The organism is Tullyiplasma multilocale ATCC 49900, assembly GCF_000483165.1.
Classification (GTDB): Bacteria; Bacillota_I; Bacilli_A; order Mycoplasmatales; family Mycoplasmataceae; genus Tullyiplasma; species Tullyiplasma multilocale.
Genome location: NZ_AXXW01000006.1, coordinates 1 through 57,671 on the forward strand (window position 1 = coordinate 1; position 57,671 = coordinate 57,671).

Consider the following 57,671-nt stretch of genomic DNA (forward strand, 5'->3'; position numbering starts at 1 on the left):
GAAAGTTTTCACGCGTTAATGAAAAAAGCTACAATTCATTCTAATAAGAAAAAATATAAATCTTTGAAGGATTATATAAATGATGTCATTGGTTGAATGATTTGATATAACAAAAATAAAAAAAGCAACATAAAACTATACTGACAAAAAACATTCTAAATTTATACCATTTTATATAAGTTGGTATAAAAAGATATAAATTTTTCAATTATTTAATTAAATAATGAAAAAACTTTTGAAATAAAAAGTTTATTTTTGCATACACTTTTTTAGTTTTTTAGATAAAATTAAATTAATTACTATGCTGTAGTCAAATTTTATTTTAAATGCTCCAAAAAGGGGTAACAGTCTCAAGACTATTGTTTGGGCTTCTGAGTTTACGGCCGTTGGATAGTCAGGATATAAACCAAATGGCATGAATTTAAATGCCCCAATTATTCCCGTCGTTATCATATAAATAATTATTGGCATAATTTGTGGAATTGATATCTTTCAAAATTGTTGTCACTTAGGAGTTCCATCAATTGCTGCCGCATGATAAAGTTTAGTATTAACTCTCATAAAGGCAGCTGTGAACATCAAAATTTTAAAGGGTAGCATACTTCACGTACCATAAATTACTATTAACATTTTAGAGAATTTAGGATCTCTCCAGTTAACTGAAGATAGCCCAATCTTTCTCAATATTTGATTCAAAATAGATGTATCGAAATTTGAGAAAATCATAGAGAATGCCATAGCCACTGCTATTGATGAAGTTATGTACGGCATGAAGAAAACAGATTGAAGAAAAGAGAAAGCCCTTTTATTCAAAATATTAGAGAGAAGTTTACCTGTTAATAATGTTATTAACAATGATAAAGGTACTGCACATATTGCATATACAAACGAATTTAAAATAGAAATCTTGAATTCTCTGTCATTGAATAGTGTCTTAAATTGTCCAAGCGAAAGTTCAAAACCTTCTCACATTTGATTGGCATTAAAACCATTTCTAAACACGATGAAAACCGCATAGTAAGTGAATAGAAAGATGAAAAAGATTCCAGGAGTTATTCATATTAACTGATTAATAAAATCATGTTTTCCCTTTTCCATATTTTTTGGTTTGTCTTTACTATGTTTAAACTTTTTGGTTATATTATCCACCCTTGGTCGAAAACCTTTACTCTTATTCATATTCAACCTCTATTCTTAAGTTGTCTTGATTAAATAAATATATTTTTTCCTTTTTAGCATAAACTTTAATATCATCACCAATATCAAAATTCATAAGACTAGGTTCTATTAGAAAAGCTATTTTTTTATCAGTGTTACTTTTAATTTTTACGTGATTGTATTTACCAAGTTGTTCAACTAGTAAAACTCTCCCAATAGCAAAAAAAGTATCATAGTCCTTATTTTTAATATTTGACAGATGTTCTGGGCGAACCGCCACCAAAACTTCTTTATCAGTTTTAGCTTTTGTTTTTAAAGAAAGTTTTGTCCCAGACGGAAGTTTTAATTTACCATCATTTATTTCACTTTCGATGAAATTAATATTCGGAGTTCCAATAAACTTTGCCACAAATGTATTTTGTGGTTTGTTATATATTTCCATTGGTTTTCCATATTGTTGAAGAATACCCTTATCCATAACAAATATACGATCTGAAATACTTAAAGCTTCTTCTTGATCATGAGTTACGAAAATAGTTGTAATGCCAACCCTTTGTTGGAAACGTTTAATTCAATCACGTGTTGTCAGTCTTAATTTTGCATCTAAGTTAGACAATGGTTCATCCAATAATAAAATTTTTGGTTGTTTAACAATGGCTCTAGCAATCGCAACCCTTTGTTGTTGTCCACCAGATAATTCGTGAGGCTTTTTATTCAATTGATTTTCAATTTCCACCTTCTGTGCTGTTTCAAAAACCATCTTCTTGATTTTTTGTTTTCTTGTGAATATTTTTCTTTTTAAGTCTTTAATGAGATTATTTGTCTCAATCTTTTTACCTTTTTCACCAATTTCCTTTGTTACTTCTTTGATCATATTATCCACAAAATTTTTGATGGCCAATTCATACTTAGCCACGATTGTATATAAATAGGATTCATTTATCTGAGTTCTTTTTTGGATATATTGTTCATACTTAACTCTATTATCTTCAGATTCGAATATATTGATAGTTGCTTTGCTCTCCAAATCAATACCGCCATTATATCTTTTCTGTTCAATTAAAATGTTTTTCTTGCTTATTTTCCCTGTTTTATCCAAATTCTTTAAATAAGATTTTTTATTACTTATCTCATAATTTAAATATTCAATATAGAAATCTACTGCATCTTTGAACAGAGGATTTAAATCTTTATTTTCTTTTATATCTTTTTCGATACTTACAAATGAGTTGAGCACTTTAAGATATGCTTCAGCATAGGCATATCTAGTCTTATCAAATAGATATGTAATCATTTTATTTTTTAGCAAAATAGATTGATCATTAGAAAATAATTTTTTGACATATTTTTTAATCTCTACTTCATGTTTTTTAAGAAATGACTTTTCTCCATCTTCATAACTAGCAAATATATCATCAGATATTTTTTTAAACATATTTCTTATTTTTGATTGTTCTTCAAGGATATTGGTATATCCTTCTGATAATTTAATTTCTCTAATCATAGACGAAAATTCTTTATTATCTATTTTCAATCTTCTTGAGAATTCTTTACTTTGATATAAAGGGTAAGCGATGTTTTTAAATACTGTCATATGCGTGTACAATGCATAACTTTGGAATACTAGTCCAATATTTCTTTTTTGGCTAGGTTTATGTGTTACATCTATCCCATCAAATATTATTTGACCTGAAGTTGTGTTTATTAAACCCGCAATTGCATTTAATGCAGTTGTTTTACCACACCCCGATGGTCCTAATAGCGAAATTAATTCTCCTGTTTTTATATCAATATTTAAATCATTAACCGCTAGAAAGTTACCAAAGTCAATGGTTAAGTTTTTAAGTTCTATACTCATTCTCGTCCTTTCATAGACATTATCTATTTTTTCGTTTCAATCGTAAATTTTTGTAAGTCCCCAGGCATGTTAGCGTGCAATTGTCCTAGGATCGTATTGTTGTTTCTTTCGCCACTTAATGTACTTATAAAATTAGCACTTGATTTACCATTTGCAACTCCTGTTCTAATAGAGTTACTAATTGCTTGTCTCACTATGTTTCCGAATGGATTTGGTACATGAGACACCAAAATTGTATTCTTGTTATCTGTTAAATATCTATCTACAAGTTCTCATAATAGAATGTCAGTTTTTGAGAAAGTTTTATCAGATTGGGCTTCAGCAATTTTTTCATATGTATCAGCATCTTTTGGCGGAGTTGCACCTGGATTAAACTTACCAGTTCTCATATTGTCAAAACTTCCATTTACATAGTATGAATATCTATTCATAGCATCTTTTGTAGAAGGGATATATCCACTTTGTAGTGAAAACTTAGTAAGTGTTTTTTCTGATAGCATATATTGTAAAAATGCTGTAACAACTTTTTCTTTCCCAGTTTTGTTGGCACCAGTTGAATTAAATCCAGCAATACCTGGACCTTGTTGAGCAAAGTAGTCCGCTTTAAAGTCTTCTCCATTAGAAGATTTTGTAGAATTGGAAATCGCTACAATGTCCTGAGGCATTGCAAGGTTGGAATTATTATTAATCATTGATCAAGAACCAGCTGAAGATGAAGTACTTGCAAACATAGTACCTTGTTTAAAAAAGTTGCTTGAGTATGCATTTTCAATCTTTCCAGGTAATATAGCTCCTCTTCATTTTGCTCTTGGATCGTTTTCGTTATCCCTATTTGTTTTAGCTAGTTCAGCAATCTCATCAAATCATTTCATAGTAGTTCCAGCTGAACCACCAGAATTTAAGATAACTTTTCCAGTTCTTTGTTCATAATTCACATCTTTTAATTCATATAAGAAATCCTTGTGAGTGTCTTTAGTGGCATCAAGATTAGTTATTCCAGAATCTTTCGAAGCTTGAATGTAAACCCTATTGGCGGAATCATCTACACCAAAAGCATATACGTAACTTTCAGAAAATGATTTATCCATCTTACGGATTTGTTCTGTTTCCATATCTGAATAAGTAATTTTACCGCTACTATCTTTTGAAAAGTTATGTAGTTCTTGATATAGTTTTGTCAAGATATAGTAATTATCATTATCTTTTAAAAGTTCGATGATTTTATCTACACTGACATTTCCTTCGAGTTTAGAAATAATTTTACTTATAAAAATTTCTTTTGTTTCAGCAGTAGCTTTAGCATTTTTAGTGAATATTTTACCAGTTTTGGCTGTTTGAAGCTTTAGTCCACCTTTATTACCAAATTCCGGGTCTTTGAATCTTGTTTCCATTGTAACTATTCGTTTTTCTTTACCAAGATTGCCCACCTCAGCATCAACTTTATGTTGTACATCGTGAAGCGCCAAAGTACGGTTACTGTTATACTCATCAACACTTGTCATTAAGTCTTTAACAATTTGATTGTCGAATCCTCCTTCAACAACTTTACTTATCATTTCAATAAGCAATTTTAAATTAACCGTTGTGAAAGCAAGTGATTTAGCAGCTGGCAATACAGCTAATTTATCTTTAATTATTCCTTCTTCATAGAATGAATCTCTAATAAATTTTTCTCTTAACTCTTTTTCCTCATATCCAATTGTGGCCTGCATATCTCTAATTTGATTTTTTGCAGCACCCATAGAAATAGAAGACACTGAATCTGGATATGCAACGTATAAATCCGGTAATGCTTTACCAGCTGCAATATCTTGAGCTACAGGGTCTTCTTTTTTTCATCTATATTGAACTTTAATGTCAGATTCATTACTTTCATTAAAGTCATTAATCATTTCTTCATATGCTTTGGCTATCTTTCCAGTTTGCGAAGCAACTATACCCGGCAACATGAAAATAACATCTTCTTCAGATTTATCCGAACAAGCAACAACTGCCATAGCAGATGATGTTGTAAGTGTGACAGCTCCTAAAATTGTTAATAATTTTTTCATTTTATTCTCCTTTTAGTTCTAGCAACTTAAACGGTTAACACATACTCCACATAATAAAAGAGGGTTCAAAAGCACAATGCTTGAAAACCCCCTTCCATTGATTCAAATACTTACAGTCCCTATTTTTGGCAAGGGGTGGAACAGTAGCCCATTTTGCTACCCTATATAAGTTTTCCGGTATTAAGTTATTGAAATTATCTCATTTAAAATTCAAAAATAAAGACTTTAAAAATAGAACATTTTCCACTGAAATTTTTTATAAAACAAAGTTAGAAAATTAATATTTTGGAAATTTTAGATTAAAAACCGATACCTATAAGCCTATAGAATTTCCAAAAAATAAAAGAAAATAATAAAGACTTTTTCCAATATTTTCCGTTTTTAACAAAACGCCATTAAAGACAAAATAAAAAAGTAAGTTTGACCTTACTTTTTATTTTTAAGAATAATCTTATTAATATTTTTTCCAAGATTATGGAATTTAGCTTCATATTCTGTTGGAATATTGTTTTTTAACATTTCTTCATTTGCATATAAATCTGTTGTTTGAGCAATTGTTTCTCATTTATCAGTTTCATCTAGTTGTTCAAGAGTTGAAGCAAATAATCCATCGTTATCAGTCTTCATGTGAATTTCTCCACCCTCTTTTAAAATCTTAGAATAAATATCTAAAAACTTAACGTAAGTTAAACGTTTTTTAGCATGACGAGATTTTGGTCATGGATCTGAGAAGTTTAAATAGATCTGATCGATACTATTTTCTTCAAACATATCACTTAAATCTTCAGCGAAGTCATTTAGGTACTTTAAGTTTGTCATTTCAGCATCACCAAATGTATTAAGTGATTTCTTCAAAGCAACTCCAACAACAGTTTTTTCTTTTTCCATACCAATATAATTAATGTCTTGGTTTTGTAAAGCGTGGTTCGTAATAAAATTACCTTTCCCACACCCGATTTCTAAATGTATTTTCTTATCATTTCCAAAACTATTCATAGATGTTAGTTTTGTTTGACCATCGAACTTAATTAAATGTTTTTCATTTTCATTTAAAAAATCGTCAGTTCAAGGTTTGTTTCTTAATCTCATATTTCTCTCCTATAAAAAGGCTAATCCCATACCTAAAAACAGTGCTACAGACGCAATATCAACAACTGTAGTAATTAAAGGTGATGAGGCCACTGTTGGGTCTAATTTGACCGCTTTTGCCGCTAATGGCAATAAACATCCAATGATGTTTGCAAATACAATACTCAATAATAGTCCGATTGAACTTGAACCAATTGCGATTCAAATTTCACTTCCTGATAAATCACCATTGAATTGAACTAAATAAATGAATATTAATCTTAAAAAGTTAAATCCAATTAATGGAATTGCAATTAAAATTGAAGTCACAAATTCTTTAAGAATAATTTCTTTAATTTCTTTTTTATGAATTTGTCTTAGTGTTAATGATCTAACCATCATTAGCGCAGATTGGTTTCCACTACTTCCAGCAATTCCGGCAACAATTAAAACCATTGGCAATAACATCATTAAAACTTGTTCATGCTGATTTGTATAATCTGTTACGTGATATAAGTCAAAGAAAGCTATCATCAAGATATGTGTAATAGTTCCTAAAATTAACATCGCAATTAATCAGATAGAACGTGATTTAAACATTTTGAAAACACTTGTTTCAAAATAATCAGATTCAGCATTATTAATTCCTGAAAATTTTTGAATATCTTCAGTAGCTTCTTCAACTAAAACATCGATAACATCATCTACTGTAATAATACCCACCAATTTATGTTGTTTGTCAACAACAGGCAATGTATTCAAGTCATAACGTTTGAAAACAACCCCAACTTCTTCTTGATCCAAATCACTTGGAACAGAAACAATTTTAGTGTTCATAATTTCACCCATTGTTTTGTTATGGTTATTTAAAATTAAATCTTTAATTTCAATTCACCCTAATAATTCATCTTTGCTATTTGTGATGAATAAATCATCAATCTCATCAAAATCTTCATGACGTCTTCTAATTTTTTTAATAGCCATTTCGACAGTATCTGCATCTTCTAACTCTGTGAAGTTAACTGACATAATTCCACCAGCTGTTTCTTCATCGTATTTTAAAATACTATTAATTTCTGCACGTTGTTCTTTTGTAGTTGCTTTTAAAACTTTTTTAACAATTTCAGCTGGCATTTCATCAATTACATCAATGATGTCATCTGTATATAATTCATCAACAATTTCTTTAATCTCATGTGATGTAAATGATCCAATAATATATTCTTGGTGTTCTGAACTTAAGTATGTAAAAATTTCTGCAGCTTCATCTGTTTCTAACATTCTAAAAATCTTTAAAACAGTTTTTTCTTCCGTGTGTTCAAGTGCTTCTGCAAAATCTACATATTGATGTTCTTTTGATAAATCACGAACCCCTTTAATATTTTTTGTTTCAGCAGCTTCAACTAGCTGCTGCTCTAATTCTGAAATTTCTAACATAAATCCTCTTTTCATTATTAATATAATTTTAGCAAAATAAAAAGCATCCATGATGCTTTTTGAGATTAATTGAACATTGACCCGTCTTCATAAATAAAAGTTTGATTCATCAAGTTCATTTGGTCAAGAATTTTAGAATCGGTAGTTCTTAAATATTCTTCTCTTAATTTAATTAGTTCGATCGCGGCATTGTGTGATTTCACTAAATAAACTCTGTTATCAGCAACTAATTGTTCATCAAATAGCGCTCCATAAACAAAGTGATTAATGGCAATTTCAGCCATTTGCGTAGTTGATCCTTTTTGGTAATATCTGAAGTCAGAAACTACCGCGATTACAAATTTATTTAATTGAGTAGTTTTAGCTTGCTCAATCGCAATCGCAAATTCCATGATCATTCCATGGTCTAAACTGTCTAGTTCACAAATAACATATTCAGATTCAGTAACAGCTTGATAATCTGTTGCTCATATTTGTAATGGTGTTGGTGTTACTGATTGATTTGTATCAAAATCAATTGGGTTTTTGATTATAAAGTCTGTCAATTCTCCTCTCATATTAACACCTTCAATTTTTCTTTGGTTAACTTGCGCTTCGTTGAACATACTTCCTGCGTTATATATTTGTTTCATTTTTTACCTCATTCTTCTAAGTTATTTTATCAAATTAAAACTCTTTATATAATTTAAATAAAAGATTATAATAAAGGTATGGGGATGTCCTGGATTCGACAGGATATGCTTGCCTTGCAACGGCAGTAGTGTGGAAGACTATAAATTCTACTAGGTTTGATAAAACGCAAACAACGAAAAACAAGAAAACTTTGAAATGCCAGCATTTATGATCAACAATGCATCAGCTGGAGCAAACTTCGCGTTTGCTTAATTAACTCTTAGAAGTTAATAGCACTCAACTTATAGATATGTAGTGGGCTTCATATTCTATTCGTATTACCCTAGTCTACTAGAAACTTATGATCATGATACTTAAGATTCGAAATCCCATCATGAACGGTATTGTTAACTTTTGTTACTTTTAGTAACATTATCGAGTTAGAAAAGATAACTAAACTGTAGAAGTTGCTTGGTGATATATTTTGGACGCGGGTTCGATTCCCGCCATCTCCACCATTAAGAAAATAAGTACTTGGCTTTTAGCTAAGTTTTTTTATGTTCAAATTATGCATAAAAAAACACCCTAAGGTGTTTTTGTTTAGCTTCTATTTAATTGATTTTTTCAATGATTTGATGTGATCTAAAACTTCTTTTTTAGTCATTTCTCTCAATGAATCAGCCTTGAAGTTAATTCCTGCTTTTTTAGCAGCAGTTCTAATTTCAGTAGCTGTTTTTTGTAACTCTTGACGAGATTCAGTAATATCAGCTGAACCATCAATTAAAGCTCTTTTTTGAGTTTCAGTTAATGGTTTTGTAGATTTAGCCGCTTTTTTGACAGGAGCTTTTTTAGTTACTGGTTTAGCAACTACTTTTGCATCTTCTTTTTTAGTTGCTGGTTTAGTTGTAGTTTTTTTTAGTTGCTGGTTTAGCAGCTTCTTTTTTTGCTTCAACTTTTTTTGCTTCAGCTTTAACTGGAGTTTTTTCAACTTCAGTTTTAACTGCAGCCTTTGTAGCTTCAACTTTTTTAGCTGTTGCTGGTTTAGTTTCTGATTTAACTGCCACTGTTGTTTTTTTAGCAGCAACTGGTTTAGCAGTAACTGTCGCTACAACTTTAGCTTCAGCGTGTTCATTAACTAATTCTGTAGAGAAAGTTTCTCCACATTTTGGACATGTAATTGTTCCATTTGAAGCAGTTGCTACTGCAACTGGTGCGTTTTCAACTACTGCATTGGCAGCTTTGAATTCAGCACTTCTTTGAACTTCTAAAATATCTTTCATTCTTGGTTTAATAGCTTCTTGCTCTCCACCATAAACAACTTGAACGTTTGTTCCACGAACTAATGCTCCTGTAGAACCTCCAAGTGATTTGATTCCTTCAAGATCAACATTTGTTCCATCAACAACAGTTAATCTTAAACGTGAAGCACATGAGTCAACGTCAACAACGTTAGCTTCTCCACCTAAGAATTCAATAATTTTAGCAGCTTTTTCATAACGTGCAATTTCGGCAGCGTTTGTTGATTTTGTGTAAGGGTTTGCTCCAGATTTTGGTGCCTCCAAAGGTGAACCATCCCTGTTTTGTCCTTTTGATGCTTTATAGTCATCTTTTGTGAATAATTGAGCTTCTCCACTTTCACGTCCTGGAACCATAATGTTTCCGAATTTAACTGCGCAGTAGAATACTACGAAGTATAATCCTCCCATTACTCCAGCAACTCCGATAATACCGAATACTGATTTAGCTGACATAGCGTTTTGTCCGAAGAATGGCACTAATCCGAATACTACGTAATCGATGAATCCTCCAGAAACTGTCATAGCAACGTGTGTATTTAAGAATCCAGCAGCTCCGAATGATAATGCAGCTAATGGCATGTGTACTCCGTAGAATAATCATGGTGCTAAGAATAAGAATGTATATTCAATTGGTTCTGTAATACCTGTTAAGAATGATGTAAAGGCAGCTGAGAAGTAAATTCCCATTACTGATTTACGGTTTTCTTTTGGTACGTTTAATCACATAGCTAATGCTCCCATTGGTAATCCGAATAACATAAATCCGAATTTACCTGATTGGAAACGTCCTAAGTTTAGTCCTAGGTATTCAAAAGTACTAAAGTTAATACCTTTTGAGTTGTCGATAACCGCAATTAAACGGTTCATCATGTTTTGATCTCCTTGAGCTCCTAAGAATTCCCCTCAAACTTTAATTTCGTTTGCAGTTGTTCCTAAGAATCCAGTTTTCATCATTTCAGTTAAGTATTGAACTGCTGTTATATCACCAAGAGCTCATGCTGATCCTGCAAAATCCTTAACTTTGTCCATGAATTCAACATCTGTTAAACCATTTACAGTTCCCCCGTTTTGGAATGTTGTTAAAGCATCATTAAGAGTTCCTTGAATTGATCCTCCAGCTGATGTTCATCATAGTGGTGCATAGAATACGTGGTGTAATCCAAACGGTACTAATGATCTTTCGATCATTTCGAATACTAAAGAGTCTACCCCTTTAACTGGGATTTTTCCTGAAGTAGTTCCAAATCATGTTAATCCTTGTCCGATTCATGGTCATAAGATCATGAATGCAAATGATAAAGGAATAACAGCAAAGAAAGTAATAATTGGTACTAATTTAGTTCCTGAGAAGAAACTAAATGCTGATGGTAATTGAGTAGCGTGGAATTTATTGTAAATTCCAGCAGCAATTGCCCCAACGAAGATACCAGCAAACACCCCAGTGTTTAATGAATTAACACCTAAGTTGTTTGTTAATAATCCTGATGCAATGTTTTTATGTCATAACAATGCTGATAATTGGTTTCCCGCTTCATCAGTTAAAATTGTTGTTCCATCCGCAGCATACATCGGGTGTAATAAAGCAGCTTGCATAGCATTCATAACTAAGAATCCAACTAGAGCTGTTAATGCAGCAACTCCAGCGTCTTTTGTATATGCCATAGCAACTGACATTGCGAATAAGATAGGTAAGTTACCAAAGGCAACGTCTCCCATTTTATTCATAACTGTACCTAAGTATCACGCAAATGATTGAGCGTCTGTATTAGCAGCAATAGCAGCCCCAACACCTAAGAATACTCCGGCAATCGGAAGTAAAGCAATCGGAAGTAAGAAAGCTTTACTTAATTTAGAAAGAGTTGGCATAATTGATCCACCGAATTTTTTCAATCCAGCAAAGAAACCAGGTTTACCAGCTTTTTCTGTTCTTACGGCAGTTTGTGTCATAAGAGTCCCCTTTCAAAGTTTATTTATATAATTTCGGGTTAGTGATTATTATGATATCAACATCATAAGTCCAGTGAACGCCAACACTAAACAAAATAGTGCAGTAAATATAGGGAAATTCTTTTTCGTAAATTCCCATACCCCTTCTGACTCTCTATTCTTTTTAGCGAAGTCTCCACGTTTAGAACTATTTTTCTTAGCCATAAAATGTCATGTAAAGAAAATACATGCCAAAATTAAACCAATAATCAATATTGATAATCCAACTACGAAGTTGGTATTTTCAGTTGTTGTTGTAAAAAACATATTAATCTCCCCTAACCAAGTTCTATTATACAACAATCAAACAATAATAAACAATACCAAACCAATAAAAAAAGGGAAAGATTTCCCTTTTTTTAGATATTATTTGTTAAAACCACGTTTATCAAGATTGTATTTCGATATTCAGTGAGAAGCGCTCTCAAAGTGGGATTTTTCTTCTCTTTCTTGTATCAGTACAAACTTGATGTCTTCAGCAGTCATTTCTTTTATTTTCATATATTCTATCATTTGCGAATAAATGCCTACCGGATTTTTTTCAACCATTTTTTTGGCATGCAGTCTTATTTCTGTACTAAAATCACTAGTTTCAGAAATATACATCGGTATAAAGAAATCTTTATCATTAAAACTTTTCCCAAAGAAAATGGCGTAAGTAGCATATATTTTTTCAGCTGGTAAAGCATCTAAATCTGAAAACTTATAAGATGATTTTTTCAGCAGTTTATTAATATCCGTTTTAGTGTTTTTTTGTTTATCTTTTGATCATATTTTAAAACCACCTGCAAAACCCCAAACACTTACAAATATACCGACAATCGCAAACATTCCGATCAATACTCAAGCTCAGACCGGCAAATCTACATGAGGCGCATTATTCATTTCAGCAAAAAACATACATCCCCCTAGTATTTATACTTAGCTAAAGTTTTTCTTTCGACATCACGCGCTTTAATAGTTTCACGTTTGTCGTAGTTCTTTTTACCCTTACCTAAACCAATTTCTAATTTAGCATAATTCCCTTTTAAATAAAGTCTCAGTGGTACTAAAGTTAATCTTTCTAATTGAATTCTCTTTAGCATCTTTTTAATTTCTTTTTTATGTAAAAGTAACTTACGAGTTCTTGTAGGATCAATACCCTTAACATTATTAGCAAACTCATATTTTTTAATATTCATATTAATAGCAAAGGCTTCGCCTTTTCTTATTAATATGAATGCTTCATTAATTGAAACTTCTTTTTCTCTAATGGATTTAATTTCAGGTCCTGACAATTCAATCCCTGCTTCGAATTTTTCCAGGATTTCATAGTTATAGAACGCTTTTTTATTAGATGTTATTACATGTTCGCCCATAAAACCCTCCTTGATTAAACTAGTTTAAAGTCGATTGTACGTTTTTTAATATCTGCACCAATTACTTGGATTTTTACTTTTTGACCCATTCTGTAGAATGTGTTGTCCTTTTTAATTAATACTTGTTTAACTTCATCATATGAAATTCCATCTTCTAAGTTAGTAATGTGAACCAACCCTTCAACCATATTATCCAATTGAACAAAGATTCCAAATTTTAAAGCAATAGAAATTGTTCCTTCATAAATTTGACCAACTTTATCAGCCATATATTCAACCATACATGCTTTATTTACTTCACGCTCACAGCTAACTGATGCAACTTCGGTATCATTGATAATTCCAGTAGCTCTTTCAATAAACGCTGCGTTTTTTTCTAACATAAAGTCTCTAGTATCTTTATTTAAAATGTATTGTTTTAAATACCTGTGAACCATTAAGTCTGAGTAACGACGAATCGGTGATGTAAAGTGTGTATAGCATTTTGACGCTAAACCAAAGTGTCCAATGTTTTCAATTCCATATTTAGCTTTATCCATGTAACGCAACAATGATAAGTTTAATAATTCTCTTTCAATCGGATCTTTTGTTTGTTCATCAATTTGTTTTAACGCTTTATTAATATTTAATGGGTCTGTCATTTCTTTGTTTGTTAATTTTGGATCAATTCCAAATGATTTCAACAATGAGTATCATGTGATTAAATCTTCTTCTTCGGGTTTACCATGATTACGGTAAACATAAGGTAAGTCTCTATCAAATACTAATTCAGCAACAGCTTCGTTTGCTGATACCATGAAGTTTTCGATAAGTTTTTCAGATTCTCCAGTTTCACGAGCTTTAATTCCAATAACATTTGATTCAGCATCCATCACAATTTTAGCTTCACGAACACCAAAGTTGATTGTTCCACGCTTTTCCTTAACTGCATCAATTAATTTGTGTAGTTCTCTAGCAATTGTAATCATATCAGCAACATCTTGACCTTTTGTTCAAGTTCCATCAGCAAAGAAATCATTTACTTCGCTATAAGTTAAACGAGCTTTTGAAAAAATGATTGTTTCAAAAACACATTTACTCAACATGTGTCCTTGTTCATTGAATTCCATTTCACAAGCTAACGCTAATTTTTCAGTTCCCGGATTTAACGAACATAAATCATCAGAAAGAATTTTTGGTAACATTGGAATTACTTTGTTTGCCAAGTAAGTTGAGTTTCCTCTAATTAATGCTTCATTATCTAAAGCTGATTTTGGTTGTACATAATGAGAAACATCTGCAATAGCAACTGTCAATTTATAGTGTCCATTATCAAGTTTTTCAACACCAATAGCATCATCCAAGTCTTTTGAATCAGCCCCATCGATAGTTACGATCATTTTGTCCATTAAAGATTCTTTCATACGAGATTTGATTAAATCTGGTTGATCTTTTAATGGAATGTTAACTTCTTCTGCATTTCTAATAGTCTTAGTCATGAATTCAGTTCTGATATCAAATTCTTCAGCAATAGACATAATTCTATCCGAAGCCTTTGAAGCATCACCAATAATCTTTTTAACTCTTACGAATAGCTTACGATCTTTCAATTCAAGAATTTTAGCCTTAACTAAAAGATTATCTTTTAAATCTAAATCATTTTTATTAACCATGATAACCCTGAAGTTAGAAAATGATTGATCCATTGGAATGAAGTCCAAAAATTTACCATCACGTGATCTTGTAATTTCACCAATTACAGAAGTTTTTTCACGTTTGATTAATTCAACGATTTCGGCTCTAATTCTTCCATCCGCTTCAGTCTTAATAACATAAACAACTTCATCTGATGTGAATGTACCATTTAAACTAACTGGTGGTACAAAGTAATCATCATGTTCATCATCTTCCAAGTCTGATACAAAACCAAATCCTTTAGCATTCAATTTCAAGATACCGTGGTGGTACTTACTTTCATTTAATAAATAAATATTATTATTTTGTGAGATTGAGATATGGTGCTCTGCTTCAAGAGTTCTTAGCATATCTAAAAAATCTAAATGATCTTTCACATCTAGAACTGCCGCTAATTCGTTGAACGAAAGCATTCCCCCATTATTCTTTAATAACTTAATAACTTTAATTTCCATATTCTCTCCTCTGTCTGATATAAAAAACACTATTACAGAATAGTGTTAGTTAAAATACATACTACTAGAGTAATAACAAAAAATACAATTCCTAAACTTAACATTCAAATAGATAAAATTTTATCCATTCCACGTTCTTTAGAGTTTGAGAATAATTCCTCATTTCCCCCATTTAACGCACTAAGTCCTGTTTGTGATTTTTTGTTCTGTAGTAGTCCTATGATAATCATTATTATTGATACAACCATAGCTAAAATTTCAAATGCTAAAATAACAGATTTCGCTGTTGAACTAGTAGCAAATAAATTAATAAAAGTATTTAACATATCGCAGCCCCTTCATCTTATATATAATACTTTAATTTTGAGTAAATAAAAATGAGCTAGGCTCATTTATTACTATTTTTTAAATAAATCTTCAATTTCAACATCTAAGCCTTCAGCAATTTTTTGAATAGCTTTAAGAGAAACATTTCTACGTCCTCTTTCAGAATCAGAAATATAGTTTCTATGTAGTCCAGATCTAAAACTTAACTCTTCTTGAGTAATATCAGCTTTAGTTCTAAGTTTCTTCATATTCTTACTTAAAAGTTCAATGATATCGTATTTTTCCATAGTTTCCCCTTTTATATTTCTTCACTTAATTTTCTGATTGACTTGAACAGATTACTTACCCCAGACTTGGTAATTTTATATCCTTCTTCATTCATTATATATTCTAACTCTGAAAATGAAGCTTCAGGGTTGTCTAATCTAATTTTAGCCAATTTTTGCGCTTTTTCTGACAATTGATTAAACATTTTCTTATTTCTTATGCGTTCAATCTCTTTAATCTGTTTTTCAGCAGCTACCAATGCTTTGGTTTGGTTTGAAATATCAATATTATTTATTCGGTTAATGTTATTAAAAACATCTCTTGATATTCTTTGGTTTTCGAAAGCCATAACCGCTTGTGAAGCATCAATCAATTTAATAAAATCAGATACCATTAATGATTTCTTTACATAACAAACAAATCTTGTATTGTTTCGTTCTAATATTTTGAATTCAAAACCAAATTTATTTGTTAGTTCTAAAAAGTAGTCGGCCGATTCTTGTTCTTTGAATTGGACTTCTAAATGGTAGTTTGTAGTTTCGGGAGAGTTAACAGAACCAGTGGCAATAAATACACCCGCAATGTAAGCCCTAACCAAAGCCGAATCTTTCAATCAATCTTCTCTGATTTGAATAATTTTAACATTATTTTGATCATAGATATTTAATTTTTGTAAGAATTGAGTAACGTTACCAATCAAAGTAATTTGGAAAGTTTTTTGCTTTTTTAAAACTTGTGATTGGATAATAGATACTTGAATTTCTCCATCGAAGAATTCTTTACAAAACGAAAATAGCGTTCTCGCTATTTTGTTACTAATTGTTACTAATTTTAATTTCTCATAGTTTAAAGAATAAACAATATCGGCATTGTATTTGATAAATCCCGATAACAAAGCTTCTTTTTGGTCATGAGAGAAAGTATGTGAAATTATTTCTTCTTTTACCTCTAATGCAAATGACATAATTTCACCTCTTTCCTAATTTTCTAATCGCTCTAATTTTTGTCTAGCTTTTTCTTCTTTTGCTAAACGTTTTTGCAATTTAACATCTGCTTTATTATTTTTAATGTTTGATGGTTTATCCGTTTTTGAAACCTTAACTAATGCAAAGTAATCTTTTTCATACATGTATCCAGGTTCACGAACTAAGTTTGGAATCACAAATTGTGATAATAGCATTCCAATAACCCCGATCATCGCAGTACCACCAATTAAAATAAGTGATAATGGCTTATTGAACATTATAAATAAGTGATCATTTGGTCTTTCCAATTCCAATATAAACCTAACAAAGTTTCAAACAAAGAAGAATGCAAAAGCCTCAACTCCAGCTTTTGTAGTTGTGTATCCTTTTGGGTTATTTGCAAGATTCATTGACTTACCAGTTTTTCATCTTTTAACGAGATAACTGTCATTTGATTTAGCAATCAATGCAGCCTTTTTGATGTGTTGCTCTTTTGCTTCTAAGTCTTCATGCCTAACGTAAGCTTTATCTCATGCATCTCTTCATGACATTTTAGTACTTGATTTTATTCAAGGCATAAAGAATTGTTTAAATGTAAATCCTCAATCAAGTGAGTATTTATTTGGTTCAACTTTTCAGGGTTTTTTACCAAATCATTTTCCAATATTCGGAAGAACAAAAGTGATCAACACTCAACCCAATAATAGTCCCATAGATTCATAGAAGAAAATTGGAGACATTTGAACTAAATCACCTTGGTTATAAGTAACTCCGTTTATAGTTGTTTCGCTATTAGCTACAGCCATAGTATTACGTAGAATTCAATCTGGTAGATGAATACCTGATGATTCTACAACTGATCAATCAATATTATTTACAGAAACCCCTTGAGCCACTACCTTAACCGGGGCTCCCATTACTTCGTGATTGAAGAAGTTACCTCAACGACCAATAACTTGTCCAAGAAGAACGTTTGGTAAAATTGCATCAGCATAAGCTCATGCAGAGTCTTTTGGTTTTCTTCCTAAAAAGAAGAAAGTGATAATTCCGAAGAAGGTCCCAACATAAACCCCGCCATGAATAGCCATACCAGCTTTTCAGAAAGCAAATAATCCTCAGAATCCAACACCACCAGCATTTTCACCAGCGCCATCAGCATTTAGTTTTCCAAATATCGAAGCACCAAATAATGCAGTTGGAATAACCACCATTACTCCTCATGCTAATTCATAAATAGGTATTCCCCTTCTTCAAAACTTATAGGCGCTATATCCAATTGATGCCGCCATACCCATAGTCATGGTGAAAGCGTATAAGTGGAATGCACCATAATCGGCTTTTATATCTCCATATTGAACCATTTGCCAATTGCCTTCTCATTCTTCCCAATCAACATTCAGAGTTTTAAGTCCAATTAACGCAAGTAAAGGCAACACCGAAATTAACCCAATAAGAGCGAATATCAATCATTGCTTTCACTTAATATCAGTTTTTAATCTCATGTTGCCTCCTTTTATCTAAGGTTTTGTAAATATTCAACAGCCATTTGACCAGCCATTGCTCCATCCCCAGTTGCGATTGCAATTTGGCGTAGAGGTACGTTTCTAACATCTCCAGCTACAAACAATCCTTTAATAGTTGTTTCCATTTTAGGTGAAGCATCAACATATCCTGTATCATTTGCAATATCTAAGTTAGATACAAATTGTGTAATTGGTGTTGCTCCAATATATGGGAAGATTGCAGTTACTTCCAATTCTCTCGTTTCGTTTGTTACAAGTGATTTAACAGTAATTGATTCCACTTTATCTGTTCCATTAACACTTTCAACAACTGATTCCATGATGTATTCAACACCATCCATTTTGGCTAGGTTTTCAACATTTCAGTTATCAGCTCTAAAGTGGTCTTTTCTAACAATTACATATAATTTATCAACAAATTTTTTTAAATATGTTCCTTCAGTGATTGCAGAGTATCCCCCACCAACAACAGCAACGGCTTTTCCTTTGTGGAATGCACCATCACAAACAGCACAGTAACTTACACCTTTCCCGTATAGTTCTTGCTCTCCTGGAATTCCTAATTCATTTTCTTTAGTTCCAGTTGCTAAGATAACAGTTTTTGCAAATTTCTTTTCTTCATTTGCTAAATGGATTTCAAAAGTTCCATCTTCCAAGTTTTTAACATGAACAACTTCATTGTATTCAAACTTAGTTCCAAGTTGAGTTGCTTGCATATACATTTTCATTGCTAATTCTGGTCCTAAGATAGTTTCAAAACCAGGATAGTTTTCAACGATATCTGTTTTAACCATTTTTCCACCTGGAGCTTCTTTTTCAATGATCATTGTGTTAAGTCCAGCTCTTGATGTATAAATAGCTGAAGTAAGCCCCGCAGGACCTCCTCCGATAATTAAAACATCTAACATTTCTTCATTAATATGATTTTTCATATAATCACCCTAATTCCCTTCATTTATATGGTGAGACAAATTGTGTAACTCCAATAATAACTAATCCAGTAATTAGCAATAATGCTAATACTATAAAGTTTGGTATTGGTAAGTTTTGCATAAATAAGTCTTGTGGTCTTCTCATAGTCTCTAAAATAATTCTTAATAACATGTAACCAAATATATAAGCTCCAGTTGTAACACCAGTTCTAATAATTAAATGACCGTTTGGGTTGTGTAATTTTTCAATCTCTCTTGCATCAGGATTTATATTAAATCTTCTTGATCATTTTCCAATAGTTGAATAGATTTCGTCTTTACGTGTATTCATAAGGTCTTTTTGAGTAGAAATATCTTGTTTCTTCATTGCTACTAACTCTTTATATTTATTTGAGTTTTTAGCAACTCTACTTAGCTTGTTGGAGTATTCTTTTTCAATTTTCTTTATGGCTTTTTCTAGGCTGGGTTTTAAAGTTTTTAGTCTTTGTTCACCTTGGTAATTACGTGCTGATCTCTCTTCATATTCTTTTTCAAATTTCAATACTTCTAATGAGTTTGGTTCATATCAATAATAAGCTTTATTTCATGCTCTAAAGAATGATAATTTAAGTTCGATAATTTCTCCATTATCGGTTGTTATTCGAACTTGTTTATATTTTATAGGAGCAAGTGTGTCTTTTCAAATGATTTCACCCTCTGATAGAGATTTGTGTTGTTTGTTGTATCAACCTGGATAAGCTTTTGGTTCTAAATCTCAAGGTTTTGGTTTGGAAAACACTCTTCCAATATTTGCAACTCCAAATGTTATTAACAATCATAGCAATAAGTTACCAATTGATTCGAATAAGAATAATGGTGAATGATACATTAATGGAGATTCGATTACTTCTGACAACGTTCTTCCATCAAGCTCAGAGATATCACCCATGTGACTTGCAAGAGCCTCTAAATTAAATCAGTCAGTTGGGTGGTCCATTACATAACTGAAACCTGATAAATCAGGGAATAAGAACATTTTATCTCTGATTGCGTTAGGCAACCAAGACAAGTCTTCATATGTTAAATTGGCAGCACCCATTAACTCATGGTTAAAGAAGTTACCTCAACGACCCATCATTTGTCCTAGTAAGATGTTTGGTATGATGCAATCAGCATAAACTCATACAGAAATTAAAGTAATCTTACTTCTTTTGTAAAACCACACAAAACCAGCAGCAATTCCAAGCGCTAGTGAACCAAACAATGACATTCCTGGCTCTCAAAAGAAAAATACCTTATATCAATTATTACCTTGTTGATAGTATGGGATAAAAACCTTACCAAAAATAGATGCACCAATAACACCTAAAGGAACAACAATCATGATCCCTAATTCAAGTTCTTTTAATGGCATCTTACGTAATTTAAATTGAATGATAGATGCTATTATAACTAACAAAATCCCAGTGAACATAAACACTGGGTATGCTGGTATGACACCAAATAAATTTCTCGCCGCAGTTGGATCATTTCCCTGTCCTAATCAATCCAAGAAAGAAAAGTCTGGTGCTTGGGCAAACATATTAATCATTTGCTTCCTCATTAGTTTTCATAATTCTTTGATTCATTAATTCAATGATGTCAACTTTGTCATCACTTTGGTTAATTTTTAATTGAGCTACAGCTGATTCGATAATGTTTGAAATATTACGTCCAGATGAAACAGGAATTTTCATGTGAGGTACATTTACTCCAAGAACATTTTTTAAAGCTGGTTCTCTTCCGATACGTTCTGAATCATCAACTCCATTTGTACCGAATTTGAATAATTCAATAACCATATCCAATGGTGTTTCATCCATAATAATTTGGTAACCATTTGTTTTAGAAACATCAATAATACCAATCCCTCTAACTTCAACTAAGTTTTTTAAGATCGGGTGTGATTTACCAAAGATTTTATTCCCTTTATTTGTAAGAATGATTCTGTCATCACCAACAAATAAGTGGTTGTGTTTAACCAACTCTAAAGTAATCTCTGATTTACCAATTCCTGATTGTCCAATTACCATAATCCCCTTACCAAAAATATTTACAAGAGATCCGTGAACTTCTTCACTTGGTGCAAAATAATCATCATATAGGTCTAAGATGCGTTGTGTAAGTTCACTAGTTGATGGATAGTCAATACTTAAAAGTGGAAAATCCAGTTCGTTTGCTACATCAACTAAAATTTGATCATCAAATTTTTGAGTAACAATAACTAAAGGAGCACCAGATGTTAATAAATCATTATATTTAGCTCTTTTAGTAGCATCATCAAATTGAGACATATATTGGTTTTCTTTTGATGACATCAAAATAGCACGTTTATGTCCAGTTCCCTTTTTGCCATAAAATCCAGTCAATTCTAAACCAGCACGGTTTAGTCCATATACGTGAATCTTGTTATTAATTTTGCTTTCACCTGATAAAACTTTGAAATCAAAATTATCAACTAGATTTTTTATTGCTATCTTTCCCATAAAAGACCTCCTGATATTATTTTAATTTTACTATATAAATTTTATTTAATGAATATTTGCTTCCATAATTGACTATTTAAGAGTTATACTCTATACATAAGGAGGATTTAAAATGGAAAACACAATTGTACAAGCAACTATTACTGATATCGTTGACTTCGGAGCATTCTGTACTGTAGAAATTAACGGTGAAGAATATAAAGGATTAATCCACATCTCTGAAATCGCTGATCAATTCGTAAGAGACGCTAAAGAATTTGTTGCTTCAGGTGACGTAGTTAACGCTTTAGTTATGGAAGTAAACGAAGGTAAAAAACAAGTTAAATTATCAATCAAAAGAGCTGCTTAATTTAACAAATAACATATTCATTTTAAATTCATAATAATTTGCAAAATAGTCGTTATAGTTGAAGAGTAAATATTGTTTAGAAAAATCTACCAACCGGTAGATTTTTTTAATACTCAAATATTTTTTATTATTTTTATCAAATATCGGATATAAAAAAGCGAACCACTTATATGGGTTCGCCTTGTTTAAGATTAAGTTAGATTACATTGATGTTAATTATTATTTCGGTTAGTTAATATTTTTAACTAATAGTTGAATAACTAGCAACTCAACAGTTTCTGCTTTTAGAACACTCTTATCGATCAACTTGTGATTTGGGTTTTGATAAGTGTATAAAAGATGATAAACCAGAACGCTGGTGGAATTTCATTATCCCTATATATAACATTGTAATTAAAGCTACAAACTTAAATAGATATATAAACAAATTAAATTTTACACTTTAGCAAATGAAACTCTTACATTTAACAAACTAGATCATCTCTCTAATTCTATGATGGTGTCCATTTGAAATTTAACTATGATTATAATTCTTTTACTTTTTTATGAGATTTCGCTTTTTCAGCTTTTTCTCTTTTTTCTTTTCTAATCTGAATTTTTTCAGCTTCAGAAATTTTCGGTTTAAAGGTGAATTTAACCTCACCATGTCTCCCCACTCATGCGCTATTTGGTTTACCAACATCATTTCTAATGAAGATAAATAGAACCATAAAACATGAATAAGTTAAAAATGGATAAACAACAACTTGAATTGGCAGAAGAATAAGCTTACTTATTCAATTAACGGCCGCTATTGATGATCCATATAAAGCACTAATAGCGATTGGGTGAATAACAAAAAGGTGTAAGATTATACAAATTGTATAAATTAGAACCATTTTAGGAATTCAGTACTTTGTATTCTTATTGAAAAATACTAGTGAACCAGCAAAACCTATCATTACTTTGATTAACATAAATCCAAAGTGAAACCCACCACCTGAATTTAATATGCTGCCTGTAATATCTGATGATATACCAGCAACCATTCCTGATAATGGACCAAACATCATCCCTGTTAAAAACATGATGAAGTTACCAACCATTATCTTTCTTCCAAATAACATCGCATACCCAACAAAATTTGTTAGCACTACACTTAGAGCTACAAGCATACCTAATAATGCAATATTTTTAACGTTGAATCTCTTCAAGCTAAACTTTTCCATTATTGCTCCAGACGTTAGCAATGCTACAATTAATGCCGCACAAATGACTTGGGTTACAATCATAAATACGTGCTGTGACATTTATAATTCCTACTTTCTAAGAAGTCAATCATAGACAAGCGGTATAAAGTACAAACTACCACATACCAGAATGTTTCTGTCGTGATTGTTTCTTATAAATTCACGTCAATCAACTACTTTCTTACTATACTCAATTTCATTTATATCCCATGCCTTAAAGTGTTCAAAGTTAGTTATATAAACTTCATCAAAGTTTTTATTTAAATTTTGTAAATTTAAATCATAGTCTTTAGTAGTTATTGACCCAAATAAGATTATATAGTCTTCTTCTTGGTTATTCACTGTTTCAATTAATTTATTTATACCGTCTTCATTATGGGCGCCATCGATAACAATCCTTCTTTCACCATCAATAATTGTTGTAAAACGACCTAGAGGTGGTTGCAGTTTAAATAATTCTTTATCAATATCAACATCTAAAAATTCCAAAGCCTTTTTAGCGAGCCCCTTGTTTCCTTCTTGGTAATATACAGAATCAGTTAATCTTTGTGCTTGAATTATTTCGACATTTTTAGTTTCTAGAGACTTTTTAACTTGGTCAATATATTTCAAATTATCTTCACTTATTATGATTGTAGAATTAGGTTTTACAATATTTACTTTTTGATCAATTATTCCATTAATATCTGCACCTAGAACATCTACATGATCAAAAGAAATTGAAGTTACCAGTGAAAGGATTTGATTGCTCATTAAACTTGTACAATCATTTACCCCACCGATTCCGGCCTCCATCACAACAATGTCAACATTGTTGTCAGAAAAATACATAATTGCTATCAATGTTCAAATTTCAAAGAAAGTTAAACTATATTCATTTATATACCTATCCACTCTAGATAAATAATCTTTTAAATCTTGATCACTAATGTAGTCGTTATTGATTTGAATTCGTTCATTTTGGTATAAGAAAGCAGGCGAGATAAATAATCCAACCTTCTTATATTTTTTTAATAAACCTTTGGATAAATAAAATGATGTAGACCCTTTACCATTAGTTCCAACAATATTTACTGTTGGAAGTTTTGATTCGGGATTTCCCAAAATTTTTAAAACCTTATCAAGGTTATATTCGTCAGCAAATCTTTTATTTACTGGTATTAATTTTTCTTCTACAGAAATCATTATTTTAAGTACTCTCTTAGATATTTAGCTGTATATGAGATCTCACTTGTAGCTACTTGTTCAGGTGTTCCAGAAGCCACAACCATTCCTCCGCCATTTCCACCTTCTGGTCCCATATCAATAATGTGATCAGAAACTTTGATAAAGTCCAAGTTATGTTCAATAGCTATTACTGTGTTACCTAAACCAACTAATCGATTTAAAACAGCCACTAATCTTTTAACGTCATCAATGTGTAAACCTGTAGTTGGTTCATCTAACATGAAAATTGTCTTACCAGTTGCTTTTTTCAGTAGGTAAGTTGAAAGTTTGATACGTTGTGATTCTCCTCCAGATAAAGTTGTAGCACTTTGACCAAGGCGAATATATCCAAGACCAACTTCTAGGATAGTATCCAATTTAACTTTAATTTGTGGAATATTTTCAAAGAATAGAGCAGCTTCTTCAACTGTCATATTTAAAATATCTGAAATATTTTTCATTTTATATTTAACTTGCAGAGTTTCATCATTATAACGTTTACCTTCACAAACCTCACATTGAACTTCAACACTTGGCATGAATTGCATTGAAATAGTAATTATTCCATCACCCTGGCAATTTTCACAACGTCCCCCAGGAACATTGAATGAGAATCTCCCTTTTTTGTATCCTCTAACTTTGGCTTCAGGTAAATTAGTGAACAAGTCACGAATATCATCAAACACACCTGTATATGTAGCAGGATTTGATCGTGGTGTTTTACCAATTGGTTCTTGAGAAATATAAATAGCTTTATCTACATTATCAAGCCCTTTGATTTCTTTATAGTTACCAGCTTGAACAAATTCACGTGATAGATTTTTATGAATTCCCTTATAGATAATATCTTCTAATAAAGTTGATTTCCCTGAACCTGAAACTCCCGTAATAGTTACAAATTTTCCCAACGGGATAGTGACATTTATATTTTTTAGATTATTTTCCTTAGCTCCGAAAATTTCAAGTTTTTTACCATTTCCACCACGTCTAGTTTTAGGCACTTCAATTCTTTCGCGTCCAGATAAATATCTACCAGTAATCGTGTCAGCTCTCAAAATTTCATCATATGTTCCAGAGAAGATAACTTCTCCTCCATGTTCACCAGCCCCAGGTCCAATATCAACAATTCAATCAGATTCTTTCATAGTATCTTCATCATGTTCAACAACAATTAAAGTATTACCTAGATCACGCAAGTGTTTTAAAGTAGCAATTAATTTATCATTATCTCTTTGGTGCAGACCGATTGAAGGTTCGTCAAGAACATAAAGGATTCCTGTTAATTGAGAACCGATTTGTTTTGCTAGTCTAATACGTTGAGCTTCTCCACCAGATAAAGTTGTAGCTGTTCTTGACAGATTTAAATAACCTAAACCAACTTCATTCAAGAAACTAATTCTTGAAACAATTTCTTTAAGAACTAGGTTCGCAATTTTTTCTTGATTTTCAGTTAATTGAATATTTAGGATGAAATCCATTTCTTCTTCAATTGATTTTTCTGTAAATTCATGAATTGATAGACCATCCACTTTGATTGATAGTGCTGTTTGATTTAAACGCGAACCTTTACATAATTTACATGTTTTTGAACTCATGAATTTTAAGTATCATTTTCTAATCTCTTCTGATTTTGTTTCGAAGTATCTTCTTTGAATTAAGGTCGCAACACCTTCAATGTATTCAACAGATTCATGTTTACGTCCATTAGATGAAACTAATTTAACTTCGATTTCATCATCACTTCCTCACAACATCATATTACGTTGTTCTTTGGTTAACATTTTAATAGGTAAATCTAGATCAATGTAGTAGTAATCACATAGTGTTCTGAATCTTTGTCATTCTAAGTTATCAGAACCTACCATGTTTTTATAGTAAGCAACCCCACCTTGATTAATAGTTTTTTCATCGTCAGGGATTATAAGACCGGGATCTGCTTCCAAGCTAACCCCAAGTCCACCACAATCCTCACACGCTCCTAAAGGGGCATTGAATGAGAATAAACGCGGTTCCATTTCAGGAATATTAAATCCACAAACCTTACATGAATATGAAGTTGAGAACAATTTTTCTTCTTTACCTTCAGTTTCGGGATAATAAACTTTTACCATACCATTTGAGTATCTTAGTGCGATTTCAATCGCTGCAAAAATACGAGAATTAATCTCTTCTTCATCTCTATAAATTAGACGGTCAACTACAATATCAATATCATGTCTTTGATTTTTGTCTAACTCTAAATCTTCTTCCAACATTCTGATTTGTCCATCAATTTTTACACGAATAAATCCTTCAGCTTTAAGTTTTTCTAAATCAGATTTATGACTTCCTTTTTTATCTCGTGCAATTGGAGATAAAATATAAACTTGTTCCGCTTCATCAGTTTCTTTTTGAATATTTAAAACAATTTCTTTAATTGATGCAGCCTTAATTTGTCCATGTCCATTGATACAGAATGGTGTTCCAACTCTTGCATACAACAAACGTAGGTAATCATAAATTTCTGTAACTGTACCAACAGTTGAACGTGGGTTGTGAGATGTTGTCTTTTGATCAATTGAAATTGCTGGACTCAATCCTTCAATTGAGTCAACATCTGGTTTTTCATTGCCACCTAAAAACTGTCTTGCATAAGCCGAAAGTGATTCTATGTATCTTCTACGTCCTTCAGCATAAATTGTTGAGAACGCTAAAGAAGATTTACCACTTCCTGATAAACCCGTGAAGACAACTAACTTATCTGTTGGAATTTCTAGGTCAACATTCTTTAAGTTGTTCTCCTTAGCTCCCTTTACTATAATTTTATCTTTTGCCATAATATTTTCCCCTAAAAGTTTTTTTGTCCTTCTAATTCAATAATTGTATCTCTCAATGTTGCTGCAGTTTCAAAGTCTAAGGCTTTTGCTGCATCAAGCATTTCTTTTCTCATTTGATCAATAACTTTTTGAATAGCTTCTTTTTTGTTTTTTGTTCCACGAATTTTCTTCAATTCATTAACATTTTTACGAGCATTTTCAGTCATCATTATTTCTGAAATATCTTTGATAATTGTTTTTGGAACAATGCCGTGTTTAGCGTTGTATTCTTCTTGAATTGCTCGTCTTCTTGAAGTTTCTTCCATAGTTTGAGTCATCGCTGGACTGACACTATCAGCGTAGAATATTACTAAACCATTGGCATTACGAGCTGCACGACCTGTTGTTTGAATCAATGATCTCGCATTACGTAAGAATCCTTGTTTATCCGCATCAAGAATACATACTAAACTCACTTCTGGTAAGTCTAGTCCTTCACGAAGCAAGTTAACCCCAACAACAGCATCATAAACTCCTTTACGAAGATCGTTTAAGATTTCACTTCGCTCAATAGTTTTTAATTCTGAGTGAAGGTAAGCCACCTTGATACCCTTCTCTTGTAAATAAGATGTTAAATCCTCACTCATTCTGATAGTAAGTGTTGTTATGAAAACTCTTTCATTACGTTCTTTCCTGATTTTAATTTGTTCAATTATGTCATCAATTTGCCCTTCTGTTTTCTTAACCTCAATAATTGGGTCAAGTAGTCCAGTTGGTCTAATGATTTGTTGAATAAACTTACCATCAGTTAATTCCATCTCATAATCACCAGGAGTAGCAGATGTGTAAATTATTTGCCCCAGACTTTCATTAAACTCTTCAAAATTTAATGGGCGGTTGTCCATTGCTGAAGGTAGTCTGAAACCATATTTAACCAGTGTTTCTTTTCTTGATCTATCAGTGTTATACATTCCGCGAGTTTGAGGAATCATCATGTGTGATTCATCAATAATAGTTAAGAAATCGTCTTGGAAATAATCCAATAATGTGAAAGGTCTTTGACCTTTTTCTCTGAAATCTAATTGAGCTGAATAGTTTTCAATACCAGAACAGAATCCAAATTCTTCTAATGACTCAAGATCATATTTGGTTCTTTGCTCTAACCTTTGAGCTTCCAATAGTAAACCTTCATCTTCAAACCATTTAACTCTTGCAACCATTTCATTTCTAATATTTGCGCACGCTTCTTGCAACTTGTCTTCAGGGGTAACATATGCTTGAGCTGGATAAACAGTAATTGTTCTTGTTCTATCAATTACTCCCCCAGTTAATGTATCTAAGACATCAAGCATTTCAATTTCTTCACCAAACAATGAAATACGATACATAATATTTGAAGTTCATCCTGGAACAACTTTAATAACATCACCTTTTACACTAAATGTTCCGGGAGCATTTTCAATATCATTTCTGGTATATCCTGTTTTAACAAAATACATCAATAGTTCTTTCTTACTTAGTTTTTGACCGATGTTTAGTTCGAAAAATGCATCACTATAATCTTTCGGATTTTGAGATGCGTAAATAGCTGCAACTGATGCTACAACAATCGTGTCATTTCTCGTAGTCAAAGCATTCATAGCGCTTAATCTCATCATATCTAACTCAATATTTTGACGAGCATCTTTGTCAATATATAAATCTTTTGAAGGAAGATAAGCTTCTGGTTGAAAGAAGTCAAAGTTCGAAACAAAGTATTCTACCCTATTATCTGGGAAGAATTCCTTTAACTCATAGTATATTTGCATAGCTAATGTTTTATTGTGGGCAAGAACTAAAGTTTGACGATTTTGGTTTGCAATAACATTTGCCATTGTAAATGTTTTCCCAGTTCCTGTAGCTCCAAGTAATACTTGGTGTTTTTCACCAGCTTCTAAACCTGTCAATAATTGTTCAATGGCCACAGGCTGATCACCAGCTGGCTTATACTTTGAAACAAGATTGTATTTTTTTTCTTTATTAAAGCTCATAACTTCTCCTTTTGTTTAATATGGAAAAAAACTAGAACTTGCCTAGTTTTTTTGCCTAACCAATTTTTGTTTTGGTTCTCTCTTCATCTTCATCAACTTGTTCAGTTTTATTTTTTGAATTTGATTTGATCGACTTCAATTGTCTACCTAATTCAGTGATAATTTGGCGGGCCATGTCAATTTGAATTTTTCTAGCCTCGTCATCTTCTGCGACTGTTTCAAGCAATTGGTTATAGCCATCTTGGATTTTTTCATCATTGATTTGATCAATATCCGGGATTTTGAAACTTTTTAGAATATTCATAACCTCTTCTGGAGAGACTTCAATTTGCTGTTGTTTTCTTTCGGCAAATCTTTTTTCTAATTCAATTACTAATCCCAATAAAATATCTCTTTGCATTTTTAATTTTGCTAAAGCCTTTTTATCTTCTTTATTTTCTTCAAATAATTCGTTAAAACGATTGTTAATATCTTCATTGTTTAACTGAAGTTTTGTTAAACCTGTTTCGCTCAAAATTAAGTCAATATCAGCGTCTGTGATTTGAATTTCTTGTTGTTTTGGTTCCTCATCTGGATTTGGTGCCAAAATAACTTTCGATAATGTGTCAACAACTTGGATAGCAATATTAATCTTCATCCCATTAAATAATTTAGTTGCCTGTTCAACATATTCAGCTAGTGGGTTATTTTGTGCATATTGTTGTAAGTAAATACCAGATTTTAATTTTGATGATAAGTTAATGTGTTTAGTTCAGAACTTGTCAAATGATTCTAAAATTATTTTACGTTCCATGCCTAAAACTACATCTTCAGGAATTCCCAAAATTCTTGCTTGATAGAATTCCATCATTGCATTAGCCAAACGCTCCGCTAAATCAGATTTTTCTTGATTATAGAAATCTTCAGCTTTGAATTTATTGTGAGCCACAATTTTCCCGTCAATTGTTTTTATTAATGCAGGCGCATCAATAGTTTTCTCACCACTTACCATGATATAGTGTTCATTAATCATTTCATAAGCTACCGTGTATTGGAATTTCTTAAGAACAACACTTAAATCTTGTGCTTCTAAAATGTCATCTCTTTGTGAATACATAGCCTCACGTTGTTGAGCTAAAATATTATCATAATCTAAAACGTTTTTACGTTGATCAAAGTTCATACCTTCTAATTTCTTTTGAGAGTTTGTAACGGCTCTTGTGAAAATACGAGACTTAATGTGGTCATCACCTAATTTTGCAAAGTTTGCTCTCATTTTTGGTGATGAGAAACGGATCATCATATCATCTTCCATTGAAATATAGAATCTTGACATACCAGGGTCTCCCTGACGTCCAGCACGACCACGTAATTGATTATCAATACGTCTTGCTTCATTTCTTTCAACTCCAAATACAACTAGACCACCTAAAGATTTAACTTCATCTGATAACTTAATATCTGTACCACGACCAGCCATGTTGGTTGCTAATGTAATAGCACCTTTTTGACCAGCTACAGCTACGATATCAGCTTCTCTATCATGGTTCTTAGCATTAATCATTTCATATCTCAATCCAGCTTTATCTAGGTATCGTGAAATTTGCTCTGATGACTCAACTGAAGTTGTTCCAATAAGAACAGGGTTACCGATTTCGTGAATTGCTTTAATATCAATCATTAATTTTTTCAGTGCAGCATTTTTAGTTCCGAAAGTGTAATCACCTTCATCAACACGAATAACTGGTTTATTAGTTGGTGTACATACAACACGAGTATTATAAATTTTAATAAATTCTTCTTCTTCAGTTTTTGCTGTACCTGTCATTCCAGAAATTTTTGTATACAGTCTGTAAAAGTTTTGATATGTAATTGTTGCTAATGTTTCAGTTTCGTCTTCGATTTCAACTTCCTCTTTAGCTTGCAGTGCTTGTTGAAGTCCATCTGAATATGAACGCCCTTCCATGATACGACCTGTGAATTGATCAATTAAAACAATTTCTCCATCACGAACAGTATATTCAACAGCTTCTTTGAAAGTAAAATGTGCTTTTAAAGCATTCATGATTAAGTGGAAAATTTCAGTATTGTTAACATCAAATAAATTTTCAACTGAAAAGTATTCCTTAGCTTTCAGCATTCCAGCTTCTGTTAAATAAACTTGTTTTGATTCCAAGTCAATATCCACATCTGTATGTTCATCACAAATTTTAGCAAAATCATTTGCAGCGCGATATAGATTAATTCTTGATGAAGAACCTCCAGAAATAATCAACGGAGTTCTTGCCTCATCGATTAAAACCGAGTCAGCCTCATCGATAATTGCATAGTTAAGTCCGCGTTGTACTTTTTGTGCAAAGTCAGTCACCATATTATCTTTTAAATAATCGAACCCTAATTCAGAGTTAGTTACATATGTAATATCGGCTGAATAAGCTTCACGTTTACCAGCTTTTGAAAGTCTTGAAGAGTTTAATCCGACAGTTACTCCTAAAAGCTCATAAACTTGACCATTAATTTCAGAGTCACGTCTTGATAAGTATTCATTAACTGTAACAATGTGGACACCAAGTCCAGTTAAAGAGTTAAGGTAAGCTGGGAATAATCCTGTTAAAGTTTTCCCTTCCCCTGTTCTCATTTCAGCAATATCACCTGAATTTAAGATGATACCTCCGATTAATTGAACTCTATAAGCATTAAGACCAAGAACACGTTTAGACGCTTCCCTAGCGACTGCATAAGCCTCAACAAGAATATCTTCAACAGTTTCTCCATCTTGCAATCTTTGCTTAAATTCTTGAGTTTTCAGTTTAAAATCATCAGCACTTAATTTTTCCATTTCTGGTTCTAGTGCAATGATTTGATCAGCTATTTTTCCATAGCGTTTAATAAGTGATTTATCTGATGCCATTATTATCTCCTTATGATTTTAGTTCAATAAATTAATTATACTATTTTATCAACTTTAAAAATAGATTAAGCCAATGTTTTTGACATCAAAACCAGAAGCGTTTTCAACTCTTTCAATAGATACTATCAATGATTATTAAACTGAAAAATTTGTCTGCAATTCCATCTTATTAATAAATAAAAAAAGAGAAAGCCTTGCTTCCTCTTTAAAAGATATGTTTATAAATTAATTATACCATTAATATAAAAGAATGTAAATAATTTTTAAACACTAAATTTTGTTAAAATCATAACAAGGAGGAATTTTATGAAGACTATCAGTAAATCAATTTTCAAAAACTCATTTGTAATCAAGAAATCAGAATTCATAACTATAGCCACTCAGATTTCCTCAAAAGAAGAATTGGATTCATTTTTAGAAGAATATTCCAAAACAGATGCCCGTCACAACTGCTATGCCTATAAAATTGGTGTTGAACAACAAAGTGGCGGTTTCAACGATGATGGAGAACCTAGTGGAACGGCTGGTAAACCCATTTTTAATGTCATCGAGAAGAACAATCTTACAAATATCGTAATTTTAGTTATTAGATACTTTGGAGGCGTAAAACTTGGAGCAGGTCCCCTAACAAGAGCATATACAACAAGCGCTAGCCAATTAATAAATGAAATAGAGTTAAAAGATCTACAAAAAAATTTACGAAATCAAATTCGAATTTGATATCCAAAACACAAAAGATGTTGATGGTTATCTTAGAAATAATCATTTAGAGATTGTTGAAAAAAAATATTTAGAAAAACCACAATACAAAATAATTAATTCAAATAAGAACATTTTAAGAGATGTTAATTTACCAATAAAAATACTTTCAATTGAAAAAGCCTTTATAGAAATATAAGGCTTTTTTAGTGATATGATTATTAACGTAAGGATTGAATACAATGAATACTAAAAATGAGAAACAGACAATACTAATTATTGATGGTTATCATTTATTACACAAAGGTTACTACGGATCTTTAAAAAGAAAAACTGTAGCAATGAATCGTGACGGGGTCATGATTAATGCTATTTATACATTCGTAGCAAAAATTAATGAATTAATTGATATGGATATTTACCACACAATTATTGTTACCTTTGATGTTGACAAGGGATGTTGAAGAAAAGACTTATATCCAGAATATAAAGCTAAAAGAAAAGAAACTCCTAGTGAGTTAATTCCTCAAATGCAAATCATTAGAGAGTTTTTAACAGCGGCTAATATTCCATGATATGAACAACCTGGTTATGAGGGTGATGATGTTATGGGTACTATTGCTCGTATTGGGTGTAAGTTAGGATATAACATTCACATCTTGTCAAACGATAAAGATACTTTCCAATTAGTAAGTGATGACACAAAGATTATCACAAACGTAAGTAAAAAAGAAAAAGTTGAATTTGTTAAAGAAGAGGAAGTATTTGAAAAATTTGGATGTAAACCACACCAAGTTCCAGATATTAAAGCTTTAATGGGAGATGCATCAGATAACATCAAAGGTGTTAAATGTCTTCACTATAAACAAGCAGTTGACCTTCTAGAACAATTCGATACAGTTGAAAATATCTACGAAAACATAGATAAAATACCAGCTGGTGTTTGTTCCAAACTTGTATCAAGTAAAGAACAAGTTTTACTTAATAAAAAAATAGCAACTATTCAAAATGACTTAAAATTAGGTCGTATTGATTTCAGAAAATTAAGAGTTAACTATTATGGTTATCTTAAATTCTTAAAGCAACAAAAAATGTGAGCATTCACAGGAAATGTAGTTAAGAAAATTGAAAATCAAAGAGCCATTAAAGAAGATCCGACTTGTAAAAAAGTTGCTGAACAAAAATGTGCTGATAGTGCTATGAATAAAATTTGTAAGAACAAAAAATAGAATCGCAAGATTCTATTTTTAATTATCTAAATTTTGAATTAACTCAACCTGGTCTTGAGTCCACGTAGTAGTTATCACTTCATCTTTCGGCATATGTTCCCTTTTTAGTTATAACCAAAAAGAAATTAATAACGATTGGAATTATTAAAATAAAAAATAATAATTGCAAGAAGCTACACAAAAATAAACTTAACTGTCTGCGAGTTGAATAATCCATGTTTACAGCTTTCATACCAATAGATGCTCTACCAATGATGAAATTAATAATTAAGAAAATTGAGTAAATACCAAATGTAATTACGATCATTCCACAGTTAATTAAACTTGCTAATCATCTTCTTCAATAACCCACAATATTTTGTTGTTGCATAACTCTTCCTCCTGAATAAATAATAACAAAAAAATGTTTCTAAATGAAACCATATATATTACATATATATGGTTTATTTGTTTGGTACTTGTTTATATAATTAAGTTAGAGGTGATAGCCCATGGAAAAGAAATTGACCAGTTTGGATATGAAGATTATTGAAATCCTCAAAGAAGATCCAAGAATTAGTATCAACAAAATTGCACAAAAATTGAACGTTGCACAAAAGACGATCAAGAGCCACATCAGTTCATTGGAAAGTTCTGGTTATATGAGAACTCGGGCTATCCTTATTCCATCAAAATTTGGGTATTTTAATATTGCTGATATATATTTGTGAACAAATGGGAAAATATATCACGATATAGAAGAATTTTGTATGGAACATAAGAAAAATGTAGTATACCTTTCAAAGCACTTAACAGAAAAGGATATAAGTATCCAGTGTGCCTTTAAAAATCTTTCGGATTTGAATTTTTTCATTGATACCATTAAAGGTTTTTCGGGTGTTAATAAATTGGAATTCGCACTTATAACAGATATCATTTTTGATATGGATTCGTGGTCTCCCGAAACTAAAAAACAGGATTAAATCCTGTTTTTTTGCTATTGAATTTCTTGTTGTGTAATACAGTGAATATTTCCACCACCCAATAGAATTTCACGAGCCAATATTGGTTCAACTTTTCTATCTGGATAAAGTTTTGTAATGACATCTATGGCATTTTGGTCATTAATGTTCCCAAATATTGGTAAAAGGACAGCCCCATTAACTAAATAGAAATTGGCATATGATCCGGCTAATCTTTCCCCAGACTCTCTAACCATACCATCACTTGTAGTATCTACACCATATACATCTTCTTCAGTATAATGCATCGGCTTTGGTTGAAGCAATTTAGTAACTTTAATTTTTCTTCCTCTTGCATCTGTTTCATTTTCAAGAATTTTTAAAGCTTTTAAACTAATTGCATATTGAGGATCTTCTTTATCATCTGTTCAAGTTAATACAACGTGACCTGGTTTAACAATTTGAATCATATTATCAATATGTCCGTTTGTTTCGTCATTGTATACACCCAATGGCAATCAGATGATTTTTTCTAATCCAAGGTACTCTTTCATGTTATCTTCAATCTCTTCTTTTGTTAAATGTGGATTACGGTTAGAATTCAATAGACATTCTTCTGTAGTGTACAGTGTGCCTTCTCCATCTACGTGAATTGAACCACCTTCAAGCACGAAGTCAGCACGATAGTAATCAACACCTGATATTTCGGCCATTTTTCTAGCTATTTGATCATCGTTGTCTCAAGGGAAGTACAATCCACCTTCTAAGCCACCTCAAGCGTTGAACATTCAGTCAATGGCTCTGATGTCTCCTTTATCATTTTTAATATATGTCGCTCCACAATCACGTACTCACGCATCATCATTAGACATTTCTACCAATCTGATTTTTTCATCGAGCATTGATTTTGCATTATTAAATTGTTTAGCACTCACTATCATTGTTAGGGGTTCGTATTTAATAATGGTGTTTGCTATATTTGCATAAACCACTTGAGCCGGTTTAGCTCCTCCACGTCAATTATCTGTTCTTTCAGGTCACATCATTCATGACCCTTTATGTACATCATTTTCAGCAGGCATTCTAAAACCATCTGATTTAGGTGTACTATTCAATATTTTTTTCATAAATTTAAGCTCCTTTTTGAATTTGCTCTTTTTCTTTTATCTGTCTTTCTGATTTTTTCTTAACATTTTTTTCCGCTATTCTGATCAACACTTCTCCAACGAGAATAGAAAATAGTGAACCACCTATTGTGAATCCTAACTTCATACCACTTTTAGCTCAATCAATTCCTTCTTCTGGCTGAATTATCAAATCTCCAACAGTTAATAAGAACAGCGCTGCAATTATCAGGAAGAAAGGCACAAACGTAATCATAAATATTACATATTTATTTCCTGGAATTGTAAATGGTCTTTCTGCCTCCTTATCTTTTTTTCTCAACATGTAAAATGAAGGGAATATCAATAGATACGGGATCAAGAATACTACTGATTGGAATGAGAATAAAGCCTCAAACAGATCGCCAGTTTCTGTATCTCCTGCTTTAGATGTAAATCCAGCAATAAGTAAGCAAACTATAGAAATAGCTCCCGTTAGAACTGAAGCACCCAATGGTTGTCCTGTGGGTTTGAATTTAGAACCAAATACAATCGGCAGTTGATCATCTTCCGCCGCCTCAACGGCTCCAAGATTCGCCCCAATAACTCAAGTCATCATTGTTCCGAATAGTGAATATATTAATAAAATACCCATTGTGTTTGTAAGTCACACCGGAAGTCCTCTGCCCAAAGCAACAATCAAACCATTAGCAATATCAAAATCATCACTAACATCAACCAAAATATTAATAGCCACTGTTCCAATTACATAAGCTACAACAATTGTAATACCGGATACCAAAGTAGCTTTCGGAATATCTTTTTGGGGGTTTTTCATAGATAAAACTTGATTTGATCCAAGTTCAAATCCACACAGGTTATAAATGATAACCAGGATGAATAATAAACCTGTTGATCAAGAAGGGACAATTCCCATTCCCGGATCATCTATTGGAGTTGAAACACCATTTCCTTTTGCAAGGAAAACGATAGTTGCAACAACCAACAGCAAAGTAACTATAACTTTCGCTATCGATGATGAATTAGGAATATATCTAAGTCATTCCTCTTTCAGCAAGCTAATCAAAACAGTTAATATAGTTAAACCTGCAGCAATTGCAACTTGTGTTCAAATTGTTAAAGTTCCATCAAAAAACATATATGAAATTGTTGCTGCGAAAACTATATATGATGCTGACATTCAAATAGAAACATTCAATCAGTAAAATCAACTAGTTCTGGCAGCTCATCGTGTCCCAAATACTCTTCTTACTCAAGAATTAATACCACCATCAACATAAGTAGATCCAAGTTCTGATGATATTAAGCCATAAGGGATGAAGAACAACAAAGCTAAAATAATTCAAAATATAATTGATTGTCACCCAATGGCGGCTGCCATTGCAAAAGAATCCAAAGCGAATATTGCACTAAATGAAATAGCTATTAAGTCAATAATTCGGAGACCCTTTTTCTTTACTTTTTCAGTCATACTAGACTCCTTCTAATCTTGTTCGTAGATATATGTATATCTATTTTTATCTTCTCTTTCTCTATCTTCTAAGAATGCCCTAATCAGTCCATCATGATAGATTTTCACATTATCATTTGTCTTGTCAATTCTTCCATACATGTAATAAACCAATAATCCCATTTGAGCTGTCAGTCTATTTTCAGCTTGATCAAAGACAACTGATTGATTCGAATCAATCACTTCATCTAGAACTTCAACATTTCTTGAAGACGGCAAACAGTGCATGAAAATAGCGTTTTCATTTGCTAATTTCATCATTTCCTTATCCACTTGGTATGTTGGTTTGAAAGCTTTTACCCTGTCTTTAGCTTCTTCTTCTTGGTCAACTCATCATCACAGATCTGTATAAATAACATCTGCACCTTTCACTTCGTTAACATCTTCCGAAATTTTTACTGAACCGGACCCTGCATTTTCAATGTTCTTCAATGCTATATCAATTCATTCTTGTGGAGATGAATATTGTTTTGGCGAGATGTGAATGAAATTCATACCCAGTTGTGTTGTAATGTGCATTGTTGACGAACATACATTAGTTCTGTCTCCAATGAATACTACTTTGATTTTTGAAAAATCAATGTCTGTCAATTTTTTATCCTTTGTATATTCAAGTTTTTCCAACATTGTGAAAACATCACAAATTGCTTGAGTTGGATGATTATAATCTGTTAACCCATTAAATACAGGAACATCTGCATGTTTTGCAATCTCCGTCACAGTTTCATGTTTTCAGGCCCTGCACATTATTCCATCACACATATGAGATAAAACCTTGATTGTGTCATAAAGAGATTCTCTATGACCCAAATGTATCTCACCTGGTTTTAGATATTGAGCATGACCACCTAATAATGTCATTGCGGCTTCAAATGAAACCCTTGTTCTTGTTGATGGTTCCTCAAAAATCATTGCAAGAGTTTTTCCTTCCAATAATTTTGGAGTAGCTCCATTGTAGCGTGCATCCTTCAGCATCCTCATTAAAGTAAATATTTCGAATATCTGCTTTTTGCTAAGTTCTTGTGTATCGATAAAATGATTTAATTTGTTCATAATTTTACACCGATTTGATTTTTCAAATCCCCTTTCACAATTAGAATACTTCTTGTTGACGCCAAATACAAAGGTTAAATATTGTTATTTTTACATTAAAAAATTGGATTCGAAATCCAATTTTTTAATATTTAGTTTAATCTTTATTAGTTAATCTTATTTAATTTCTAACATGCTATTCATATATTAGGGACTATTCGTACATAATACTTGATTTTTGATGTTAAAAATTCATAATTATTTTTACTATTTTTATCAAAATTGATATTTAATTAAATTAAATACTAACACAATTACAACATATAATTATCCAGCTAATTCAAGAAGTTTTTCATAACACTCTATAATAATTTCTGCTTGCCCATCTATAAATAAGCCCGGTACTGCTTCAGCCAGCTTTTTCATTGGTATAAATGCTTCGACAAATACTTTGTCTCCAACATAAATGGATTCAGCTAATTTTTTATCTTCATCAGAGCTACCGATATAGTACTCCCCAGCTTCTTGACCATAACTTTCAAAAAGATAGAATTGATTTACCATATTAGTAATATGTTTGGCATAGAATGGATCCTTGAAATCAACAACAATCTTCCCTGGATCAATATTTGTAGGATCCATACCAACAGCAATTAGAGAAACTCTTTGAATGCTTGTTCAAGTATATGTATTAGTTATTTCAGCTAATTCATCAATTTTACTCTTTTTATAGTCTAAATCTTTACCGTCAAGATCTATTAAGACAGGCGGTTTAGAAACAACTTCCACTAAAAATTTACCTTTTATAAGAGTTGAAGTTTTGGTTGCTTTTACCAATAATTGTCCTTCGTAATCAGTTGAACCTAAGATTTCAAAGTCAATATCAATCACCGCTTTTGAACTCAATTCAGAAATGGCGTTTTGAATAGTCTCATTTGGAATTTCGTCATAGACAAATATTTCAGGAATTAAAATACTTGAAATATCTGTTTTTTGTTCTTGACCTTCCTCTGGATTTTCAGTTTCGTTACCTTCTCCAGGATTTTCGGGATCAGTGCCCTCTTCTGGATTTTCGGGATTACTTGGATGACCCGGTTTTTCTTCAACATTACCTTTTGAAGAATTAGTAGTAGCAATTACTGCAACTGGTGTTGATATTAATAATAAACCACCTAGAATAAATAATAGTTTTTTCATATTAATTTCTCCCTCAAGTTAGTTCTTTTATTTTATAAATTAATGCCTTTGTCTTATCAGTGAAATCACTTCCCATATCGTCGATTGGTTCAGAATGTTCATTAATTACCATCTTCATAATATCTGGTAAAACCAGGTTTAAAGGCTCTTCAAATTCATTTGTATATGATACAGTTTCTCTAGCATCCATAGGTATGATTTCGTTGAATTTTTCAACTAAAACAGTATTGAACAATTGTCATTCCAATAAGAAGTTGAATTTAGTTTCTACTGCTTCGGTTGCGAAATTGTGTACTAATTTTTCACCAGAAGCCAATACCCCATTGAACTCTTGAAAGAAAACTCTATAGTATCATTCAACAGCATCTTCTGATATATCTCCTAAACTATCAAGTCTTTGATTAAGTCCATTTACCAATTCTTCTTTTGATCAATCTCAAATAGTATCTAGTTCAGTAAACATGTCTCCAGTTTCAACTTCTAGGACTTCTATTGCTGTTTCCCCACTTAATAATTTAGAATTATCATTTGCTATTATGTTAATGTTTCCTACAACTTTTGTGTCACCAAAGATATAGTAGTCTATGTCCAAAGTTACATTCTTATTAAGTTTTTTCAAAACACTGTCAATTAAATCAAAAGGAATTTCATCACCAACGTAAATCGCATCAAAAATAACTTTTGAAATATCTTCTTTTACTACATTTGGTACCTCTGGTTCCACACCTGGGTTTTCAGGTTTCGAACTTGTGCTAAGAGCTATAGCACCAAATGTGATAGCTGGTGCCGCCAAAATAGCCAAACCAGTTAAAGCTAATAATAATTTTTTCATTTCAATCTCCCAATATAATTTCACTTTGATATTGTTTAATTATAAATTTTATAACAATAAAAAACCTATCATAAATAACCATTTTCCATAGTGGAAAGTCCAAATAAAAAAGGGTTGAAACCCCTTTTTTATTTAAAACCATTCTCTTTTAGTGCCTGTTTATACATTTGAATCCCTTGTGTTCTAGTAGTTATTGCTTGATTAATAGCACCTTGTGGTGCACCAGCTTTTAACATTGCTTCGTTTTCTAAACTAATAGCATCATTTACAATAATATTTATTTGATAAAATCAGTCACCTGTGAAGTTTTCTTCTTCTAATTGAGTAAATCCTTTAATTATGTGTTCGAAAGTAAATAATGGGCCATTTTTGACGTTATAAGCCATATTATTATCTGTTGTAGTATAAAAGAATTCATTAAGATCATTGAAGGTATCGACTGCCATTTGTTTTGCTAATTTTAAGTTATCATTGATATTCATATATCTCCTTATTTACAAAAAGCTTTTCTAGTTTTCAACTCTTTGTAAATATATTTTAACTCACTTTGATCCGCTTTGTATTTGATAGTGTTTTTATTGATTTTCAAAATTGTTTTATCTATGTTATTTTTACTAAATTTGATTGTTCTCACTTTTCATTCAAAACCATAATGATTAACATAAAAAATTATTTTATTGTTTTTGAATATATATGTGATTTTTGAGCCTTCATTTTTATATCTGTGATTAAATCTACAAATTCATAGTCTGATAGTTCTTTCCACAAATCAATTAACAAAGAAGAATACAAGTGTACAGAATACAAAACTAAATAAAACATCACTCACTCAATGTGCTCTCCCAATTACAAGTGTTGACATCATCACAATGATATTTGTTAATCAAACAAAATACAATGTTCTAATTTTTCAATCAAATTTAGTGCTTTTATTTCTTCTGAATCTAAAGAACATGAAACCAACTAATGAAAACGCTGACACAGTATGTCCAGAAGGAAAATCTGTAGATCTTCAACCAAGTGGTGAATTACTAATATCACTCTTTGTGAAAATATTAAATAATTTTCAATACTGAAGATTTGATCAGAAGTTACCGTTAACTTGATATCACTCATAGTATCCTCATGGACCCCATTCACGTTTGTTAATTGAATCAATAACATTTTGTTCAAGCGTTGCTTTATCGATTCCTGAAATCGATAACATTTCGGGAGTTAATTCAATTCAAGTTGCTGTTCAATATTGATCATCAAAAAATATTGCACCAGCATCGTCTTGAACCCAAGTAACTTTTCCAACGACATCTTCAAAATGAGCATGTACTGGATAGGTTCTTCCAGTAGCATCTTCCAAGGTTAGCACTAATACATATGGAATCAAAATCATTAAACCGACTCTGATTGAATCAACTCAGTATTCTCCTGATAAGATATTTGGTTTTTTTGAAAATTTAAATCGTAAATAATAAATGACACCAACTAAGATAGATGATTCAATTACCAATAAAATTATTCTTGATATTTGACGATCTTTTAAATTAGAAAGGTAATAGACATATACACCTTCCCCTCATCCCATGTCCTGATCTGCAATATTTATCAGACCCATTATTTTCATGAGTAATCAAAGAGCCATCATGACTATGTAAAATAGCCAAATCAGATTTTCATTACGCTTAATAAAAGAGTTGGTTTTAGTTTTTTTGTAAGCAAAAAAAGATTCAATAATTATAAAAACGGCCGTTAAAAGTAATGGGTAAATTTCTTGTTCTCCCATATCAAAATAGAATATTACGAAATACTTTATAAATTTGTATTCCATACCTTTAGCCATTCACATTGTAGCTTTGTCATCTCAACCATTAAATGACACGGTAATGAAACCTATCAAAGCTATCGTAGCTAATGTAATTAGAGGTGATGCTCATCAAAAATGTGGTTTATATTTCTTCATAACTACCTCTTTCACTGTTTAATTATAACTTAACCAAATTAGGTCTTTTTGTTTTGATAAAAATTAATAAAAAAAGTATTTTCCAATAACTTTCCAATAGGGAAAGACACGTTTTCTTGAACCATCTAACCTCTTCTAAAATTTATAATCTAATTAATATTAAAAAATAAAAAAAGAGGTACGAAATGAAAAACTGAAAAAAAGGTGCACTTATCTCACTAAGTGTTCTTCTGGCCGCAGCTCCGTTAACTGCTCTATTAATTAGTCAACAAAAACAAGACGCTGGTGTTGTAGGTGTTGACAAAACAAAATTAGCTAAACTTATTAAAGAATCTAATGAGGTAAATAAAAATAAATTCACAAACAAGACTTTGGTGGCATTACATCAGACTAATATTAAAGCTGTTGAAATTTACGACGATCAATTAGCAACTCAAGATGTTGTAGACAAGATGGTAGTTGAATTACAAGGTGCAATTGATGCATTATCTGTAATTGAAATTTTTGATTTCATTGATCCCACTATCTTAACTAACTCAGCTATAGGAATAGACATTCTTGCTGATGAACAAGGATTTGTTGATAATTTTTACGCTAATTTAGAATGAAGCGTTCTTAGACTGTATGAGTTTGAAAGATTCATTGACGAAAACGGAATGGCGCCTTTCGGGTACGCAACTCCTGATTTTTATAACGTTGTAGAAATTTCTATTCCAAATCATTATAGTACTTTTGAAGAAATTCTTGCCAATGGTGTAGAGTATGAATACACAATTAACGATGTAAGTGATGAAATGGATTCTATTGGTGAGAATTTTATACCATCTGAGTTAAAACGAGGAGTAAATAAAATAGCACCCAAATTCTTAGAAATGGAAGATAGCCATTTCACAATATCGGAATCAATTTCTAATTACTTTTACCTTTATAAAGGAAAGGAAATTGACGAAACATTAAATAGAACTATGCAAGATTTACTATTCATGACATCAGAAATAAATGCATTTAAATTCTTAGGAACTGTTCTAATAGAAGAAAGTTATGAAGATGGTCAAGAACTTGTATTTGACATCACTGAAGAAAATAAAACTTTCGAATATCTTGCGAATAATTCTATTCCACTTGCGGGATCACTAAATTATTTATACACTGACATAAATACTGATGAGGAAGCAATTCTTTATACAGTAGATCTAGCTGAAGAAAATTTATCAGTTAATTTTAAAGAAACAAATCTTCTTTCACTACAGTTTTTATTGGATAATCCAGATTTCAGTTACACATTAGAAGATACTACTGAAGAAATTAAAGAAAGATTTAAAACATACATCAAAGAAGTAAGTGGATTTGATGTAGTTGATGGTGTGGATTTTGTGATGAGAGACCCATGAGAAAATGGATCATCATCATCACAACGCAACATTACATTCTATGCAAATAATAAATCACAATATATTAGAGATATTGCTCCAATGAGATCGGCGTAATAATTTACCAATTATACCTAAAGAAAACTTAGGCTCCCTTTTGGGGAGTTTTTTATTTTTTAAAAGAAAACAATAAACAATTTTAATAAAATAATAAATAACTAATTAGTGACTTCCCATTAATGAAAGGGCTTAAAAAACCCTTAAAAGTTTCATTTGAGATTATTATAATTTGCATGATATCGAGCAACGATATAAGAGGTATAAAATGAAAAATTGAAAAAAAGTGACGATAGTTTTGGCAGGGGGTTTGCTATTTGCATCTCCTTTATCCGTACTAGCAATTACAAACAAGATTAATCAAAACGCCAATCAAGTAGATAAGGGTCAACTTGAGGCATTAATTAAAAAAGCTGAGGATTTAGAAATTACGTTATATACAAATAAAAGTTTTCTAAACCTAAATGTTATTAAGGATGCATCAAAAGTTATAGTCAGTGAAGAAGATGTAACACAAGAAATTGTTGACAGCATGACACTTAAATTACAAGAAGCTTTAGATGCTTTGGCTGTCATTGAAAAATGAGATATTATCGATCCGAACGCATTATCCGAACTGTATGATGGTTATAATTTCAGTGAATCAGAAGCCGAATATGTTCGTTCTTTATACGGTTATTACTATACTATAGCTATGGATATAGAAGTGGTTAAAATGTTGAAGGAGCGCCCTGATTGATATGAGAATATGAATGATTTTAATATCTCAATAGATTTCGCTAATAAATATGAAATTTTGGACAGACTTCTAGAACATGGTGTCGAGTATACATATACTATTCAACACCCGATGGATTGAGAACTACCACCACTTTGAGAAAGTGCTGGTAAGTTTGTTCCCAAACTTATTGGGATTGAAGACTTTAGATGATTTATACCATCAACTTTTACTGATTATAATTTCATTTCAGAGGATGACGATGTTATGTATACGTACTACGATATTGAATCCCTTTTCGTTAAGGAAATAATAGAAATGAATTTAGCCAAATATTTAGGTGCAATTACAGGCGCTTTCTATTATGACATAAAATTAGATGTCTCAGAAGAAGATTTTAATGCAAATTATTTCATCGACAACGAGATAGCAATACAAGGTAGTTTTGATTTAATTTATGGTGACGGAAAAAGAGAAACAGTTGATAGCAACGAATTAGGAATTACATTTAAGTTTCCGGGATACAAAAGAATAAATTTAACAGGTCTTTGAAGTGGGATTGAAAATCATGGTTTAACTTCAAAATCAAGTGAACAAGAAGTTGCAAATTATGTAATATCAAGTTTTAAAGAGATGCACGGAATTAAACTAATTTACAATAAAGATTTTAGAGTCTACTTGCAAGATTCAACACCAGCATTTTTTGCTGTTGAATCTCTTACGCTTTCCGAGCATATATACAACTTCGGACATATCAAAGTTCCAAAAATTTAAAAAACTTCTCGTAAGAGAAGTTTTTCTTTTATTAAAATGTTTTAGCAACAGCAATGATTTCTTCTTTAATTGCTTCGACTAGTTCTTCTTTTGTTTTACCCATATTTTCAAATGCGTCAGCTCCAGATAATCAAATTGGTGTGTTAACTTCAGTTCCTAATCATTTGAATGTCCCAACTAATCAGTCCTTCATGTTAGCGAATGGATAGACCCCTTCAGCAGTTCCAGCAGTTGCAAGAATTTGAACTTTAAGATTACTTAATAAACCTTTAGGGATACCGTTTTCCATTTGTTTGTATGAGAATGTCATTTCAGGTACGAAGATGTGATCTAAGTAATTCTTAAACATTCCACTTACTGTTAAGTTATGCATTGGCACGGCTACAATCAATTTGTCCATTGATTTTAATTGATTGATATATTTAAATGAATTTTCCTCAGTATAAAAATCACCAATGTTTTTATTTGTTAGTGCTATTTCAGCCATTGGTTCATTATTTAAATCCATGATTGTGATTTCATCATTTGGATTTAATGCTTTGTATTCTTCTAAGAATACTTTTGTTAATTCAAGAGATCTTGAATTTTCTGGACTATTAATTGTCCCTGTTATTACTAATACTTTGCTCATATTGAGTTCTCCTTATTGTTAATGAATATAGACAAAATACTAAATCAGGTTTAGTATTTAATATTAAATTAATTTAGTATTTTGAATTGATCATATTTAAATGATTATAAGTAAGGGTCACGGAGTAACTAACTTACAAAAGTAATTTTATCTTATTTTTGTAAGTTATTTATACATTATTTTGCTTATTTAACCTCATTTTGAGTTATACAGTGAATATTTCCCCACCTAGTAGAACTTCTCTAGCAAGAATTGGTTCAACTACTCTATCGGGAAATAATTTAGAAATAACGTCAATTGCATTTTGATCGTTTTCATTATCAAAAATTGGTAAAATTACAGCTCCATTAATAATATAGAAATTGGCATAAGAACCAGGAAGTCTAGCTTCATAATCTCTTAACCTTTGGCCATTAGTGTAATCTATTTCATCCACCTCTTCTTTTGTGTAGTGCATTGTTGTTGGTTGGAGTAATTTAGTTACTTTAATTTTTCTTCCTTTAGCATCTGTTTGGTTTTCTAATATTTTTAATGCTAATGAACTAATTTTATATTGCGGATCCTTTATATCGTATGTTCAAGTCAGGACAACATGTCCTGGTTCAACTACGTGTAACATGTTATCAATGTGTCCGTTAGTTTCATCATTGAAAACACCCAACGGTAATCAAATAACTTTTTCAACTCCCAGATATTCCTTTAAATTAGACTCAATTTCTAATTTTGTCAAATGCGGATTACGGTTTTTATTTAATAAACATTCTTCAGTAGTATATAAAGTACCCTCGCCATCAACGTGAATTGAACCACCTTCTAAAACGAAGTTTGCTCGATAGTAATCAGCACCTGCAATTTCGGCCATTTTTCTAGCTATTTTGTCATCTAGTTCACAAGAAATAGTAACACCATTTCCAGCTCCCCCTCATCCATTGAAAATTCAATCAACAGCTCTTATTTCTCCTTTTGAATTTTTCAAATATGTAAGACCTGTATCACGTGCTCAAGCATCATTTGTTTTCATTTCCACCAACTTGATTCTATAATCCAGTCTCGCTCTCGCGTTATCAAATTGTTCTGCACTAACAATCATAGTCAAAGGTTCATATTTCACTATTGTGTTTGCAATTTTGGCAAATGTTCTCTGGGCAGGTTTTCCACCTCCTGGTCAGTTAAGTGTGTTTTCGGGTCAAATCATTCATGTACCTTTATGTTGTTCAGTTTCACCAGGCATTCAAAACCCGTCTTTTCTTGGTGTGCTATTTATTATTTTTTTCATAAGTTTACCTCTTCATTCTTCAAAATTAGAATACATCCTTTAAATAAAAAAGGAAGGGATAAAAGCATTAATTTAAGGCATTTTAATACTATAAAATAATAAAAAATCCCTTACGAGATTTTTTATTATTTCTTTGTTTTAAATTAAAATTTTGCAGCAACATTTTAAATTTCTTCGATTTTTGTAGAAACTAATTCTTTAGCTGATTTACCATTATTTGCTGGTGTATCTAGACCCTCTAATAAGATTGTGTCATTTACTTCTGATCCAACAAATTCTCAAACATTTTTTAATCACTCAGCATTATTTGCTCATGGGTAATTTTCTAATGGAGAACCTTGAGTTGCTAAGATTTGAACTTTCAAGTTATCTAATAACCCTTTAGCCATTCCTTTTTCAGCAAATTTGTATGAGAATGCCATATTAGGAACCATAATGTGATCTAAGTAATTTCCTAATAGTCCTGTAATTTTGTAGTTATGCATTGGTGCTGAAATGATTAATTTATCCATTTCTTTTAATTGTGCAATGTACTTCATTGCATTTTCTTCATTGTAGAATTCACCCATGTTGTTAGCACTTAATGTCATATGGGCCATTGGTTCGTTATTTAAATCCATAACTGTAATTTCATCATTTGGATTCAATGTTTTGTATTCTTCTAAGAATACGTTTAATAATTCGATTGATCTAGAATTTTCAGCTGTATTTGCTGATCCTGTTAATACTAATACTTTTTTCATAATTGTTACCTCTTCGTAATTAATATAGGTTATTGATGAATATCTCATTTTCCTATATTAATATCTTATTCTTGCCAAATAAAAAAACAAGTAGGCACTTTAGGGTAACTATCATTCAGAAATTAAAAAAAGACTTAATCAAAATAGATTAAGTCTTTTACCACAAATTAATTTACTGCTCTAATTATCATTAAAACTGCAAAGACAACAATTCCTAAAGCTACAAATAATCCCGCTCCAAGTAGTACTCTACGAGAAAATTTCCCTCAAAAAGTTAATTCTTTTTCGGCTTTTGCATTACGAACTTTTTTATTAACTTTTTTCGCGTATCTATTATGTTCTTTTCTATCCATATAATCACCTTTAATTAAATAATAACATCAACCAATAAAAAAAGAGCCAGATGCTCTTTTTAAAAAACTACTTTATGTTTTTAAAAGTTAAGTGAGTATGTTTTAGACGGCGTCATTCGAATAATTTGGAAGACACAAAAATGGAAAATAAGTTAAGGGCTTTTTATGTTCTTTAAAGCGATTCTAATAAGTTTCATGCCTTCTTGTCTAAATAACGTGTTAATTCATCAATAACGAGGCTCTAATGTCCTTAAAACAGTTTTTGTTTCTCCCTATTGATCTGTAATTCAAAAACATTTTTACAAATACTCCTGTGTAATTTTGGGTAATACCTATGGGAGGGTTTAATCAATGGGTAAATAAAAAGACAACTTCAAAAATTGTCTTTTTAAAATATTTAACTTTTCTTAAACAACCTCTTGACAAGTCAACACTATATAAGATGTGAGAGTGTTTTTATGCTAGGCTTCGATGAGGTTGCGATCTCTATTTTCCACAAATTCAGCAATAAATTTTCTATCGTTTTTCTTTATAATAAATCAGAACGGAAGTTTTATTATTCAAACAATTGCGAAAAGAAACGGAAGAACTGCGATTAAGAATAATGCCGGCAATTGATCTACCATTTTTGATAATTGAGCTGCCAGCTCTTCTGTCATGTATAAAAAGCGACTTCTATCCGAAACATATTCATTAAATACTTTTTTGCTATTAAATATTATTAATAATATTGCTAATTTCCTATCAATAACTTTATTTGTTTTGTGATCAACTTCATAACCTCTTTTTAACAATGATTCAATAATTAGTAACAGTAATATATATAATAGCAACAACAATGAAATTATACTAAGCACAAGCACAGCTGTATTAAATTTTTTATAAACCAAAGCGCAGACAATGATGGAAATAACAAATATTAGAAAAAACCAAATCAATGCCCCTCTTAAAGTTTTTAATCTATTTTCTTTTTCCGTCTTATAATTTTCTATATTAGAGAGCATCATTATCTAAAGACCCTTCCAAAAAAACAGAAAATATCTTATTTTTTGATGAGGCATCACTTGGATAGTTTTTCAATATTTTTTTTCCTTTTTACCTAAAACTTTTTCGAATAATTGATTCGTTTTGGGTGTGTCATCAGAAGTATAAATGCGAGTCAAACCGACTAATAAAATCAAAGCATCTGCAGAAACTAGTCCAATCAATTTTTCCATAAAATACCTCATTTAAATTTATTATATTTAAAATTACACCAATAAGTGTAAAAAGTTTAATAAATAAAAAAAATAATGTTAGTTGTATATTTTTGAAGTCTCAAAATTGACTCACCTTTTCTGTATTCAAGGCCCGGAAATGAAGTTATTGATTTTCCTTGGTTTTAAAGATAACATTAAATTAGATGAGATTCTTTGTGATCACACTATTGTTTAGGATTATGATTCAAATATTCATATATAAAGGTGTACCGCGGTAACAGTGGAGCCCCTCTACAAATAAAAAAAGAGCTTTTGCTCTTTTTTTATTTTAAACACCTCTCATAAATTATGAAAGGGTACGTGCCTCTAGGGCAAAATGAAAGATAGACTATTGAATATAGTTTATCTTCACAATATAATGTTATCTCTTTTTGTCAGTTTTGTTGATCATTATTTTTAAATGAAAAAATAATCTTTCAGTAATTATTTTTCATTGTTTACCTTCAACTGTGACAAGTTCTCTATGCATATATACACGAGTAATCTTGCAGCCAACTCTAAAAGTAGTTGTACCAATCTTTAATACAAAAGGTTAAATAAAAAGACAACTTCAAAAGTTGTCTTTAAAATATTTAGTTTTCTCTAAACAACTTATCCACAACTTAATAATAGCACATAAATTCAAATATCCTAAATTTGGATTTTCAAATTTTTTAATGAATTGCTGTTTTTAGATATCTTGATAAGATAAAGAAAGTTCTAGGCAGCATATTATAGTTTTCCTCAAAAACAACTTATCCACAAATTTTGTTTAGAGGAAAGCGCCATTTATTAGCGGAGGTTCTAATGGACAATATAAAGTAATTTTTGTATTAACCAACGCACTTCTTAACCGGAGGGGCATGGAAATCATTTTTGCTATCTTAATAATGATTTTTCTAATACTGGCTATAATCTAATGAAGTAGATTATAGTAATCCTAGATAAATAATATTTGAAAATCACAAGAGATCTTAAACCTGACAAGAGTCAGGTTTTTGTTTGCTCAAATGAAAAAGAACCTTGCGGTTCTTTGATTAGACTAATTTTTGTGGCGTATCTATTTTACGACCTTGTTCATCTACTAAATATAATCTTTCAGTAATGATTTTACATTGTTTACCATCAACTGTAACAAGTCCTCTATGCATATGTACACGAGTAACTTTGTCACCAACTCTAAAAGTAGTTGTACCAATTTTTAATGCAGTTACTAACGGAATCATGTTTTGTAAGATTCCCATATCTCCATCAACTGATTGGATGTTAACAATATCAACTTCCTTGTCTTCAATAAATATTCCATCTGGAGTAACAACTTTAAGTTTGATTCCCATAAATTATTTCCTCCTTAGATTATTTTTTAGTTTTTTTAGCAGCTGGTTTAGCAGCTTTACTTGATTTAGCAATTACATCTTCAATTGTTCCAGCATATAAGAAATCTAATTCTGGAAGATCATCTACTTCACCATCTAAGATAGCTTTGAATGATTTAATTGTATCTGCAACTTTTACGAAAGTTCCTGGACGTCCAGTGAATTTTTCCCCTACGAAGAATGATTGCGATAAGAAGTTACGGATCTTACGAGCACGTGAAACCACTAATTTATCTTCTTCTGATAATTCATCCATTCCTAAAATAGCAATGATTGATTGTAGGTCTTGATATTTTTGTAATGTTCCTTGAACACCTAAAGCTACTTTATAGTGTTCTTCACCAACAACTTCAGGATCTAACATACGTGATGATGACGCTAATGGGTCAACAGCTGGATAGATTCCTAATGAAGCGATTGAACGATCAAGAACAATACGTCCATCTAAGTGGGCAAATGTTGTAGCAGGAGCTGGATCGGTTAAGTCATCAGCTGGTACGTATACTGCTTGAACTGAAGTAATTGATCCTTTCTTAGTTGAAGTAATTCTTTCTTGTAATGCTCCCATTTCTGTAGAAAGAGTTGGTTGGTACCCTACAGCTGACGGCATACGTCCTAGTAGAGCAGACACTTCTGATCCTGCTTGTGTAAATCTGAAAATGTTATCAATGAATAATAACACGTCCATGTTTTTTTCATCTCTGAAGTGTTCAGCAATTGTTAAACCAGTTAAAGCAACACGCATACGTGCTCCTGGTGGTTCGTTCATTTGTCCGAATACTAATGAAGTTTTATCTAAAACTCCAGCTTCGATGAATTCGTAGTAAAGGTCATTTCCTTCACGAGTTCTTTCTCCAACTCCAGCGAAAACTGATACCCCACTGTGAGCTTTGGCGATATTGTTAATTAATTCTTGGATTAGAACTGTTTTACCAACTCCGGCTCCACCGAATAATCCAATTTTCCCTCCCTTAGCGAAAGGAACCATAAGGTCAATAACTTTAATTCCTGTTTCAAGAATTTCAGCTGTTGTAACTAATTCATCGTATGCTGGCGCATCACGGTGAATTGGCATTCTTTTTCCTGTAAATTCAGGTTTTTCATCAATAGCATTTCCTGTTACGTTAAACATTCTTCCAAGAACATCTTCTCCTACTGGAGCCATAATTGGTGATCCTGTGTTAGTTACTGGTAAACCACGAGTTAATCCATCTGTGGGACCCATAGCAATAGTTCTAACAACTTCATCTCCAACGTGTTGTTCAACTTCTAAAGTTAACATAACACCATTGTTATCAACTGTTAAGGCATCATAAATCATAGGCATTGTCTCTTCTGTAAATTTAACATCGACAACAGGTCCTAAAACTTGCATGATTTTACCTAATGTTGTTGATTCAGCATTTGTTTTTTTAGCCATTATATTGCCTCCTATTATTTCTGTTGAGCGTTTGCACCAGACACAATTTCTGAAATTTCTTGTGTAATGGCACCTTGACGTTCACGGTTATATTTAATACTCATTGTATTAGATAGTTCTTCACCGTTATTTGTAGCATTTTCCATAGCTACTCTTCTTGAAGCTTGTTCAGAAACTTGTGATTCAACAATTGTTCCGAAAAGAACAGTGTTTAAATATAAGTTTACTGATGTTTCTAAGATAACTTCAGCACTTGGTTCAAATAGAACTTCAGATTTAACTTTAGCTACTTCTTTATCTTTAATGATTGGGAACAATCTTAAAGGTGTTGCTTCAAATGTTACGTTGTTTATAAATTTAGTATAAACAAGTTTTATTTCATCAAATTCTCCGCTTGTGTAATATGACATAATGTCATTTCCCATTGAACGAGCTTGCTCATTTGTGAATGTGATATCAACGTCAGTTCTTTGATCTCTGATTTTGATTTTTCTGTTTTTGTAGAATGATACAGCTTTAGTTCCAATCGCATAAATTTCATCATTTGATTTAATTTCACTTAAAACGATTTTGTTAACGTTATTGTTGTATCCTCCACATAAACCAAGATTTGAGTTAACTACTACTCAAAGAGTCTTTTTGATATCTTGATCTGACTCTTTTAAGAATATTGATTGTTCAGTTTGTTTAATAATGTCATTGAAAACAGTGTAAACTTCTTTAACATATTCTTGAGTTTCAACTACTCTTTTACCAATACGGCGTAATTTTGCAGAAGCCACCAATTGCATAGCATTGGTAATTTTACCAATGTCATTAATTGATTCGATTTCAGCTTTTAATTTACTAAGGTTAGCCATAAGACTATTTACCTAGTTTTGCAAATTCTTCTTTTGTACCGTATGCTTCTGGTTTGTAGTCTTGAATAGCTTTTGTCATTTTAATAACAACTTTCCCAATTTCAGCTGTGATAGCTGCTGTTAAGTTATCATTTCATTCTTGTTTTTTATCTAATTCAGCACGTAGTTTTTTAGCAACCGCATCTTTTGTAAAGTGGTTAACAATTTCCATTTTTAAGTCTTGCATTGCATCAACTGGTAATCATTTGATTAAGTGTGATTTAATTGCAAGTAATAAAATTGCTTCATCAACTTGTTTTAAAGGTGTGTATTGTCTTTGGACTAATAATTGAATAATTCTAGCCCCGTGATCTAATGTAGATTTTGTTGATTCATCTAAATCTGAACCAAATTTTGAGAATGCTTCTAATTCATAGTATTGAGCTAATTCTAATTTAAGAGTTCCACCCATTTGTTTAACTGATTTAATTTGAGCAGCACCCCCAACACGTGAAACTGATGGTCCAATGTTAACAGCTGGTCTAATTCCTGACATGAATAATTCTCCTGATAAGAAGATTTGTCCATCAGTAATAGAAATGATGTTAGTTGGAACATAAGCAGAGATATCTCCAGCTTGTGTTTCAACGATTGGTAAGGCAGTAATTGAACCACCACCATAATTTTCATTAACACGTGCAGCACGTTCTAATAAACGTGAGTGTAGGTAGAATACGTCCCCAGGGTAAGCTTCACGACCTGGTGGTCTTCTCAATAGAAGAGACATTTCACGGTATGCTACCGCATGTTTTGATAAATCATCATAAACAATTAAAACGTCTTCTCCATTTTCCATTCATTCTTCAGCAATAGTAACTCCAGTATATGGAGCTAAGTATTGTAAGGGAGCTGGATCAGCTGCCCCGGCATTAACAATAGTTGTATATTCCATTGCACCATGTTTTTTAAGTTTTTCAATAACTTGTGCAATTGTTGAATCTTTTTGTCCGATTGAAACGTAAATACATTTTACATTTTTACCTTTTTGGTTAATGATTGCATCGATGGCAATAGCAGTTTTACCTGTTTGTCTATCCCCAATAATTAACTCACGTTGCCCTTTTCCAATTGGAATAGCAGCGTCAATTGCTAAGATACCAGTTTCTAATGGTTCAGAAACCGATTTACGAGCCATAACTCCTGTAGCAATTTTTTCTACAGGTCTATTTTTATCTGTTTTTAATGGTCCAGCATCATCGATTGCGATACCAAGAGCATTAACAACACGTCCGATCATAGCGTCTCCAACGGGTGTTTCAACAACTTTCCCAGAACGTTTAACAGTATCTCCTTCTTTAATTAAAGTAGTATCCCCAAGGATAACTGCTCCAACTGCACCTTCTTCAAGGTTAAGAACCATTCCATAAAAGTCATTTGGGAAGATTAAAAGTTCACCCATCATAGCTTTATCTAATCCGTAAATTAAAGCAACTCCATCCCCAACAGTTAAGATTGAACCTTGTTCAGATTCAACTACTTCTTTACCGTAGTTCTTGATTTGTTTTTCAATTACTTCAGAGATTTCTTTAATATTTAAAGCCATATTATTTAACCTCCATTATTTATTTTTTAGTGTTTCATATCTCATTGAGTCCAACTTACCTTTGATTGTTCCATCAAAGATTTGATTATCAACAATAACTTGTACCCCACCTATTAAGTTTTCATCTAGTTTGTTTACTAACTTAACTGGTTTACCAATTTTTGTTTCTATTTTTGACTCAATAGCTGTAATTTGTTTTTCTTCCAATTCGATTGTTGATCAAACAACTCCATAAGTTAAATGGTGTAGATCGACCAAATCCCTTCTTAAGTATTTAAAAATTTTACGAGCGTTTTGGAATGCTTCCATTTCTACTAAAATTTTCATAGCGTTGATGATATTTTCATCAAAACCAAATTGACCAAAAGTCTCATCAATGATGTTAACTCTTTGTTTTTCAGTCAATACGTCATTTTTAATTGTTAGAATTTTAACAAATTCATTTTTATCGTGTAATACTTCAACCAAAGCATTACTTTGCTCAATAAAGTCATCAACTTTATCTAATTCAACAGCGATATTTTTTAAAGCTGTTGCTCAGTTTTCTAAAACTATTTCTTTTAAAATCATATTAATCTAAGTTATCAATAAAGTCTTCTACAAGAGCCTTATTTTTCTTCTCATCAATTTCTGATTTTAATACGTGTGATGCAGCTGTAAATGCAACATCAATGATTGTTTGTTTGATTTCTTCTTGAGCTTTTGCTTTTTCTCTTTCAATAGAGTTTTTAGCGTGATTTTGAATATTTGTTGCTTCAGATGTCGCATTCTCAATAATTTGAGATCTTTGAGCATCAGCATCAACACGAGCGTTTTTAACAATAACTACTGATTCAGTTTTAGCATCTTTTAATAAAGATTCAGCTTCTTTGCGATCCTTATTAGCTAATGTTTGTTTCATAACAACATCATCAAGTAGTTCATTAATTTTAGCTCTTCTATTGTCTATAGCTTTTCTAAATGGTTTATAAACCAACTTAGAAAGAATAATAACAATAACAATAGTTGCTAATACGTGAGCAATAAAGTTTGGTAAGTTTGGGAATAATTGACCCATAATTTCAGGAATCCCTGGTACAGAGACTTCTTCAGCTAATAAATTAACAAAATTTGATACCATACTTGTTACCTTCTTTCTTTTTTTTTAATTTTGGTGCTAGTCTATTAAGCAACGAATACTAAAAGAATAGCGATAACTAATGCGTAGATAGCTCCTGATTCAGCAATCCCTGCAGCAATAATCATTGTTGAAGTAATTTTTGAAGCCATTTCTGGGTTTCTTCCGATTGCCATACATGCTCCTTGACCAATTTGTCCTTGACCAATTCCAGCTCCTAACATTCCTAATGATGAGATACCAGCTCCTAGGAATTTTAATCCTTCACCAGTTGATGCACCTTCAGCCATTAAGTTAGGCATGATTGTTGCAAATGACATAAAGTAGTTAGCAAATAAGTTTGCCATAATATCTGTAAATAACATATTTTTTCTCCTTGTTTAATTAAGCTCTTTGAGCTCTTCTATTTTTAACTTTTGTTTTTAACTCAACGAATTTTACTTCTCTTTGAGATCTTGAACGAGATGTTTCTTGAACATCTTCAATTTCTGATTGATCACCCATGGCCTCTGCTCAGTATGACATTGTTAACATTACGAATACAATTGATTGAACAACTGCATCGAATATATCGAAGTACATGTGCAGGAATGGAGTGATAACTGTGGTAAAGATATTGATTCCTGATCATCAATAAATATATTGAGCTTTTCAGGCATCTTCTCCAGCATCCATGTTTCACATATCTCAGTTGGGTCAACTATGACCTTCAACCGCTGTTCCACCACCAGATCAACTAGCTTGCATACCAATGAACATTGCATATAGTAAACCAAGAATAATTGACCCTCCCAATAAGTTCCCGAATAAACGGAATGATATTGAAAGCAAGGGAGTGAATTGTGTGAACAATTCAATTGGGTTTTTGAAACGTTTAAAGTAAGCTAATTTTTGGTATTTGAAACCAAAGTAATAGATTGTGATAAACGTTACAAATCCCATTGACAGAGTAACTGTATAAGAAGTAGCGGGAGCTTCGATTCCTAGCATTGAAAGTAATGAACCAATAATGATGTACAACATAATATACATTGCATATGGTGTTAATTTTCGATATTTTTTACCCATAATTGAAACAACTAAGTTTTCAACTGATGTAATAAACATTTCAACTAGGACTAAGAAACCACTTAGCTTTTCTCCTTCTTTGTGACCACGAATCTTGACGTTATAAACAATACATAGTGTAGAAATAATAATTGTTGTAAGAACAATTCCGGATAATTGTCCGGATAATTTTCACGCATTATCGCTTATTTCTTCAGATAGTGAAAGAAACATTTACTTCTCCCTCCTTTTCTATTCTTCTATTAGTTTTAATTGTTTTTAACTTCCTTTTTAAGTAGAAAACCATTCAAGTACGGAAGGATCACCAATGGTATTAAACCAATTAGTATTCCTCCAAAATGAAATGGATGACTCGGGATTAAAAACGCTAATAGAAATGGAATACCATAAAGGCCAACACGAAGTACATACATAAAAAAGTAAAAGATGTGATTTTCATATTTAACTAAAAACTTTACAGCCTTTAGAATAATGAAAGCAGAAATTAGCACGACAAGTTCACCAAGAACTCAACCACTAATTCAGTTTCAACCATAATTGAATGATTCTTCTGAATCTTTCATAAACGAATTTCACCCAATTGTTTTAGTACCAACCA

General features: G+C 31.6%; 52 protein-coding genes, 1 other RNA gene and 1 pseudogene (1 of these 54 running past the window's edge). 7 read left to right on the forward strand and 47 right to left on the reverse strand.

Features of this window, described 5'->3' with window-relative positions; all coding sequences use genetic code 4:
* Positions 1 to 249: 249 nt before the first annotated feature.
* The 6 genes from G319_RS09065 to G319_RS09080 form a co-directional block, all read right to left on the reverse strand.
* Entirely contained in the window at positions 250 to 1,098 is an 849-nt protein-coding gene (locus tag G319_RS09065; protein WP_156902652.1) for a carbohydrate ABC transporter permease, read from the reverse strand.
* A 73-nt stretch (positions 1,099 to 1,171) separates the two neighbouring features.
* Positions 1,172 to 3,016, reverse strand: a complete 1,845-nt coding sequence (locus G319_RS0101365) for an ATP-binding cassette domain-containing protein (RefSeq protein WP_026389349.1) — start codon at positions 3,014 to 3,016, stop codon at positions 1,172 to 1,174.
* 23 nt (positions 3,017 to 3,039) lie between these two features.
* Positions 3,040 to 5,067: a lipoprotein gene (locus tag G319_RS09070; protein WP_026389350.1), complete on the reverse strand. Its 2,028-nt coding sequence runs from the start codon at positions 5,065 to 5,067 to the stop codon at positions 3,040 to 3,042.
* Positions 5,068 to 5,493: 426 nt separating this feature from the next.
* Positions 5,494 to 6,156, reverse strand: a complete 663-nt coding sequence (gene trmB / locus G319_RS0101375) for a tRNA (guanosine(46)-N7)-methyltransferase TrmB (protein WP_026389351.1) — start codon at positions 6,154 to 6,156, stop codon at positions 5,494 to 5,496.
* A 9-nt stretch (positions 6,157 to 6,165) separates the two neighbouring features.
* A complete protein-coding gene (gene mgtE, locus G319_RS09075) occupies positions 6,166 to 7,572 on the reverse strand; it encodes a magnesium transporter (RefSeq protein WP_026389352.1) in 1,407 nt (468 codons plus the stop codon).
* A gap of 65 nt (positions 7,573 to 7,637) precedes the next feature.
* Complete coding sequence (locus tag G319_RS09080; RefSeq protein WP_051350848.1) at positions 7,638 to 8,204, reverse strand: hypothetical protein; 567 nt, start codon at positions 8,202 to 8,204, stop codon at positions 7,638 to 7,640.
* Between the two features lie 80 nt (positions 8,205 to 8,284).
* Between G319_RS09080 and ssrA the strand changes: the two genes are divergently transcribed.
* Positions 8,285 to 8,702, forward strand: a transfer-messenger RNA (tmRNA) gene (gene ssrA, locus G319_RS04975).
* Between the two features lie 89 nt (positions 8,703 to 8,791).
* Here ssrA and G319_RS0101390 read toward each other — a convergent pair.
* From G319_RS0101390 to hprK, 13 genes are all read right to left on the reverse strand, one after another.
* Entirely contained in the window at positions 8,792 to 9,136 is a 345-nt protein-coding gene (locus tag G319_RS0101390) for a hypothetical protein (RefSeq protein WP_026389353.1), read from the reverse strand.
* The gene (locus G319_RS04555; RefSeq protein WP_280123362.1) at positions 9,084 to 11,429 is read right to left on the reverse strand and encodes a PTS transporter subunit EIIC; all 2,346 of its coding nucleotides are present in this window, start codon (positions 11,427 to 11,429) and stop codon (positions 9,084 to 9,086) included. Before G319_RS04555 ends, G319_RS0101390 begins: the two co-directional genes overlap by 53 nt.
* A gap of 48 nt (positions 11,430 to 11,477) precedes the next feature.
* Positions 11,478 to 11,735 (reverse strand): hypothetical protein, encoded by a 258-nt coding sequence (locus tag G319_RS09085; protein ID WP_035358767.1) that lies wholly within the window; start codon positions 11,733 to 11,735, stop codon positions 11,478 to 11,480.
* Positions 11,736 to 11,834: 99 nt separating this feature from the next.
* On the reverse strand, positions 11,835 to 12,368 hold the full coding sequence (locus G319_RS09090; protein WP_026389354.1) for a hypothetical protein: 534 nt from the start codon (positions 12,366 to 12,368) through the stop codon (positions 11,835 to 11,837).
* 8 nt (positions 12,369 to 12,376) lie between these two features.
* Positions 12,377 to 12,826 carry an SsrA-binding protein SmpB gene (gene smpB / locus G319_RS0101410; protein WP_026389355.1) on the reverse strand — a complete coding sequence of 150 codons (450 nt, stop codon included), beginning with the start codon at positions 12,824 to 12,826 and terminating at the stop codon, positions 12,377 to 12,379.
* Between the two features lie 14 nt (positions 12,827 to 12,840).
* Positions 12,841 to 14,955, reverse strand: a complete 2,115-nt coding sequence (gene rnr / locus G319_RS0101415) for a ribonuclease R (RefSeq protein ID WP_026389356.1) — start codon at positions 14,953 to 14,955, stop codon at positions 12,841 to 12,843.
* A 32-nt stretch (positions 14,956 to 14,987) separates the two neighbouring features.
* Positions 14,988 to 15,281, reverse strand: a complete 294-nt coding sequence (gene secG, locus G319_RS0101420) for a preprotein translocase subunit SecG (RefSeq protein WP_035358769.1) — start codon at positions 15,279 to 15,281, stop codon at positions 14,988 to 14,990.
* Positions 15,282 to 15,353: 72 nt separating this feature from the next.
* Positions 15,354 to 15,569: a helix-turn-helix domain-containing protein gene (locus G319_RS0101425; protein ID WP_026389358.1), complete on the reverse strand. Its 216-nt coding sequence runs from the start codon at positions 15,567 to 15,569 to the stop codon at positions 15,354 to 15,356.
* 11 nt (positions 15,570 to 15,580) lie between these two features.
* Positions 15,581 to 16,513 carry a DNA-binding protein WhiA gene (whiA, locus tag G319_RS0101430; protein WP_026389359.1) on the reverse strand — a complete coding sequence of 311 codons (933 nt, stop codon included), beginning with the start codon at positions 16,511 to 16,513 and terminating at the stop codon, positions 15,581 to 15,583.
* A gap of 15 nt (positions 16,514 to 16,528) precedes the next feature.
* Positions 16,529 to 18,016 carry a prolipoprotein diacylglyceryl transferase family protein gene (locus G319_RS09095; RefSeq protein WP_051350849.1) on the reverse strand — a complete coding sequence of 496 codons (1,488 nt, stop codon included), beginning with the start codon at positions 18,014 to 18,016 and terminating at the stop codon, positions 16,529 to 16,531.
* Positions 18,017 to 18,027: 11 nt separating this feature from the next.
* A complete protein-coding gene (locus G319_RS0101440; RefSeq protein ID WP_026389360.1) occupies positions 18,028 to 18,969 on the reverse strand; it encodes an NAD(P)/FAD-dependent oxidoreductase in 942 nt (313 codons plus the stop codon).
* The gene (locus G319_RS0101445; RefSeq protein ID WP_026389361.1) at positions 18,953 to 20,539 is read right to left on the reverse strand and encodes a prolipoprotein diacylglyceryl transferase; all 1,587 of its coding nucleotides are present in this window, start codon (positions 20,537 to 20,539) and stop codon (positions 18,953 to 18,955) included. The genes G319_RS0101440 and G319_RS0101445 overlap by 17 nt, the downstream gene beginning before the upstream one ends.
* Positions 20,532 to 21,473, reverse strand: a complete 942-nt coding sequence (gene hprK, locus G319_RS0101450; protein ID WP_026389362.1) for an HPr(Ser) kinase/phosphatase — start codon at positions 21,471 to 21,473, stop codon at positions 20,532 to 20,534. Before hprK ends, G319_RS0101445 begins: the two co-directional genes overlap by 8 nt.
* A gap of 112 nt (positions 21,474 to 21,585) precedes the next feature.
* On the opposite strand from hprK, the gene G319_RS04570 reads away from it, so the two are divergent.
* Positions 21,586 to 21,822 (forward strand): S1 RNA-binding domain-containing protein, encoded by a 237-nt coding sequence (locus G319_RS04570; RefSeq protein ID WP_051350850.1) that lies wholly within the window; start codon positions 21,586 to 21,588, stop codon positions 21,820 to 21,822.
* A 524-nt stretch (positions 21,823 to 22,346) separates the two neighbouring features.
* Here G319_RS04570 and G319_RS09100 read toward each other — a convergent pair.
* From G319_RS09100 to secA, 5 genes are read right to left on the reverse strand one after another with little or no spacing between them, the layout of a single operon-like run.
* Positions 22,347 to 23,111: a folate family ECF transporter S component gene (locus G319_RS09100; RefSeq protein ID WP_051350851.1), complete on the reverse strand. Its 765-nt coding sequence runs from the start codon at positions 23,109 to 23,111 to the stop codon at positions 22,347 to 22,349.
* A 9-nt stretch (positions 23,112 to 23,120) separates the two neighbouring features.
* Positions 23,121 to 24,236, reverse strand: a complete 1,116-nt coding sequence (locus G319_RS0101465) for a bifunctional folylpolyglutamate synthase/dihydrofolate synthase (protein WP_026389363.1) — start codon at positions 24,234 to 24,236, stop codon at positions 23,121 to 23,123.
* Positions 24,236 to 27,073 carry an excinuclease ABC subunit UvrA gene (gene uvrA / locus G319_RS0101470; protein WP_026389364.1) on the reverse strand — a complete coding sequence of 946 codons (2,838 nt, stop codon included), beginning with the start codon at positions 27,071 to 27,073 and terminating at the stop codon, positions 24,236 to 24,238. Before uvrA ends, G319_RS0101465 begins: the two co-directional genes overlap by 1 nt.
* A gap of 11 nt (positions 27,074 to 27,084) precedes the next feature.
* The gene (gene uvrB / locus G319_RS0101475; RefSeq protein ID WP_026389365.1) at positions 27,085 to 29,082 is read right to left on the reverse strand and encodes an excinuclease ABC subunit UvrB; all 1,998 of its coding nucleotides are present in this window, start codon (positions 29,080 to 29,082) and stop codon (positions 27,085 to 27,087) included.
* A 55-nt stretch (positions 29,083 to 29,137) separates the two neighbouring features.
* Positions 29,138 to 31,972: a preprotein translocase subunit SecA gene (gene secA, locus G319_RS0101480; protein ID WP_026389366.1), complete on the reverse strand. Its 2,835-nt coding sequence runs from the start codon at positions 31,970 to 31,972 to the stop codon at positions 29,138 to 29,140.
* Positions 31,973 to 32,278: 306 nt separating this feature from the next.
* Between secA and G319_RS04580 the strand changes: the two genes are divergently transcribed.
* Positions 32,279 to 32,728, forward strand: coding sequence for an IMPACT family protein (locus G319_RS04580; RefSeq protein ID WP_156902654.1), 450 nt, complete (start codon positions 32,279 to 32,281; stop codon positions 32,726 to 32,728).
* Between the two features lie 185 nt (positions 32,729 to 32,913).
* Entirely contained in the window at positions 32,914 to 33,900 is a 987-nt protein-coding gene (locus tag G319_RS04585) for a 5'-3' exonuclease (protein WP_035358770.1), read from the forward strand.
* A 22-nt stretch (positions 33,901 to 33,922) separates the two neighbouring features.
* Here the strand turns inward: G319_RS04585 and G319_RS04590 are convergent, their stop codons facing one another.
* Positions 33,923 to 34,270 carry a hypothetical protein gene (locus G319_RS04590; protein ID WP_051350852.1) on the reverse strand — a complete coding sequence of 116 codons (348 nt, stop codon included), beginning with the start codon at positions 34,268 to 34,270 and terminating at the stop codon, positions 33,923 to 33,925.
* Positions 34,271 to 34,391: 121 nt separating this feature from the next.
* Between G319_RS04590 and G319_RS09105 the strand changes: the two genes are divergently transcribed.
* Complete coding sequence (locus G319_RS09105) at positions 34,392 to 34,862, forward strand: Lrp/AsnC family transcriptional regulator (RefSeq protein ID WP_026389367.1); 471 nt, start codon at positions 34,392 to 34,394, stop codon at positions 34,860 to 34,862.
* Positions 34,863 to 34,876: 14 nt separating this feature from the next.
* Here the strand turns inward: G319_RS09105 and aguA (G319_RS0101505) are convergent, their stop codons facing one another.
* From aguA (G319_RS0101505) to G319_RS09130, 7 genes are all read right to left on the reverse strand, one after another.
* Positions 34,877 to 35,968, reverse strand: coding sequence for an agmatine deiminase (gene aguA / locus G319_RS0101505; RefSeq protein ID WP_026389368.1), 1,092 nt, complete (start codon positions 35,966 to 35,968; stop codon positions 34,877 to 34,879).
* A gap of 4 nt (positions 35,969 to 35,972) precedes the next feature.
* Positions 35,973 to 37,436: an APC family permease gene (locus tag G319_RS09110; RefSeq protein WP_026389369.1), complete on the reverse strand. Its 1,464-nt coding sequence runs from the start codon at positions 37,434 to 37,436 to the stop codon at positions 35,973 to 35,975.
* A gap of 12 nt (positions 37,437 to 37,448) precedes the next feature.
* Positions 37,449 to 38,528: an ornithine carbamoyltransferase gene (gene argF / locus G319_RS0101515; protein ID WP_026389370.1), complete on the reverse strand. Its 1,080-nt coding sequence runs from the start codon at positions 38,526 to 38,528 to the stop codon at positions 37,449 to 37,451.
* A 306-nt stretch (positions 38,529 to 38,834) separates the two neighbouring features.
* Positions 38,835 to 39,704: a hypothetical protein gene (locus G319_RS09115; protein ID WP_026389371.1), complete on the reverse strand. Its 870-nt coding sequence runs from the start codon at positions 39,702 to 39,704 to the stop codon at positions 38,835 to 38,837.
* 1 nt (position 39,705) lies between these two features.
* Positions 39,706 to 40,536, reverse strand: a complete 831-nt coding sequence (locus tag G319_RS09120; protein ID WP_026389372.1) for a hypothetical protein — start codon at positions 40,534 to 40,536, stop codon at positions 39,706 to 39,708.
* Positions 40,537 to 40,664: 128 nt separating this feature from the next.
* Positions 40,665 to 41,018 (reverse strand): hypothetical protein, encoded by a 354-nt coding sequence (locus G319_RS09125; RefSeq protein ID WP_026389373.1) that lies wholly within the window; start codon positions 41,016 to 41,018, stop codon positions 40,665 to 40,667.
* 8 nt (positions 41,019 to 41,026) lie between these two features.
* Positions 41,027 to 42,490 carry a phosphatase PAP2 family protein gene (locus tag G319_RS09130; protein ID WP_026389374.1) on the reverse strand — a complete coding sequence of 488 codons (1,464 nt, stop codon included), beginning with the start codon at positions 42,488 to 42,490 and terminating at the stop codon, positions 41,027 to 41,029.
* Positions 42,491 to 42,675: 185 nt separating this feature from the next.
* On the opposite strand from G319_RS09130, the gene G319_RS09135 reads away from it, so the two are divergent.
* Entirely contained in the window at positions 42,676 to 43,977 is a 1,302-nt protein-coding gene (locus G319_RS09135; RefSeq protein ID WP_026389375.1) for a hypothetical protein, read from the forward strand.
* Between the two features lie 208 nt (positions 43,978 to 44,185).
* Positions 44,186 to 45,409: a hypothetical protein gene (locus tag G319_RS09140; RefSeq protein WP_026389376.1), complete on the forward strand. Its 1,224-nt coding sequence runs from the start codon at positions 44,186 to 44,188 to the stop codon at positions 45,407 to 45,409.
* A gap of 31 nt (positions 45,410 to 45,440) precedes the next feature.
* Here the strand turns inward: G319_RS09140 and G319_RS0101555 are convergent, their stop codons facing one another.
* The 15 genes and pseudogenes from G319_RS0101555 to G319_RS09150 all read right to left on the reverse strand — a co-directional run.
* Positions 45,441 to 46,040, reverse strand: coding sequence for an FMN-dependent NADH-azoreductase (locus G319_RS0101555; protein WP_026389377.1), 600 nt, complete (start codon positions 46,038 to 46,040; stop codon positions 45,441 to 45,443).
* A 185-nt stretch (positions 46,041 to 46,225) separates the two neighbouring features.
* Positions 46,226 to 47,316: pseudogene (gene aguA, locus G319_RS04595) on the reverse strand (agmatine deiminase).
* A gap of 164 nt (positions 47,317 to 47,480) precedes the next feature.
* Positions 47,481 to 48,059, reverse strand: coding sequence for an FMN-dependent NADH-azoreductase (locus G319_RS0101565; protein ID WP_026389378.1), 579 nt, complete (start codon positions 48,057 to 48,059; stop codon positions 47,481 to 47,483).
* A gap of 167 nt (positions 48,060 to 48,226) precedes the next feature.
* Positions 48,227 to 48,412, reverse strand: coding sequence for a hypothetical protein (locus G319_RS09145; protein ID WP_026389379.1), 186 nt, complete (start codon positions 48,410 to 48,412; stop codon positions 48,227 to 48,229).
* A gap of 461 nt (positions 48,413 to 48,873) precedes the next feature.
* Positions 48,874 to 49,251, reverse strand: coding sequence for a hypothetical protein (locus G319_RS0101575; RefSeq protein ID WP_156902658.1), 378 nt, complete (start codon positions 49,249 to 49,251; stop codon positions 48,874 to 48,876).
* A 171-nt stretch (positions 49,252 to 49,422) separates the two neighbouring features.
* Positions 49,423 to 49,629, reverse strand: a complete 207-nt coding sequence (locus G319_RS0101580) for a hypothetical protein (protein ID WP_026389381.1) — start codon at positions 49,627 to 49,629, stop codon at positions 49,423 to 49,425.
* 1,058 nt (positions 49,630 to 50,687) lie between these two features.
* Positions 50,688 to 50,987, reverse strand: a complete 300-nt coding sequence (locus G319_RS0101585; protein WP_026389382.1) for a FoF1 ATP synthase subunit delta/epsilon — start codon at positions 50,985 to 50,987, stop codon at positions 50,688 to 50,690.
* Positions 50,988 to 51,006: 19 nt separating this feature from the next.
* A complete protein-coding gene (gene atpD / locus G319_RS04600; RefSeq protein WP_051350853.1) occupies positions 51,007 to 52,446 on the reverse strand; it encodes a F0F1 ATP synthase subunit beta in 1,440 nt (479 codons plus the stop codon).
* Between the two features lie 14 nt (positions 52,447 to 52,460).
* Complete coding sequence (atpG, locus tag G319_RS0101595) at positions 52,461 to 53,306, reverse strand: ATP synthase F1 subunit gamma (protein ID WP_026389383.1); 846 nt, start codon at positions 53,304 to 53,306, stop codon at positions 52,461 to 52,463.
* 4 nt (positions 53,307 to 53,310) lie between these two features.
* A complete protein-coding gene (atpA, locus tag G319_RS0101600) occupies positions 53,311 to 54,888 on the reverse strand; it encodes a F0F1 ATP synthase subunit alpha (protein ID WP_026389384.1) in 1,578 nt (525 codons plus the stop codon).
* Positions 54,889 to 54,903: 15 nt separating this feature from the next.
* On the reverse strand, positions 54,904 to 55,458 hold the full coding sequence (locus tag G319_RS0101605; protein WP_026389385.1) for a F0F1 ATP synthase subunit delta: 555 nt from the start codon (positions 55,456 to 55,458) through the stop codon (positions 54,904 to 54,906).
* Position 55,459: 1 nt separating this feature from the next.
* Positions 55,460 to 56,008: a F0F1 ATP synthase subunit B gene (atpF, locus tag G319_RS0101610; protein ID WP_026389386.1), complete on the reverse strand. Its 549-nt coding sequence runs from the start codon at positions 56,006 to 56,008 to the stop codon at positions 55,460 to 55,462.
* Between the two features lie 44 nt (positions 56,009 to 56,052).
* Complete coding sequence (gene atpE, locus G319_RS0101615) at positions 56,053 to 56,370, reverse strand: ATP synthase F0 subunit C (RefSeq protein ID WP_026389387.1); 318 nt, start codon at positions 56,368 to 56,370, stop codon at positions 56,053 to 56,055.
* A gap of 19 nt (positions 56,371 to 56,389) precedes the next feature.
* Positions 56,390 to 57,286, reverse strand: coding sequence for a F0F1 ATP synthase subunit A (locus tag G319_RS04605; RefSeq protein ID WP_051350854.1), 897 nt, complete (start codon positions 57,284 to 57,286; stop codon positions 56,390 to 56,392).
* A gap of 35 nt (positions 57,287 to 57,321) precedes the next feature.
* Positions 57,322 to 57,671: the 3' portion of an MG406 family protein gene (locus G319_RS09150; RefSeq protein WP_026389388.1), read on the reverse strand. Its footprint extends 103 nt past the window's final position; only the last 350 of its 453 coding nucleotides appear in the window; the start codon falls outside the window, past its right edge — the gene reads right to left on this strand; the stop codon is at positions 57,322 to 57,324.